The 57,671-nt window shown below is 58.8% G+C and carries 49 protein-coding genes, 1 tRNA gene and 1 pseudogene (2 of these 51 cut by a window edge); 29 read left to right on the top strand and 22 right to left on the bottom strand.

The features are described from left to right. The 4 genes and pseudogenes from JOE29_RS15225 to JOE29_RS15215 all read right to left on the bottom strand — a co-directional run. Positions 1-416: the 5' portion of an HD domain-containing protein gene (locus JOE29_RS15225; protein WP_210079667.1), read on the bottom strand. 658 nt of this gene lie to the left of the window's left edge; only the first 416 of its 1,074 coding nucleotides appear in the window; its start codon is at positions 414-416; its stop codon lies off the left edge, out of view. A 696-nt stretch (positions 417-1,112) separates the two neighbouring features. Next, positions 1,113-1,256 (bottom strand): annotated as a pseudogene (locus JOE29_RS25480) (integrase); the annotation flags it as partial. Positions 1,257-1,759: 503 nt separating this feature from the next. Next, positions 1,760-1,849: transfer RNA gene (locus JOE29_RS15220), tRNA-Ser, on the bottom strand. 178 nt (positions 1,850-2,027) lie between these two features. Continuing rightward, the gene (locus tag JOE29_RS15215) at positions 2,028-2,777 is read right to left on the bottom strand and encodes a 3-oxoacyl-ACP reductase family protein (RefSeq protein WP_003315093.1); all 750 of its coding nucleotides are present in this window, start codon (positions 2,775-2,777) and stop codon (positions 2,028-2,030) included. Between the two features lie 113 nt (positions 2,778-2,890). Between JOE29_RS15215 and JOE29_RS15210 the strand changes: the two genes are divergently transcribed. Beyond that, complete coding sequence (locus JOE29_RS15210; protein WP_032660487.1) at positions 2,891-3,457, top strand: cysteine hydrolase family protein; 567 nt, start codon at positions 2,891-2,893, stop codon at positions 3,455-3,457. Between the two features lie 13 nt (positions 3,458-3,470). On the opposite strand, the gene JOE29_RS15205 is transcribed toward JOE29_RS15210, so the two are convergent. The 3 genes from JOE29_RS15205 to mfd form a co-directional block, all read right to left on the bottom strand. Then, on the bottom strand, positions 3,471-6,215 hold the full coding sequence (locus JOE29_RS15205) for a DEAD/DEAH box helicase (RefSeq protein WP_003415893.1): 2,745 nt from the start codon (positions 6,213-6,215) through the stop codon (positions 3,471-3,473). 75 nt (positions 6,216-6,290) lie between these two features. Then, positions 6,291-6,815 carry a CsiV family protein gene (locus JOE29_RS15200; RefSeq protein ID WP_032660492.1) on the bottom strand — a complete coding sequence of 175 codons (525 nt, stop codon included), beginning with the start codon at positions 6,813-6,815 and terminating at the stop codon, positions 6,291-6,293. 11 nt (positions 6,816-6,826) lie between these two features. Beyond that, on the bottom strand, positions 6,827-10,279 hold the full coding sequence (mfd, locus tag JOE29_RS15195) for a transcription-repair coupling factor (protein ID WP_016567723.1): 3,453 nt from the start codon (positions 10,277-10,279) through the stop codon (positions 6,827-6,829). 190 nt (positions 10,280-10,469) lie between these two features. Between mfd and JOE29_RS15190 the strand changes: the two genes are divergently transcribed. Beyond that, complete coding sequence (locus tag JOE29_RS15190) at positions 10,470-11,933, top strand: glyceraldehyde-3-phosphate dehydrogenase (RefSeq protein ID WP_003315085.1); 1,464 nt, start codon at positions 10,470-10,472, stop codon at positions 11,931-11,933. A 146-nt stretch (positions 11,934-12,079) separates the two neighbouring features. Continuing rightward, a complete protein-coding gene (locus JOE29_RS15185) occupies positions 12,080-13,342 on the top strand; it encodes an MFS transporter (protein ID WP_137983739.1) in 1,263 nt (420 codons plus the stop codon). Between the two features lie 63 nt (positions 13,343-13,405). On the opposite strand, the gene JOE29_RS15180 is transcribed toward JOE29_RS15185, so the two are convergent. Continuing rightward, the gene (locus JOE29_RS15180; protein ID WP_003415899.1) at positions 13,406-14,698 is read right to left on the bottom strand and encodes an MFS transporter; all 1,293 of its coding nucleotides are present in this window, start codon (positions 14,696-14,698) and stop codon (positions 13,406-13,408) included. Positions 14,699-15,088: 390 nt separating this feature from the next. Between JOE29_RS15180 and JOE29_RS15175 the strand changes: the two genes are divergently transcribed. Together JOE29_RS15175 and sthA are read left to right on the top strand one after the other, a co-directional pair. Continuing rightward, entirely contained in the window at positions 15,089-16,111 is a 1,023-nt protein-coding gene (locus JOE29_RS15175) for an FAD:protein FMN transferase (RefSeq protein ID WP_181016963.1), read from the top strand. Positions 16,112-16,276: 165 nt separating this feature from the next. Continuing rightward, the gene (sthA, locus tag JOE29_RS15170; protein WP_210079666.1) at positions 16,277-17,671 is read left to right on the top strand and encodes a Si-specific NAD(P)(+) transhydrogenase; all 1,395 of its coding nucleotides are present in this window, start codon (positions 16,277-16,279) and stop codon (positions 17,669-17,671) included. 42 nt (positions 17,672-17,713) lie between these two features. Here sthA and JOE29_RS15165 read toward each other — a convergent pair whose 3' ends face one another. Then, complete coding sequence (locus JOE29_RS15165; RefSeq protein ID WP_004418366.1) at positions 17,714-18,436, bottom strand: glycerophosphodiester phosphodiesterase; 723 nt, start codon at positions 18,434-18,436, stop codon at positions 17,714-17,716. A 44-nt stretch (positions 18,437-18,480) separates the two neighbouring features. Next, positions 18,481-19,068, bottom strand: a complete 588-nt coding sequence (locus JOE29_RS15160; protein WP_044311643.1) for a PilZ domain-containing protein — start codon at positions 19,066-19,068, stop codon at positions 18,481-18,483. 102 nt (positions 19,069-19,170) lie between these two features. Here JOE29_RS15160 and JOE29_RS15155 point away from each other — a divergent pair, with 102 nt between their 5' ends. The 4 genes from JOE29_RS15155 (at position 19,171) to queF (ending at position 23,393) form a co-directional block, all read left to right on the top strand. Next, complete coding sequence (locus JOE29_RS15155) at positions 19,171-20,421, top strand: lipoprotein-releasing ABC transporter permease subunit (protein ID WP_044311642.1); 1,251 nt, start codon at positions 19,171-19,173, stop codon at positions 20,419-20,421. 7 nt (positions 20,422-20,428) lie between these two features. Next, positions 20,429-21,112, top strand: coding sequence for a lipoprotein-releasing ABC transporter ATP-binding protein LolD (gene lolD / locus JOE29_RS15150; RefSeq protein WP_177205326.1), 684 nt, complete (start codon positions 20,429-20,431; stop codon positions 21,110-21,112). Between the two features lie 75 nt (positions 21,113-21,187). Then, positions 21,188-22,432, top strand: coding sequence for a lipoprotein-releasing ABC transporter permease subunit (locus tag JOE29_RS15145; RefSeq protein ID WP_003415905.1), 1,245 nt, complete (start codon positions 21,188-21,190; stop codon positions 22,430-22,432). 130 nt (positions 22,433-22,562) lie between these two features. Then, on the top strand, positions 22,563-23,393 hold the full coding sequence (gene queF, locus JOE29_RS15140) for an NADPH-dependent 7-cyano-7-deazaguanine reductase QueF (protein ID WP_003396752.1): 831 nt from the start codon (positions 22,563-22,565) through the stop codon (positions 23,391-23,393). Positions 23,394-23,552: 159 nt separating this feature from the next. Here queF and JOE29_RS15135 read toward each other — a convergent pair whose 3' ends face one another. Next, positions 23,553-23,822, bottom strand: a complete 270-nt coding sequence (locus JOE29_RS15135; RefSeq protein ID WP_010426036.1) for a DUF4404 family protein — start codon at positions 23,820-23,822, stop codon at positions 23,553-23,555. A gap of 103 nt (positions 23,823-23,925) precedes the next feature. Beyond that, complete coding sequence (locus JOE29_RS15130) at positions 23,926-24,534, bottom strand: hypothetical protein (protein WP_010426038.1); 609 nt, start codon at positions 24,532-24,534, stop codon at positions 23,926-23,928. 198 nt (positions 24,535-24,732) lie between these two features. On the opposite strand from JOE29_RS15130, the gene JOE29_RS15125 reads away from it, so the two are divergent. Continuing rightward, entirely contained in the window at positions 24,733-25,434 is a 702-nt protein-coding gene (locus JOE29_RS15125) for a VacJ family lipoprotein (protein ID WP_003346474.1), read from the top strand. 88 nt (positions 25,435-25,522) lie between these two features. On the opposite strand, the gene JOE29_RS15120 is transcribed toward JOE29_RS15125, so the two are convergent. Next, entirely contained in the window at positions 25,523-25,822 is a 300-nt protein-coding gene (locus JOE29_RS15120) for a PilZ domain-containing protein (protein ID WP_044311641.1), read from the bottom strand. 267 nt (positions 25,823-26,089) lie between these two features. On the opposite strand from JOE29_RS15120, the gene rssB reads away from it, so the two are divergent. Beyond that, positions 26,090-27,274 carry a two-component system response regulator RssB gene (gene rssB / locus JOE29_RS15115; RefSeq protein WP_003315068.1) on the top strand — a complete coding sequence of 395 codons (1,185 nt, stop codon included), beginning with the start codon at positions 26,090-26,092 and terminating at the stop codon, positions 27,272-27,274. Continuing rightward, complete coding sequence (rssC, locus tag JOE29_RS15110) at positions 27,271-27,756, top strand: anti-sigma factor antagonist RssC (protein WP_003315067.1); 486 nt, start codon at positions 27,271-27,273, stop codon at positions 27,754-27,756. Before rssB ends, rssC begins: the two co-directional genes overlap by 4 nt. Positions 27,757-27,840: 84 nt before the next feature. On the opposite strand, the gene tal is transcribed toward rssC, so the two are convergent. Together tal and JOE29_RS15100 are read right to left on the bottom strand one after the other, a co-directional pair. Then, positions 27,841-28,770, bottom strand: coding sequence for a transaldolase (tal, locus tag JOE29_RS15105; RefSeq protein WP_003315065.1), 930 nt, complete (start codon positions 28,768-28,770; stop codon positions 27,841-27,843). 208 nt (positions 28,771-28,978) lie between these two features. Further along, positions 28,979-31,348 carry a TonB-dependent siderophore receptor gene (locus JOE29_RS15100; protein ID WP_210079665.1) on the bottom strand — a complete coding sequence of 790 codons (2,370 nt, stop codon included), beginning with the start codon at positions 31,346-31,348 and terminating at the stop codon, positions 28,979-28,981. 238 nt (positions 31,349-31,586) lie between these two features. Here JOE29_RS15100 and JOE29_RS15095 point away from each other — a divergent pair, with 238 nt between their 5' ends. From JOE29_RS15095 to JOE29_RS15080, 4 genes are all read left to right on the top strand, one after another. Then, positions 31,587-32,849: a M20/M25/M40 family metallo-hydrolase gene (locus JOE29_RS15095; RefSeq protein ID WP_210079664.1), complete on the top strand. Its 1,263-nt coding sequence runs from the start codon at positions 31,587-31,589 to the stop codon at positions 32,847-32,849. A gap of 137 nt (positions 32,850-32,986) precedes the next feature. Next, on the top strand, positions 32,987-33,430 hold the full coding sequence (locus JOE29_RS15090) for a S24 family peptidase (RefSeq protein WP_003415915.1): 444 nt from the start codon (positions 32,987-32,989) through the stop codon (positions 33,428-33,430). A gap of 78 nt (positions 33,431-33,508) precedes the next feature. Then, positions 33,509-33,748 (top strand): hypothetical protein, encoded by a 240-nt coding sequence (locus JOE29_RS15085; protein WP_044311637.1) that lies wholly within the window; start codon positions 33,509-33,511, stop codon positions 33,746-33,748. Between the two features lie 133 nt (positions 33,749-33,881). Further along, on the top strand, positions 33,882-35,009 hold the full coding sequence (locus tag JOE29_RS15080; protein ID WP_044311636.1) for a HAMP domain-containing sensor histidine kinase: 1,128 nt from the start codon (positions 33,882-33,884) through the stop codon (positions 35,007-35,009). 93 nt (positions 35,010-35,102) lie between these two features. Here the strand turns inward: JOE29_RS15080 and JOE29_RS15075 are convergent, their stop codons facing one another. Both JOE29_RS15075 and JOE29_RS15070 read right to left on the bottom strand, forming a co-directional pair. Further along, a complete protein-coding gene (locus JOE29_RS15075; protein WP_029572001.1) occupies positions 35,103-35,444 on the bottom strand; it encodes a hypothetical protein in 342 nt (113 codons plus the stop codon). 31 nt (positions 35,445-35,475) lie between these two features. Continuing rightward, positions 35,476-36,291 (bottom strand): isocitrate lyase/phosphoenolpyruvate mutase family protein, encoded by an 816-nt coding sequence (locus JOE29_RS15070; RefSeq protein WP_032660517.1) that lies wholly within the window; start codon positions 36,289-36,291, stop codon positions 35,476-35,478. Between the two features lie 143 nt (positions 36,292-36,434). On the opposite strand from JOE29_RS15070, the gene JOE29_RS15065 reads away from it, so the two are divergent. The 10 genes from JOE29_RS15065 to JOE29_RS15020 all read left to right on the top strand — a co-directional run bounded on the left by JOE29_RS15065 (position 36,435) and on the right by JOE29_RS15020 (position 45,874). Then, positions 36,435-37,544 carry an alpha/beta fold hydrolase gene (locus tag JOE29_RS15065; protein WP_245226708.1) on the top strand — a complete coding sequence of 370 codons (1,110 nt, stop codon included), beginning with the start codon at positions 36,435-36,437 and terminating at the stop codon, positions 37,542-37,544. A gap of 15 nt (positions 37,545-37,559) precedes the next feature. Further along, positions 37,560-38,489, top strand: coding sequence for a ThiF family adenylyltransferase (locus JOE29_RS15060; protein ID WP_032660524.1), 930 nt, complete (start codon positions 37,560-37,562; stop codon positions 38,487-38,489). Between the two features lie 43 nt (positions 38,490-38,532). Continuing rightward, positions 38,533-39,756 carry an MFS transporter gene (locus JOE29_RS15055; RefSeq protein ID WP_074953611.1) on the top strand — a complete coding sequence of 408 codons (1,224 nt, stop codon included), beginning with the start codon at positions 38,533-38,535 and terminating at the stop codon, positions 39,754-39,756. Next, on the top strand, positions 39,731-40,390 hold the full coding sequence (locus tag JOE29_RS15050) for a GNAT family N-acyltransferase (RefSeq protein ID WP_210079663.1): 660 nt from the start codon (positions 39,731-39,733) through the stop codon (positions 40,388-40,390). The genes JOE29_RS15055 and JOE29_RS15050 overlap by 26 nt, the downstream gene beginning before the upstream one ends. A 41-nt stretch (positions 40,391-40,431) precedes the next feature. Beyond that, the gene (ectB, locus tag JOE29_RS15045; protein WP_161806252.1) at positions 40,432-41,700 is read left to right on the top strand and encodes a diaminobutyrate--2-oxoglutarate transaminase; all 1,269 of its coding nucleotides are present in this window, start codon (positions 40,432-40,434) and stop codon (positions 41,698-41,700) included. Next, positions 41,700-42,410, top strand: coding sequence for an iron-containing redox enzyme family protein (locus tag JOE29_RS15040; RefSeq protein ID WP_024649018.1), 711 nt, complete (start codon positions 41,700-41,702; stop codon positions 42,408-42,410). Before ectB ends, JOE29_RS15040 begins: the two co-directional genes overlap by 1 nt. A 7-nt stretch (positions 42,411-42,417) precedes the next feature. Then, positions 42,418-42,864 carry a cupin domain-containing protein gene (locus JOE29_RS15035; RefSeq protein WP_044311631.1) on the top strand — a complete coding sequence of 149 codons (447 nt, stop codon included), beginning with the start codon at positions 42,418-42,420 and terminating at the stop codon, positions 42,862-42,864. 283 nt (positions 42,865-43,147) lie between these two features. After that, positions 43,148-44,071 carry a LysR family transcriptional regulator gene (locus JOE29_RS15030; RefSeq protein ID WP_058445426.1) on the top strand — a complete coding sequence of 308 codons (924 nt, stop codon included), beginning with the start codon at positions 43,148-43,150 and terminating at the stop codon, positions 44,069-44,071. 240 nt (positions 44,072-44,311) lie between these two features. Then, positions 44,312-45,331, top strand: coding sequence for a tRNA dihydrouridine(20/20a) synthase DusA (gene dusA / locus JOE29_RS15025; protein WP_122220050.1), 1,020 nt, complete (start codon positions 44,312-44,314; stop codon positions 45,329-45,331). Between the two features lie 111 nt (positions 45,332-45,442). Beyond that, positions 45,443-45,874 carry a universal stress protein gene (locus JOE29_RS15020; protein ID WP_044311627.1) on the top strand — a complete coding sequence of 144 codons (432 nt, stop codon included), beginning with the start codon at positions 45,443-45,445 and terminating at the stop codon, positions 45,872-45,874. Here the strand turns inward: JOE29_RS15020 and JOE29_RS15015 are convergent, their stop codons facing one another. The 4 genes from JOE29_RS15015 to JOE29_RS15000 are packed head-to-tail and all read right to left on the bottom strand — an operon-like array spanning position 45,875 to position 50,521. Continuing rightward, positions 45,875-46,339 (bottom strand): response regulator, encoded by a 465-nt coding sequence (locus JOE29_RS15015; RefSeq protein WP_003406975.1) that lies wholly within the window; start codon positions 46,337-46,339, stop codon positions 45,875-45,877. It lies immediately after the preceding gene. Next, positions 46,336-48,675, bottom strand: a complete 2,340-nt coding sequence (locus JOE29_RS15010; protein ID WP_004418354.1) for an ATP-binding protein — start codon at positions 48,673-48,675, stop codon at positions 46,336-46,338. The genes JOE29_RS15015 and JOE29_RS15010 overlap by 4 nt, the downstream gene beginning before the upstream one ends. Continuing rightward, positions 48,672-49,340 carry a response regulator transcription factor gene (locus JOE29_RS15005; RefSeq protein WP_024665224.1) on the bottom strand — a complete coding sequence of 223 codons (669 nt, stop codon included), beginning with the start codon at positions 49,338-49,340 and terminating at the stop codon, positions 48,672-48,674. The genes JOE29_RS15010 and JOE29_RS15005 overlap by 4 nt, the downstream gene beginning before the upstream one ends. After that, entirely contained in the window at positions 49,337-50,521 is a 1,185-nt protein-coding gene (locus tag JOE29_RS15000) for a sensor histidine kinase (RefSeq protein ID WP_058445430.1), read from the bottom strand. Before JOE29_RS15000 ends, JOE29_RS15005 begins: the two co-directional genes overlap by 4 nt. A gap of 193 nt (positions 50,522-50,714) precedes the next feature. Here JOE29_RS15000 and JOE29_RS14995 point away from each other — a divergent pair, with 193 nt between their 5' ends. Then, on the top strand, positions 50,715-51,239 hold the full coding sequence (locus tag JOE29_RS14995; protein ID WP_003304408.1) for an SgcJ/EcaC family oxidoreductase: 525 nt from the start codon (positions 50,715-50,717) through the stop codon (positions 51,237-51,239). 77 nt (positions 51,240-51,316) lie between these two features. On the opposite strand, the gene JOE29_RS14990 is transcribed toward JOE29_RS14995, so the two are convergent. After that, positions 51,317-51,853, bottom strand: a complete 537-nt coding sequence (locus JOE29_RS14990; RefSeq protein ID WP_003319375.1) for an RNA polymerase factor sigma-70 — start codon at positions 51,851-51,853, stop codon at positions 51,317-51,319. A 316-nt stretch (positions 51,854-52,169) separates the two neighbouring features. Here JOE29_RS14990 and JOE29_RS14985 point away from each other — a divergent pair, with 316 nt between their 5' ends. Together JOE29_RS14985 and JOE29_RS14980 are read left to right on the top strand one after the other, a co-directional pair. Further along, on the top strand, positions 52,170-52,928 hold the full coding sequence (locus JOE29_RS14985; RefSeq protein ID WP_004404766.1) for an alpha/beta fold hydrolase: 759 nt from the start codon (positions 52,170-52,172) through the stop codon (positions 52,926-52,928). A 95-nt stretch (positions 52,929-53,023) separates the two neighbouring features. Next, positions 53,024-57,671 carry the 5' end (the start) of a non-ribosomal peptide synthetase gene (locus JOE29_RS14980; protein WP_245226705.1) on the top strand. It continues 8,366 nt past the right edge of the window, so the window shows 4,648 of its 13,014 coding nt (coding positions 1-4,648); its start codon is at positions 53,024-53,026; its stop codon lies beyond the right edge, outside the window.

Here is a 57,671-nt window from a genome sequence, read left to right as displayed (position 1 = left end):
ATTATTTGTTCGCCCGCTTCGTGGTGTCCATATCCAATTTTTTTCTTTATCAGTGGCTCAGCACTATGTGATAGTGGTGCATGACCTATATCATGTAAAAGCGCTGCAATTACTAAATGTCTTTTCAGGTCAGGAGCATAGTTACGCTTTTCTGCAACATATGCAGCGAGCGCTGCTACATGCAAAGAATGCTCAGCACGACTTCGATTCTTCTTAGAGATTTTTTCAGTGCCAGGATGAGTGTAATCTAACGCACCAAGAAAAGATATATCGTATAACCTTTTAAAGGCCTTGGATTGCAAAACAAGAGATATGGTCTCGTCATTTATTATTGTATTAATCCAATAATAAATAGTTTCAGGATCGTCTATGGCTGCCGGCCACATTGCGATGCTGTCAATTAATTTATTTGTCATGGCTCAACAGTCGAAGCAAGATGGACGGTAATCATAGTTCACCTCGGAAAAAGACTCCTTTGAGTATATGTCATGATTTGTCATTAGTCCTCTGGATCTAAAATTTGATGCTAAATTGAGCAGCAGACAATTACCCTCAACCTTACCGGCGCCTACAAAGCCGGTAATTATCACACACATTTGACGCTAAACCGCCTAGATTATCCAATCTTCACGTACCGTTTGTCAAAAACACTCAGTCCAAAGCCATGAGGGAGAACGCCTACCGTCAGTAGTTCTAAGTTTTCTGAGGTGTCACAAGGAATTTTGAAAAAAATCTATAGAATTGAAAGAGTTGCGCTGCCCACGAAGCTAAAAGCTGGTGACATTATGATCGCTCGTTACGGGGGCTATGGCAGCGAGTCGTCTTCAGAGTAAGTCTTCTGCAAGTCTGGACATCGCTAAGTCCTCGCTATGTGGGCCGCTATCATGCATATCGTAACCAAATAGTAACAGCGGGTCGCGGTGGAGCTATTTGCCAATTTGCAATTCCAGAACCACAGGATGTGCTGCGTTGCCACTGCCAAGGGTATCGCCCCGGCGTGTGGAAATCGCGTCTTGGATAGCTGCTGTCTGCCTGAAATGCCTACGTCGAGTGACATACGCGCCAGTGAGGATGCCAGCCATGGACACCTTCATGTCAAAGGGCTTGGTCACGCTGCCCCCCCCATTGTATGCCGACACGACCTCAATGCGACCATGTCCTAGCTCAGCACTAATCTGCATGTGCGCCTGCCGATCAAGCAGTGGGCCAGGCCTATGACGCCCGCCGCCATTGACGGGGGCAGGGTGCCCGGTGATATGGCTGTATATTCCCACGCTTACGCCGCCCGTAACTTTTAAAGGCCTATGTATTGCGGTGCTTTTGATTTTTTAGCTGAGATCCATCCAAACAGGGCGGCTTCGCAGCCCTGTTTGGATGATCCCGCGGGTAAGGCAAAGCGCAGGAGTACTTACGGCCCTGTTGTCGCTGGAAGGCGTCCTGCCCTTCATCCAAATTACTGCGATCGATTCGGATATTGGGGGTGACGTCATGTGCGTTAGGAGCCGATTCACGTGGGCATAAAACTGATCTCGAAATCTCGCGATCATCCTGCCACGAAGCGCATCGAGACGGTCGGCCCGCCAACGCATCATGAGTCGCCGCCGGGCATGTAACGCTTGATTGAGCAACGCTCCAGAGAAACCCGGTGGCGACCTATCTTCGTCGTATCCAAGGTATAAACTGTGGTTTTTTCCAAAACGCGGAAACAAAAAAGCCCTGAAATCTGTTCAGAAATCAGGGCCTCGTTGACTATTCAATATGGCGGTGAAGGAGGGATTCGAACCCTCGATACAATTTCTTGTATACACACTTTCCAGGCGTGCTCCTTAAGCCACTCGGACACCTCACCGTATCTCGACGACAACGTTGTGTCTGCCGAGGCGCGCTAATGTAGTCGAAAGCTTTTCCTAACGCAAAACTTTTTTTCAGATTTTTCATGCGCTTAAGCAAATAAACGCTGATTCGCCAGTAAAAGGCCCTGGTGGGGGATGCGGCCCTTGGGCAAAGGGCCGCTTGTGGTGCAGGCCTTAGGCGCTGAAGCCGCCATCGATGGTCAGGCTGGCACCGGTGATGTAGCCCGCTTCCGGCCCTGCGAGGTAGGCGACGAAGCTGGCGATTTCTTCGCTGGTGCCGTAGCGGGGCAGGGCCATCAGCGCTTTCAGGGTTTCGGCGAATTCGCCCTGCGCCGGGTTCATGTCGGTGTCCACCGGGCCGGGCTGGACGTTGTTGACGGTGATGCCTTGCGGGCCGAGGTCGCGGGCCATGCCTTTGGTCAGGCCGATCAGCGCTGATTTGCTCATGGCGTAAGTGGCGCCGCCCGCAAAGGGCATGCGATCAGCGTTGGTGCTGCCGATGTTGATGATGCGACCGCCTTCTTCCATGTGTCGCGCGGCTTCCTGGCTGGCGATGAATACGCTGCGCACGTTGATCGCCAGGGTCTTGTCGAAGTCCTGCATGCTGAATTCATTGAGCGGCGCAATGGCCAGAATGCCGGCGTTGTTGACCAGGATATCCAGCCTGCCAAGGGTCTCGGCAGTGGTCTGCACGGCCTGGCGGATGGCTTTTTCGTCGGCGCTGTCTGCGCGAATGGCCAGTGCGCGGCCGCCATTGGCGACGATGCTGTCCTGAATCTCCAGAGCGCTGACTTCGGAGCTGACGTAGGTAAACGCCACGGCAGCGCCTTCTTTGGCCAGGCGCTGGACGATGGCTGCGCCGATACCACGTGAGCCGCCCTGCACGAGCGCTACTTTGCCGGCGAGTTTAAGGTGTTCGATCATGATGTTCTCCTTGGGGGCAGGTCTCGGACAAGCCTGAGCCTGTCGACGATTGCGACCAGAATAGACCTTGATTGCGATAGTCTTGCTGAACCAAAAGTTCGGACTGATTGATCATGGATATTCAAGACAACAGCGCGCTGATCCTGATCGACCTGCAGCAGGGCATCCATCATCCCAAGCTCGGGCGACGCAATAACCCACTGGCCGAGAGCCATGTCAGCGCTCTGCTCGGTGCCTGGCGGCAATCCGGGCGGCCGGTGATTCACGTCCGGCATTTCTCGACATCACCCGAATCAGTGTTCTGGCCGCAACAGTCAGGGGTCGAGTACCAGCCAGCGTTCTTGCCGCAATCCGATGAGCGTGAGCTGAGCAAGCAGGTACCCGACGCGTTTTGCGGGTCTTTCCTGGAAATGTGGTTACGCTCCGACGGGATCAGGCAACTGGTGATTGCCGGGGTGGTCACCAACAACTCGGTCGAGTCCACCGCGCGCAGTGGCGGCAATCTGGGGTTTGACGTGCTGGTCGCGCACGATGCCTGCTTTACCTTCGATCAACAGGACTTCTTCGGCACGCCGCGCAGTGCCGAAGAAGTGCACGCGATGTCACTGGCCAACCTGCACGGCGAGTACGCTACGGTGCTGTCGACGGCGCAGATTCTCCAGCAGGTTGCTGTCGAATAAGCGCCTGACGGGCTTACTTGCGGGTTTTCTTCGGCGCGGCGGGCAATGGCGCGAACAGGGCCTGCAGGTCTTCATCGCGCAATTTCCAGTCGCCGCTGGTGCGCCCGTCGAGCACGCCCGAGGCCAGCGCTGATTTTTCCCGTTGCAGGCGCTGGATTTTCTCTTCCACGGTGCCGCGCGCGATCATCTTGTAGACGAATACCGGCTTGTCCTGGCCGATACGGTACGCACGGTCGGTCGCTTGGTTTTCCGCTGCCGGGTTCCACCACGGGTCGTAGTGGATCACCGTATCGGCGGCGGTGAGGTTGAGGCCGGTGCCGCCTGCTTTGAGGCTGATCAGGAAAATCGGCAGCTTGCCGCTCTGAAAATCATGAATCGGCGTGCGGCGATCGCGGGTCGAGCCGGTCAGCAGGGCGTAGGCGATACCGCGCTGCTTGAGCTCTTCCTCGATCAGGCTGAGCATCGAAGTGAACTGCGAGAACAGCAGAATCTTGCGACCTTCGGCCAGCAGTTCTTCGAACATCTCCATCAGGCTGTTGAGCTTGCCCGAGGTGCCTTGTTTGCTATTGACCGGCATGTCCTGATTGACCAGGCGCAGGTCGCAGCAGACCTGACGCAGCTTGAGCAGCGCCTCGAGAATGATGATCTGGCTGCGTGCCACGCCTTTACGGGTGATTTCGTCCCTGACCTTTTTGTCCATCGCAAGACGTACGGTTTCGTACACATCGCGCTGCGCGTCGTTGAGGTCGACCCAGTGGATGATCTCGGTCTTGGGTGGCAGTTCGGTCGCCACCTGCTCCTTGGTGCGACGCAGCAGAAACGGCTTGATGCGCGCATTGAGGTGATGCAGGCGGTCCTGGTTGCCATGCTTTTCGATGGCGGTGCGGTAGTTGCTGTTGAATTCCTTGCTGTTGCCCAGCCAGCCGGGCATCAGGAAGTGAAACAGCGACCACAGCTCGCCCAGGTGGTTTTCCAGTGGCGTGCCGCTCAGGCATAGGCGCTGGCGGGCGTTGAGGTTGCGTGCGGCCTGAGCGGCCTTGCTGTTGGGGTTCTTGATGTACTGCGCTTCATCGAGAATCAACACGTGGAAGGGCTGTTTTTCGAGCAGCTCCAGGTCCCGTGGCAGCAAAGCGTAGGTGGTCAGGATCAGGTCGTAATCCTGAAGGTTGCCGGCATCCTGATGCCGGTTTGCGCCATACAGTGCCAGCACCTTGAGGTCCGGGGTGAAGTGCTCGGACTCGTCCAGCCAGTTGGGGATCAGGCTGGTCGGCATTACCGCCAGTGCCGGGCGATCGAGGCGGCCGGCCTGTTTTTCCATCAGCAGGTGGGCCAGGGTCTGCAGGGTCTTGCCCAAGCCCATGTCGTCGGCCAGCACGCCGCCGACTTCCAGCTCGCGCAGCGACTGCATCCAGCTCAAGCCTTCCAGCTGATACGGGCGCAGCGTGGCGTTCAGGCCATCGGGCAGGCTGACCGGCGCGTCCTTGATGTTGATCAGGCGCTCGGCAAAGTGACGCAGGCGGTCGCCGCCCTGCCAGGTCAGCGGCAGGTCTTCGAGCTGGGTAAGGCGCGCGGCATCGGCTTTGCTCATGCGCAGCGCGTTGTTGCCTTCCTGACGCCAGTAGAAGTCCCCCAGCGTCGCCAGTACCGGCTTGAGCCGCCCGTAGGGCAGGGCGATCTGTACCGGGCTGCCGCCGCTTTGCGTGAAGTGATTGAGCTGCACCAGCAGTTGTTCTTCGTCGCCGCGCTTGGCCACGGCCGACGGGCTCATCAGTTCGGGATGGCTGCGGATCAGGTTGATCAGGATCGGCAACAGGCTCAGGCGCTCGCCGTTGACGATGATACCCAGTTCCAGGTCGAACCAGTCGCGTTCGTTCTCTTCGTCGATGACCGCGTACCAGTCTTCCACCGGCGTAACGTCGAAGCCGAACTCTTCCTGAATGTCGATTTCCCAGCCTTGTTCGCGCAGGCGCGGCAGGTCATCGAGGACAAAATGCAGCCAGGCCTTGTCGTTGGGCAGTTCGTACATGTCGCCGGCGCTGTCGGGCAGTGCCTTGCTTTGCCGGGTGGCGACCTTGAAACCCAGATCGGCCAGTTCCTGACGCAACTGCCGCTCCCGTTCGCCCTGACGACGGATGCGCAGGGTTTCGGTGTCGGTGTGTTCGATGATGTCGCTTTTCTGGTTCACCAGATCGCTGCCCAGCGAACTGACCAGAATGCTGACGTTGGTGGTGCCAACCGCGTAATGCTTGCCGTAGGCAAAGGCCAGCGCGGCACGGTGCTGAATGTGCCGCTGCATGCGCCCGTTGCGCGGCTCGTAGGCACTGAACTCGATGCTGGCCAGAATCAGCCTGGGCCGTGGCTGCAGGTCATCGATCAGGCGCTCCGGCAGCCTGGGCTTCTGCTCGACGGGCTTTTCCGGCTCTTGCTGGTGCGACGCCAGTGCGGCCTGCAGCAGCGGACGGTTGTGCGGATCTTGCAGAAACAGCAGGGCCGCCACGCAATGTTTGCAATCGTTGCGAACCGGGCAGGTGCATTTGCAGGTCAGGTAGTTCTTGTAGCGATCGGGGTCCTTGAACAGCAGCGTCTGGGTGTAGATTTCCAGGCCCGAGCCCCGACAGGCGGTGCGGATGATCTGCGGGCTGGAGTCTTCCAGCACGATGCGTTTTTGCCGGGCGTAGTCGCGCCCTCGCTCAAGCGTTCGCTCGTGGAATAGGTCTGTCCAGGCCGCAGCCAGGACTTTTTCGAGAATGGACGACAAGTTTTAAAAAGCCCTACGCCGCAGCGATGCTCAAAAAGAAAGGGGACGCCTGGGCGTCCCTTGCGTACGTAAAGATCAAAGAGGAGAAACCTTGATCAGCAACGCGAGGTTGCCGTTGTCCAGATAGGTCAGCTCACCGTTCTTTACCCTGGCAGTCTGCTTCAATCGTTCACTGCTGATGACCACGCCATGCGGGTCCAGCTGGTTGACCCAGAATTGTGCACCAATATCGGTGAAGCGTGCCATCGCCAGACTCACGGTGCCCTCGATCGGGTAATGACCAAGCCGCTCGTCACCACTGGTGATGGCGACTTTGCCCGGTTCGATGCCGATGCTCTGCTGCCAGGCGCGCTGCATCAGCACTTCATAGTGGCCGCTGCCTTGCAGTTTGCTCGCCAGATCGTTGAGCGCGGGGCTTCGTTCATCATTCGCGTCGATCTTCTGTGCGCCTTTGTCCCAGTTTTCCGGTACAAGCTGGCGGGTCGAGGCCGGCTCGCCGTTCTGGCGAAACAGCAGAATCTCGACCTGATACAGGCCATCGGCGAACGCTGCCGGCGCGATCAGCGTCAGCAGCAGGATGAATGAACGAAACAGAAGCATGCGTGAATCCTTCAAGCAGTTTTCGGGGTCAGGCGCTCAAGCAGCGCTTCGATCGTGTTGAAGCGCTCTTCCGGGCGCTCCATGGGAACCATGAATTTGAACAGCGTGGCACCTTCGAACTTGTAGCGGTTGGGCTGGCTCTGAATCAGCTTGATCAGGGTCAGTGGGTCAACCGGCGTCTCGGCCGCGAACTCGATACGGCCACCTTGCGGGCCACCGTCGATTTTCCGGATGCCCAGCTGTTCGGCGTGCAGTTTGAGCAGCGTGATACGCACCAGGTTCTTGGTCGGTTCCGGAAGCAAGCCGAAGCGGTCGATCATTTCGACCTGCAGGTCCTTGAGGGCCTCTTCGTCAGCGGCGTTGGCAATGCGCTTGTAGAGAATCAGGCGCGTGTGCACATCCGGCAGGTAGGCTTCGGGGATCAGTGCCGGCACGCGCAGGTTGATTTCCGGTCCGCCGCCCAATGGCTGATCGAGATTGGGCTGCTCGCCCTTGCGAATCGACTTCACCGCGCGCTCGAGCATTTCCATGTACAGGGTGAAGCCCACCGCCTGGATCTGTCCGCTCTGGCCGTCCCCGAGCAGTTCGCCCGCGCCACGGATCTCCAGGTCGTTGGTGGCGAGCACGAAGCCCGCGCCAAGGTCCTGGGTGTTGGCAATCGCTTCCAGACGCTTTTCGGCGTCGTGGGTGATCTGTTTGCGTGGCGGGGTCAGCAGGTAGGCGTAGGCCTGGTGGTGACTGCGTCCGACGCGACCGCGTAACTGGTGCAACTGGGCCAGACCGAACTTGTCGGCGCGCTCGATGATGATGGTGTTGGCGCTCGGTACGTCGATGCCGGTCTCGATGATGGTCGAGGCGATCAGCACATTGAAGCGCTTGTGGTAGAAGTCGCTCATCACCTGTTCGAGTTCGCGCTCGCGCATCTGCCCGTGGCCGATGCCGATACGTGCTTCCGGCACCAGCTCGGCCAGATCGGCAGCGCATTTCTCGATGGTCTTGACGTCGTTGTGCAGGTAATAGACCTGACCGCCGCGCAACAACTCACGCAGCAGGGCTTCCTTGATGGTCGGCTTGTTCTGCTCCATCACGAAGGTACGCACCGACAGCCTGCGCGCCGGTGGCGTAGCGATGATCGACAGATCACGCATGCCAGACACGGCCATGTTCAGGGTGCGCGGGATCGGCGTTGCGGTCAGGGTCAGGATATCGACCTCGCTGCGCAGCGCCTTGAGTTGTTCTTTCTGGCGCACGCCAAACCGGTGTTCTTCGTCGATGATCACCAGACCGAGGTTCTTGATCTTGACGTCATCCTGCAACAGCTTGTGCGTCCCGATAACGATGTCGATCTTGCCCTCGGCCAGATCGGCAACCGCAGCGTTGACTTCCTTGGCCGACTTGAAGCGGCTCATCACTTCGACGGTCACCGGCCAGTCGGCGAAACGGTCGCGGAAACTATTGTAGTGCTGCTGGGCGAGCAGGGTGGTCGGCACCAGAATGGCCACCTGACGCCCGCCATGCACGGCGATGAAGGCGGCACGCATGGCCACTTCGGTCTTGCCGAAACCCACGTCGCCACAGACCAGACGATCCATCGGCTTGGGCGCCAGCATGTCGGCGCGCACGGCGTCGATGGTGGTTTGCTGATCCGGCGTCTCTTCAAACGGGAAGCCTGCGCTGAAGGTCGCGTAATCGGCTTTGGGGTCGGCAAACGCATAGCCTTCGCGGGCTGCGCGACGCGCGTAGATATCCAGCAGTTCGGCGGCCACGTCACGGACCTGCTCGGCAGCCTTGCGTTTGGCTTTCTGCCAGGTTTCCGAGCCCAGGCGGTGCAGCGGCGCGGTTTCGTCGTCGCTGCCGGTGTAACGGGCAATCAGGTGCAGGTTGGCGACCGGGACGTACAGCTTGGCGTCTTCGGCGTAGGCCAGCATCAGGAATTCGGCGACCTGGTTTTCGACTTCCAGGGTCGCAAGCCCGAGATAGCGGCCTACGCCATGATCGATGTGCACCACCGGCGCGCCTTCGCGCAGCTCGGTAAGGTTCTTGATGACCGCGTCGTTATTGCCGCCGTCGGTGCGCTTTTCGCGGCGACGGCGCTGCATGACGCGCTGGCCGAACAGCGGGCTCTCTGCGATCAGCGCCAGGGCCGGTTGTTCCAGCAGCAGGCCTTCGTCAAGCGGCGCGATGGTGATTGCCAACCGGTCCTTGCCGTCGACGAAATCCAGCCAGCTGTCGACGGTTTTGGGGCGCAGCTTGAGACGTTCGAGCAGCTCCAGCAGCACTTCCCGGCGTCCGGCGGACTCGGCGGTGAACAGCACGCGACCGGGGAAGTCATCCAGAAAATTCGACAGGGCCGCCAGTGGTTGAGTGGCCTTGGCTTCGATGGACAGGTCCGGCAGGGACTGCGCCGGGAAGCGCTCGCGTCCGGCACCGGCGTCGACATCCTGCTGGCTGGCGACCACGCGCGGCCAGTTTTTCAGGCGCGCGAAGCAGTCTTCTACCGGTAGAAACAATTCTGCGGGCGGCAACAGCGGCCTTGCAGGGTCGACGCGGCGTTCTTCATAGCGATTGCGCACGTCGTTCCAGAAGTTCTCGGCCGCCTGTTCGATGCCCGGCAGGGAGAACACCTGGGTGTCCTGCGGCAGGTAATCGAACAGCGTCGAGGTTTCCTCGAAGAACAACGGTATGTAGTACTCGATGCCGGCAGGTGTGATGCCGCTGCTCAAGTCCTGGAAAATCGGGCTGCGCCGGAAGTCCACGTCGAAGCGCTCGCGAAAGCGCGCCTTGAAGCGTGTGACTTCTTCTTTCTGCAAAGGGAATTCACGGGCGGGCAACAGGCGCACCGACTCGACCTTGTCGATAGAGCGCTGGGTGTCCGGATCGAAGGTGCGCAGCGTTTCGATTTCATCGTCGAACAGGTCGATCCGAAACGGCAGTTTGCTGCCCATCGGGAACAGATCGATCAGCGCCCCGCGCACGGTGAACTCGCCATGTTCGTAGACCGTGTCCACATACCGGTAGCCGCTGGCTTCCAGGCGCGTACGCATGGCTTCCACATCGAGCTTCTGGCCGACATCCAGCACCAGGCTGCTGCCGAGCAGAAATTTGGTCGGCGCCAGTCTGTGTAGGGCGGTGGTGATGGGGACTACCAAAACGCCATGCTCCAGTTCCGGCAGGCGATAAAGGCTGGCAATGCGCTGGGAAATAATGTCCTGGTGCGGCGAAAACAGGTCGTAGGGCAGGGTTTCCCAGTCCGGGAAGTGCAGAACCGGCAGCGTAGGTGCAAAAAACTTCAGCTCTTGCTCGAGCCGCTCGGCGCTTTGGCTGTCGGCGGTCAGGAGCAGGGTGAAGCGCTTGGCCGCGCTGGCGGCTTCGGCAATGGCCAGGCTCAGTGTGGCACCGGGAAGATTGCCCCAGTGTTGTTTGCCTGCAGCGGCAGAAAGATGCGGTAGACGCAGAACTGGCACGGGAAGGTCGGGCTCCAGGCGTTGCAACAGGGGCGGCGATTGTAACGGGGGAAGGTGGTGGCTGTCAGTTTTCCGGAGTATTACCGAGTATTTACGGGCGAAAATTATGTAGTGCGTGTCGATATGACAGCCGTGCATTGCTCATAAACAAAGGCGCGGTCATAATGTAGCCCCTTTTTTCAGCCCCTACATGTGGAAGGTTCCCGTGACTCAGAAGCCCGACCAGTGTCTTGGTGAATGGATTGATCGTGAAGCTCTCGCCGAAGCGATGATCCCGCTCATCGGTCAGCTCTACCGCAATAATAATGTGGTGAGCTCGATCTATGGCCGTAGCCTGATCAACCGTTCAGTCATCGCGATTCTCAAAGCTCACCGCTTTGCGCGTCATCGTCAGTCCGATGCGGTTGAGTTGTCCGTACACGAGACGTTCCCGCTGATCAAGGCGATGAGCGAACTCAAACTGGGTGCCGCTTCGGTGGACCTGGGCAAGCTGGCCGTGAAGTTCAAGACCGAAGGCAATGGCCGCACGCCCGAGCAGTTCGTTCGTGAAGAACTGGCCAGTGTAGTGGGTCAGCAGGGCACCAGCCCACGCAAGGGCACTGACGTCGTGCTGTACGGTTTCGGTCGTATCGGTCGCCTGCTGGCGCGGATCCTGATCGAGAAGACCGGTGGTGGCGATGGCCTGCGTCTGCGTGCCATCGTGGTCCGCAAGGGCGCGGAAAACGATCTGGTCAAGCGCGCGAGCCTGCTGCGCCGTGACTCGGTTCACGGTCCGTTCGATGGCACCATCACCATCGACGAAGCCAACAGCACGCTCACCGCCAACGGCAACCTGATTCAGGTGATCTACGCCAAGAACCCGTCCGAGGTGGATTACACCCAGTACGGTATCAAGGACGCCCTGCTGGTGGACAACACCGGTGTATGGCGTGATGCCGAAGGTCTGGGTCAGCATCTGGCCTGCCCGGGCATCGACCGCGTGGTCCTGACCGCGCCGGGTAAAGGCAAGCTGAAGAACATCGTGCATGGTATCAACCACGGTGAAATCACCGCGGACGACAAGATCGTCTCGGCGGCCTCTTGCACCACCAACGCCATCGTGCCGGTGCTCAAGGCGGTCAACGACAAGTTCGGCATCACCAACGGTCACGTCGAAACGGTTCACTCGTACACCAACGACCAGAACCTGATCGACAACTTCCACAAGGGCGACCGTCGTGGTCGCAGCGCGGCGTTGAACATGGTCATCACCGAAACCGGTGCGGCCACCGCTGCTGCCAAGGCCTTGCCTGAGCTGGCTGGCAAGCTGACCGGCAACGCGATCCGTGTTCCGACGCCGAACGTGTCCATGGCCATTCTCAACCTCAACCTCGAGAAGCAGACCACTCGCGAAGAAATGAACGAGTACCTGCGCTACATGGCGCTGCACTCGGACCTGCACAAGCAGATCGACTTCGTGAACTCGCAGGAAGTGGTCTCCACTGACTTCGTCGGCTCGCGTCACGCCGGTGTCGTGGACGCCGAAGCCACCATCGTCAACGACAACCGCGTTGTGCTGTACGTCTGGTACGACAACGAATTCGGTTACAGCCACCAGGTGGTTCGCGTGATGGAAGACATGGCAGACGTCAATCCGCCAGCTTTCCCGCAGTAAACGTTGAACGCTTGAGCTGTCCGGTCTGACCAGGGCAGCAGATAAACGGGCCGGACCCTGCGCAAGCAGGCTTCGGCCCGTTCTGTTTTGTGGCGGACCATGAGAATCTGTGGCGCGCAGATTTTCTGGACGATGGAGTATCAAGGATGAGCAATTCGGCCCTGGACGGTTCGCAACACCCCCTCAAAAGCAGCTTCTTCCTGCTGTTTCTGACGATCTTCATCCCCTTCGGGCTGGGGCATTTCGTTTCCTACCTGTTTCGTACCGTCAACGCAGTGATCTACGGCGACCTGCAAACCGACCTGAGCTTGCCCGCCAGCAGTCTGGGTTTGCTGACTGGCGTGTATTTTTTGACCTTCGCCGCCGCACAGATTCCGCTCGGCGTCATGCTGGACCGCTATGGGCCGCGCAGCGTTCAGGCGCCGATGCTGCTGTTCGCGGTCGCCGGCTCGGTCATCTTCAGTATTTCCAGCACCGAGACAGGGTTGTTGATCGGGCGAGGGCTGATTGGCCTGGGGGTAGCGGGCTCGCTGATGAGTGCGATCAAAGCGTGTGCCATCTGGTTGCCGGTCGAGCGTTTGCCGCTGAGTACCGCCTGCCTGCTGTCGATTGGCGGGCTGGGCGCGATGGCGTCAACCACGCCATTACATGCGCTGCTGAACTGGTTGACCTGGCGAGAAGCGTTTCTGGTTCTGGCGCTGCTGACCTTTTGTGTGGCGGTGGTCATACACCTCAGCGTTCCCAAAGCCTACGAGAGCAAAAAAACTCGTTACAGCGATATGTTTGCCGCGGTCGGCAAACTGTACTCGTCGTGGACGTTCTGGCGTCTGGCGCTGTACTCGGTGTTCGCGCACGCCATCTACATGTCGGTACTGTCTCTTTGGATGGGGCCATGGTTACGTGATATGGCGGGTTTGAGCGATTCCGGGATGGCCAATGTGCTGTTGTTCGGAGCTATCGCGATGGTGGCGGGGTCCCTGACGTTCGGCGCGATCACCGATTATCTGCGCAGGTTCGGCGTGCAGCCAATCATGATCTGTGGCACCGGTATGCTGATCTTTATCGGTTTTCAGGCGCTGATGACCAGCGGCTTGCCAGTATCGCCCTATCTGATTGCCATGGGCTTCAGCTTCTTCGGCACCTCGACGACCATGAACTACGCCATTGTGGCGCAATCGGTGTCACCGGAACTGGCGGGCAGGGTGAGTTCTTCATTCAACCTGGTTGTGTTCGTGCTGGCGTTTTTCCTCCAGTGGTTGATGGGAGTCGTACTTAATCTATGGCCAGCGTCCCAGGGCACCGGTCACTCGCTCGAGGCCTACCAGTGGTCGCTGGGTCTCATGATTGCGCTGCAATTGCCTGGCGTGCTGCTCTGGCTCAGCTTTCGTCCCTGGAAACGCAAGGTCTGAAAACGCAAAACCCCGGCCGAGAGACGCTCGAGCCGGGGTTTTCTTTTGCGATGCAGCGATCGATCAGCTGGCTGAAGCCGCCACAGGCGCTTCAAGCTTTTGCCCGCCCTTGCGGAACAGCACCAGCGTGGCCACCAGGCCCAGCACTGCTGCGCCGGTCAGCCAGATGCCTGGCGCTGCCTTGTTGCCCAATTCGTGAATCAGGTAAGTACAGGCCGCCGGGGTGAAGCCGCCGAAGGTCGCGGTCGCCAGGCTGTAGGCCAGCGAGAAACCCGTGGTGCGGACTTCGACCGGCATGATCTCGGTCAGCGCCACGACCATCGCGCCGTTGTAGGAGCCGTACAGGAACGAGAACCACAGCTCGACCATCAGCAGATTGCCGAAGCTCGGGTGTGCAACCAGCCACGACAGGGCGGGGTAGGCAGTGGCGATGGCCAGCACGGTCGCGGCAATCAGCAGCGGCTTGCGGCCGATGCGATCGGAGAACGATCCCATGATCGGCAGCCAGATGAAGTTGGACACGCCTACGCAGACCGTCACCAGCAGACTTTCCAGGTCGGTCAGGTTCAGTTCGTTCTTGCCGAAGGTCGGGGTGTAGGCGGTGATCAGGTAGAACGACACGGTGGTCATCACCACCAGCGCCATGCCGCCCAGCACCAGACCGAAGTTCTGGCTGATGGAGCGCACCACTTCACGCAGCGTCGGGCGATGCGTGCGAGCTTCGAACTCTGGTGACTCTTCCAGCGAGCGACGGATGATGAAGATGGCCGGCACGATCAGGCAGCCGATCAGGAACGGCACGCGCCAGCCCCATTCGCCCATCTGCTCAGGGCTCAGCCAGTGGTTCAGACCCACGCCCAGCAAGCCGGCGAAGACCACGGCGGCCTGTTGGCTGGCGGACTGCCAGCTGACGAAGAAGCCTTTGCGGCCCGGTGTCGAGATTTCAGCCAGATACACCGAAACGCCACCCAGTTCCACACCCGCCGAGAAACCTTGCAGCAAACGACCGAGCAGCACCAGCAAGGGTGCAATGACACCCAATGTGGCGTAGCCGGGTACACAGGCAATCAACAGAGTGCCCATTGCCATCATCGCGAGGGTGATAATCAGCCCTTTGCGACGCCCGTGACGGTCGATGTAGGCACCGAGAAAGATTGCGCCCAGAGGACGCATCAGGAAGCCCGCGCCGAAGGTCGCCAGCGACAGCATCAACGAAGCGAAAGCGCTGTCGGAAGGGAAGAAGGTTTTTGCGATGGCCGTGGCATAGAAGCCGTAGACCATGAAATCGAACATCTCGAGGAAGTTACCGCTGACAACGCGAAAGATCGCTTTGCCCTTACTTGTTGTGGAGGCCATTTAGTTACTCGCTCAGGCTCGTCGGCTTGGAGTCCGTTGTCGTTTTTATCCCGTTCGCATCGCCATTTCGTGTGTGCAGCTGGCGATGCGCACTTGTAACAGTATGTGTAACAGGGCTCAAAGACAACCGTTTCGGCGATTTGCTATCAGTTAACTGACGCTTGACAGGTTAAGAATATGGAAATCGTGCGGCGTGTCATTTTTATGAAACTTGATGAAACTTGATGAACAGGCAGGGCGCGCAGGGAGCATAAGTGGCCGTCGACCACTAATATGCCGGTCGGCCTTGTGTCGGCGCGGTTCATGGGGTGTCAGAGCAGGTTATGGACGCTTTTCTGTCTTGTTCGCCAATGGCAGCAAGTCACTCTGAAGGTTTTTATAGTGCGGGGCATGGGTTTGCGTAGGTTTGGCAAGGTTGCAGGGTGCCTCGTGTTGCTGGTGTGCAGTGGTTGTGGTCAGGAACGCAAGCTGGAAAGCTTTGGTGGGCCGACCATGGGCAGCCATTATTCTGTGGTGTATGCGCGCGCCTCCGGGCAGCCAGAGCCTGCGGCTGTGCGTCCGCAGGTTGAAGCGATTCTGGACGAGGTCGATCAGCAGATGTCGCTTTGGCGCACGGATTCGGATATCGAGCGCTTCAATGCATTGCCTGCCAATAGCTGCCAGGTGATGCCGGAACCGGTCTTGAAAATGATCGGCGTGGGCGAACAGCTGGCGCAGGAGAGCGACGGTGCCTTCGACCTGACGGTCAAGCCGTTGATGGACCTGTGGGGGTTGGGGCCTCATACGCTGTTCGAGCAGATGCCGCTGGTGCGGCAACTGGCCCGGACTCAGGCGCTGGTCGGTTATCGCAACCTGCGCATCTTCGGCGACCGGTTGTGCAAGAGCGCCGCGGTGCAAGTCGACCTCAACAGCATCGCCGCGGGTTATGCGGTAGATCGCATCAGCGAACGGCTGGACGCGCTTGGCTTGCACGATTATCTGGTGCAGGCCACAGGTGAGCTGAAAGTCAGTGGGCTCAAACCCGACGGCTCGCCCTGGCGGGTGACCTTGGACGCGCCGCTCGATGATGGCACTGTCACGCAAAAAGTATTTCCGCTCGAAGGCTACGCCGTGTCTACGTCGGGCGACTTTCGGCGTTACACCGACCATGAAGGATGGCGCATTTCCGATACGATCGATGCCCTGACCGGCAAACCGATCAGCCACAGTCTGGCGTCGGTGACGGTCATTGATCCCTCAGCGCTGATGGCCGACGGTCTGTCCTCCCTGCTGTTGATTCTCGGCCCGCAGCGCGGCTGGGATTATGCGCAAGAACATAAAATCCCTGCTTTTTTTGTGATTCGTGCCGATAAGCGCTTTATCATCCGCAGCAACGCGTCGTTTGATCGTCTGGTTGTGGAGCAGCCGCGATAAGCCAACGTGCCGGATTATCCGGTCACTGGCGTCAGGTGCAGACAAAAATTGGCCTTCGACGCGACCAAGGGTTAATGTTCGCCGCCTCGGTGCAGCGCTAGACTGCGCCGCGTGATTTAGCCAGAGATGCCAAAGTGGCGCCTCGGTCTGTTTAAAGGAGTACGCATGGCTGTCTACAACTACGACGTAGTGGTACTGGGTTCCGGCCCTGCCGGAGAAGGCGCGGCAATGAACGCCGCCAAGGCGGGGCGCAAGGTCGCCATGGTCGACAGCCGTCGGCAGGTGGGCGGCAATTGCACCCATTTGGGCACCATTCCGTCCAAGGCCCTGCGTCACTCGGTCAAGCAGATCATTCAGTTCAACACCAATCCCATGTTTCGTGCCATCGGCGAGCCGCGCTGGTTTTCGTTTCCGGATGTGTTGAAAAACGCCGAACTGGTCATCTCCAAGCAAGTGGCCTCGCGCACCGGTTACTACGCCCGCAACCGTGTCGACGTGTTCTTCGGCACCGGCAGTTTTGCCGACGAGACCAGCGTCAACGTGGTCTGCACCAACGGTGTGGTGGAAAAGCTGGTGGCCAACCAGATCATCATCGCCACCGGTTCGCGCCCTTATCGGCCGGCCGATATCGATTTCAGTCACAAGCGTATCTACGATAGCGACACCATCCTCAGCCTGGGCCATACCCCGCGCAAGCTGATCATTTATGGTGCCGGTGTGATCGGCTGCGAATACGCCTCGATCTTCAGTGGCCTTGGCGTGCTGGTCGAGCTGGTGGATAACCGTGATCAGTTGCTGAGCTTCCTGGATTCGGAAATTTCCCAGGCACTGAGCTATCACTTCAGCAACAACAACGTGATGGTTCGCCACAACGAAGAGTACGAAAAGGTCGAAGGCCTGGATAACGGCGTTATCCTGCACCTTAAGTCCGGCAAGAAGATCAAGGCCGATGCCTTGCTGTGGTGCAACGGCCGTACCGGCAACACCGACAAGCTGGGTCTTGAGAACATTGGCCTGAAGGCCAACGGTCGTGGTCAGATCGAAGTGGACGAGACCTACCGTACCAGCGTCTCCAACGTCTACGGCGCCGGCGATGTGATTGGTTGGCCAAGCCTGGCCAGTGCTGCTTACGACCAGGGTCGTTCGGCAGCGGGCAGCATGGTCGACAATGGCAGCTGGCGTTATGTCAACGATGTGCCGACCGGGATCTACACCATTCCCGAGATCAGCTCGATCGGCAAGAACGAACACGAACTGACGCAGGCCAAGGTGCCTTACGAAGTGGGCAAGGCGTTCTTCAAGGGCATGGCGCGTGCGCAGATTTCCGGGGAGCGGGTCGGGATGCTGAAAATCCTGTTCCACCGCGAGACGCTAGAGGTGCTGGGCGTGCATTGCTTCGGTGACCAGGCGTCCGAGATCGTGCACATCGGTCAGGCAATCATGAGCCAGCTGGGTGAAGCGAACACCATGAAGTACTTCGTCAACACCACGTTCAACTACCCGACCATGGCCGAAGCCTATCGGGTAGCCGCATACGATGGCCTCAACCGGCTTTTTTAAGCGACTCCGGCCGGTGGCCTGAGCCGGCCGGGGAGACCGATTTCAGAGATTCCCGAGCGTGGCGGTGGCCAAACCGGGAAAGTCTGTAATCAGGCTGTCGACGCCGAAATCAGCGAGCCTGCGCATCAGTGCAGGTTCGTTGACTGTCCACACCGACACATGCAGGCCCTGACGCTGTGCTTTCTGCAGCCGCTCCGGGGTACACAGTGTCCAGTTCAATGCCAGAATTTCACAGCCGTAACTCTGGGCGACCTTCAGCGGGTCGAGCCAGGCGTATTCGGCCACCAGCCCGCGCGCGATGTCCGGCGTCAGGTCGAGGGCGGCGCGCAGCACTTCGCGAGAGCTGGAGGTGATCGTCACTTTGTCCAGCAAGCCATGGCGCTGAGCCATTTCACGAATCGCCAGCACGGTGTTGGCGGCACGAGTGCGTGAAGCGCTTTTGACTTCCAGCTGCCAGTGCTCGAAATCGCATTGTTCGAAGAGCTCTTCCAGACGTGGAATCGGGCACGGCGAGACCCAGCCAGGGCCACCCTTGCGCGCGTCATACGTCACCAGGTCGTCTGCCAGGTGTTCGTTGACCTTGCCGCGTCGGTCGGTGGTGCGCTTGAGGGTCGGGTCATGAATGACCATCAACTCTCCATCCTTTGAAAGATGCAGGTCCAGTTCACAGCGGCGCACGCCGTGCTTGAGGCATTCCTGAAAGCTGGTCAGGGTGTTTTCCGGTGCTTCGCCCTTGGCGCCGCGGTGGCCGTAGATAAGGGTCACGTTTACTCCTGGCTACTATTGGTAGTGATAAAGAGGCAGGGTGTTCAATTTCCGGATGTTTGGCCCTGTTCCAGCGCCTGGCGCCGCTGCTGAGCCTGACGCTGCAACACGTGGCGGGCGAGTAACTGGCGCTGGGCGTCCGGGAGATTGACGAACTCGGTACTGATATCGAAATTGCCGTCTGCCAGCGTGTCACATTGGCAAACCCTGGCGCGCAGCATCAGACCCGCGGCCTGAGGCATCAGCACCATCTTGATCGACAGCTGTTCGCCGACTGCAAAAGCCTGTTGAGAATTGAACTGAATCCCGCCTTCGGACAGTTTGACCGGCTGGGGAGCGCCCAGCTTGCCCAGTGCGGTGTGGGCAACCACTTCGCCCAGCAGGTCAATGCGCTTGCTCAGCGACTTGAGAAAACTGTTCAGCACCCGGTCGCGCTCGTCGAGCTGGCGCATCAAATGCTGTGACTCGAACTCGCTCACGTGCAGCTCGCTGAGCAGGTCGAACAGCGTCGAGGTGTCCTGCATGGCATCCTGGCTTGCCTGGTCGGCGGCAGACAGGGGGTTAATTTCCAGTGCGACGCTGTCGTCGATACGGTAGTATTCGCGGCGTCCTGCTTCATCTAATGTCGACATGGCGAACCCAAGCTAGCGGCGGTGGTCAGAGAGTTTCGAGTGTAAAGCTGCACGTCAAGGCCCGCCACACGGACGTCCTCATTCCTGCGAACAAATTCCTACATGTTCAGACCTCTTTTTGTATTTATCGGCACGCGCTACACCCGTGCGAAGCGACGCAATCATTTTGTTTCCTTCATCTCCCTGACCTCCATGATCGGCCTCGCCCTGGGCGTTGTGGTCATGATAGTCGTGTTATCGGTGATGAACGGTTTCGATCACGAAATGCGTACCCGCGTGCTCGGCATGGTGCCGCACGCGACCATCGAATCGGCTGATCCGATCACCGACTGGCGCGGCCTGGCCACGAAGGTTCAGGAAAACCCGCAGGTGCTGGCCGTTGCGCCTTTCACCCAGATGCAGGGTTTGCTGACCCACGACGGCAAGGTGCAGAAAGTGCTGCTCAACGGTATCGACCCGCTCGAAGAGCGCAAGGTCTCGATCATTGACCACTTCATCAAGCAGGGCCAGCTCGACAGCCTGTCGCCCGGCAGCTTCGGCATCATGATCGGCGACAAGGCCGCGGCCAAGCTGGGCGTCGGCATCGGTGACAAACTGACCTTCGTTGCACCTGAAGTGACGGTGACGCCGGCCGGGATGTTCCCGCGCATGAAGCGTTTCGAGGTGACCGGCATCTTTCACGTCGGCGCTGGCGAAATCGACGGTTTTCTGGGGCTGACCAATCTCGATGACCTGGGGCGTCTGCATCGCTGGAAGCCCAATCAGGTGCAGGGCCTGCGTCTCAAGTTCGACGACCTGTTCGCGGCGCCACGTACCTCGTGGGAAATCGCGCAGAAGCTGGGCGAAAACAATTTCTACTCGCGTGACTGGACGCGCACCCACGGCAACCTGTATCAGGCCATCCGCATGGAAAAAGCCATGATCGGTCTGTTGCTGCTGCTGATCGTGGCGGTGGCGGCCTTCAACATCATTTCCACGCTGGTGATGGTCGTCAATGACAAGAAGGGCGACATCGCTATTCTGCGTACTCTGGGCGCTACGCCGCGACAGATCATGGCGATATTCATGGTCCAGGGCACGGTGATCGGCGTGGTCGGCACGCTGATCGGTGCGGCCCTGGGTATTCTGGCGGCGCTCAATGTCAGCGCAGCCATAGCTGCACTCGAAGGGCTGATCGGCCACAAGTTTCTCAACGCCGACGTCTACTTCATTGATTACCTGCCTTCGCAACTGATGGCCCAGGACGTGTTCCAGGTCTGCGGTGCGGCGTTGGTCCTGAGTTTCCTCGCCACCCTGTATCCCGCCTGGCGTGCTGCGCGCACCCAGCCGGCGGAGGCGTTACGTTATGAGTGAGTCGGGCATGTCTGATAAAGCAGTATTGAGTTGCCGCAACCTGGGTAAATCCTACGAGGAAGGCCCGGAGTCGGTGGTGGTGTTGTCCGGCCTGCAGCTGGAGTTGCACCCCGGCGAGCGTGTTGCGATCGTCGGCAGTTCGGGGTCGGGCAAAAGTACCTTGCTCAACCTGCTGGGCGGGCTGGACACGCCATCCGAGGGCAGTGTCTGGCTGGCTGGCGAAGAGTTGTCGGCGCTGGGCGAAAAGGCTCGCGGGCTGCTGCGTAACCGGGCGCTGGGTTTCGTCTACCAGTTCCACCATCTGCTGCCCGAATTCACCGCGCTTGAAAACGTCTGCATGCCATTGTTGATCGGCCGAACGCCGATCCCCGAAGCCCGCAAGCGCTCCACTGCATTGCTGGAGCGTGTCGGCCTCGGTCATCGTCTGGCGCACAAGCCTTCGGAGCTGTCCGGTGGCGAGCGTCAGCGTGTGGCGATTGCCCGTGCCTTGATCAATCAGCCCGGTCTGGTAATGCTTGACGAGCCGACCGGCAACCTCGATCACCACACGGCCCAAGGCATTCAGGACCTGATGCGTGAACTGAGCACGTCGTCGCGCACGGCGTTTCTGATCGTGACCCACGACATGAACCTGGCCCGGCAAATGGACCGCGTCCTGCGTCTGGAAGACGGCCGCCTCGTCAAGGCCTGATCGACTCGGCCCGGCGCAATTCATCGCGCCGGGTTCCAGTTTTTATACGGTGTATTTTCCCACGGTGCTTCGCGAATGTTCAGACCGTTACCCATCTTCATCGGCATGCGCTATACCCGCGCCAAACGCCGCAAAAGCTTCATCTCGTTCATTTCGATGACCTCGATGATCGGTCTGGCACTCGGTGTCCTGGCGATGATTGTGGTGCTGTCGGTCATGAACGGTTTCCAGCGGGAAATGAGCTCGCGGATTCTCGGCATGGTGCCGCACGCGGTCATTGCCGGTAACACTCCGGTCGATGACTGGAAACCGCTGGCCGACGCTGCGCTGAAAAACCCTGAAGTCACCGCTGCCGTGCCATTCACCGACATGGAAGGCATGCTGTCCTACAAGGGCTCGATGCAGCCGATCCAGATCAGCGGCGTAGACCCGGCGCTGGAACATGAAGTGTCGATCGTCACGCAGCACATCACCCGCGGAAGTCTCGAAGACCTCAAGCCGGGTGAGTTCGGCGTGGTGCTCGGCGATATCACCGCGCGCCGCTTTCGCTTGAGCATCGGCGACAAGCTGACGCTGATCGTCCCGGAAGTCAGCAGCGCCCCTGGCGGCATCACGCCGCGCATGCAACGCCTGACCGTCGTGGGTATTTTCAAGGTCGGTGCCGAGCTGGATGGTTCGATGGGCCTGATCAATATCGCCGATGCGGCGCAGATGCAACGCTGGCAGCCCAATCAGGTTCAGGGCGTGCGACTGGCGCTCAAGGATCTGTACAAGGCGCCCCAGGTGTCCACCGCCATTGCCGCCGGTCTGGGTGATGGTTATCGTGCGGATGACTGGACCCACACCCAGGGCAGCCTGTTCAGTGCCATGAAGATGGAAAAGACCATGATCGGTCTGTTGCTGCTGATGATCGTCGCTGTGGCAGCGTTCAACATCATTGCGACGCTGATCATGGTGGTCAACGACAAGGGCGCAGACATCGCCATCCTGCGCACCATCGGCGCCACGCCGCGGCAGATTATGGCGATCTTCGTGGTCCAGGGCACCGTCATCGGCATCGTTGGTACGTTGATCGGCGGCATCCTGGGGATTATTGCCGCGCTGAACGTCAGCAGCCTGGTGGGCTGGCTAGAGCGGGTCAGCGGCCAGCATATCTTCAGTTCCGATGTGTACTTCATCAGCAACCTGCCTTCAGAACTTCAGGCCGGTGACGTGCTGTTGATCTGCAGTGCCGGGTTTATCCTGAGCTTTCTGGCGACCATCTACCCCGCGTGGCGCGCCGCGCAGATCCAGCCGGCGCACGCACTGCGTTACGAGTGACAGGGCCTGAGTCACCTTCGTCGAGGCCGCAGGGCGGCCTGCGAGGGTGGCGGGGCAGAGCGGATTTTCGCTGAAAGCCCCACGCAAACGCTATAAACTCGCCGCGTTAATTCATGATCCAGGTATTGCCATGCATCCCGCAGCCGAACACTCACCGCTGGGCAAGTCCAGTGAGTACATCGCCACCTACACGCCGTCGCTGTTGTTCCCGATCCCTCGTGCCGCAAAATGGGCCGAGCTTGGGCTTACCGCGCAGACGCTGCCTTATCAGGGTGTCGATTTCTGGAACTGCTACGAGCTGTCATGGCTGCTGCCTTCCGGCAAGCCGGTGGTGGCCATCGGCGAATTCAGTATTCCGGCAGAATCGCCGAACATCATCGAATCGAAGTCCTTCAAGCTGTACCTCAATTCGTTGAATCAGACGGCTTTCGCGAACGTCGAACAGCTGCAGACCACTCTCGAGCAGGATTTGTCGGCTGCGGCGGGCAAACCGGTCGGCGTGCGTATTCGCAGCCTGGCGGAAATCGAAGAAGAAGGTGTCGCGGCGTTGCCGGGCCTGTGCATCGACGACCTGGACATTTCGGTCAGCAGCTATGACCGGCCGCAGCCCGAGTTGCTGCGTTGTGATGACTCGCGGGTGGTGGAAGAGAGCGTTCACAGTCATCTGCTCAAATCCAACTGTCCGGTCACCAGCCAGCCTGACTGGGGCAGCGTAGTGGTCGAATATCGCGGCGCAGCGCTGGATCACGCCAGCCTGCTGGCGTATATCGTCAGCTTTCGCCAGCACTCGGATTTTCATGAGCAGTGTGTGGAAAGAATCTTCCTCGACCTGCAGCGCTTGCTCAAGCCGGAGAAGCTCACCGTGTATGCGCGCTACGTGCGCCGCGGTGGTCTGGACATCAACCCGTACCGCAGCACTGAAACGCTTGATGTGGACAACCGCAGGCTGGCGCGTCAGTAGTAGTGTCTGAGGCCTGGGGAGTGGACGCAAAGCATCCGGAACGGCATTCACACGCGAAGCGTGAGGAACGATAGGTGTCAGTGGTGACGATGTTCGATGTTCTGCGTCGCACCGCGCATCAGCGGCCCAACGCAGAGCCAGCAGAGCGGCATTCCCCGATCAGACTCCGATGTTACCCAGCGTCTGCACGATGTTGCGCAAGGTTCCAGCGATGGTCGGATGCTCCAGCTCGAAACGCTCGACGGCCAGATTCACGCCATCAGCCAGGCTGCTGTCCTGCTCGTGGGTGGCCTGTTCCAGCTGAATTTTAGTTTCAATTTGTTGCATGAGCTCGTGCAGGTCTTCCCGCTCAGACTCTGACATCGGCGGGTTAGTCTCCAGGTGCTCGCGCAGGGTATTGAGTTGTTCTTGCAGTTCGCGGGCGGGCATGACGTGCTCCTTGATTGATAAGTCTGTCTCATGGACTTCGCCGGAGAGCTAAAGGTCCCTGTTCAATCAAGACTAATCCAGTCTGCGCCCTGCTGCATATGTATCAGGGTTTTTCGCCCTTGCTGCGTCGCAGGGCTATGTCGGCCAGGCAGGATTCCAGCTCGCCCAGATGGTCGATCACCGAATGCACCCCCAGCGAATAGAGTTTGAGCGTGGCCTGCGCGCGTCGCTGTTCACGTTCTGCATTGCTGAGCGCCTGCCATTGCGAGGGCGAGAGTCCGCACAGTGGTCCGCAGGAGGCCAGGCCAATGGTCCACAGCCCGGCGTTCAGCCCGGACTGCAACAGGCGCGGGTCGCCGCTGATCAGTACGCAGCCATCCAGATGGCTGACTTTCAGGGCCATCAATGCCATCCAGCAGGCATCCGGTGCGGGCCAGCCTGCGGTCGGGCGGGGGGCGGGAATCATCCAGTCACTTACCGGCACAGCCAGTGCGGCGCTCACGCTTTCAGGCAGTTCATCGAGCCAGGCGCAAGGCATGCTCTGGTCGCGCAGGGTCTGCAGAATAGCCTTTGCACCCGGTGTGAACTGCGTGTGCTCATCGCCGGGTGTGCGCGAGTTTGCGGCCTGCGCGCCGAAGTCCACCAGGCAGCCGCTAAGGCCGAACAGCAGTGCAGGGAAGGTTGGCAGAGGCGTGAGGACCGGGGCGAGCATGAGGAACTCTCTGAAATATCGAGAAACGCTACCGATCTTTTGTGACACTTCGATGAATGTGCGATGACGGAGTTTATGCGGAACCCTTTGCTGACAGACCTGCCTTATTCTCGACAGAAGGCTTTATACTCCCTGTCCTAGCGTGTGGGGCGTAGCACCCGCGTCATTATTTCGATATCTCGATCAGGAGTGTCAGCTATGCCCGTGACCGGTGCAGGCTTTATCAAACGTTTGGTGCAATTGTCCCTGTGTGCCGGCATCGCGCTGGTTCCGGTGGCCGTACAGGCCGCTGAAGATGATCCGTGGGAAGGCATCAACCGTCCCATTTTCAAATTCAACGATACCCTTGACGCTTACACGCTCAAGCCGCTGGCCAAGGGGTATCAGTACATCGCACCGCAATTCGTCGAAGACGGTATCCATAACTTCTTCAGCAACATCGGCGATGTCGGCAACCTGGCGAACAACGTGCTGCAGGCCAAGCCTGAAGCGGCGGGCGTCGACACTGCTCGCCTGATCGTCAACACCACCTTCGGCCTGCTGGGCTTCATCGACGTGGGTACCCGCATGGGCCTGCAACGCAACGATGAAGACTTCGGTCAGACGCTGGGCTACTGGGGCGTGCCGAGCGGTCCGTTCGTAGTCATTCCGTTGCTGGGGCCAAGCACTGTACGTGATGCAATCGCCAAGTACCCGGACACCTACACCTCGCCCTACCGCTACATCGATCACGTCCCGACCCGTAACACGGCGCTGGGCGTCAACCTGATCGATACACGTGCCAGCCTGCTGTCTGCCGAGCGTATGGTCAGTGGCGATCGCTACACCTTCATTCGCAATGCCTATTTGCAGAACCGCGAGTTCAAGGTCAAGGACGGCAAGGTCGAAGACGATTTTTAATCGCTACTTTGCCGCTGCATGAATCAATAAAGGCGACCCTGGGTCGCCTTTATTATTTTGTAAAAGTGTGAACCGGTTCCGCCCGTTTTCACTTCATCGAGACGATTGAAAGCCCCAGTTTCTGTCCACCACCTTCTTCATCATTCACCCAGACCACCTCGGTTTCGGCTTCAAGCCCCTTGAGTGCAGGATGGTCAGAATCAATACGCACGTCGACTTTGTCTCCGACCTGGAACGAGCGTGGCGCCTGAACCTGCATGCCAGAGCTGGAAAGGTCAATGCATACGGCAGGGATCACCTGGCCGGCGTGGATCAGGTTGACGTCTGCATCGACGCGCATGCGGATGTAATCCCGCTTTTCCTCGTAGTCGCGATCATTTCGACTCATGTACAGTCCTTCGTTTTAGTTGCTGATTTGTGAGTTCTTATAACTCTGGGTGATTTGCGATGTAAAGAGCGCAAAGTGAGGGTAGGAGCATGCTTGAAACACCCGTCGGATGGGAGTACCGTCTGCGCCTTGAAGGGCACCTCTGAAACACGACAGACTTATCAAGTTGTTGCGTGTTATTGCGGAGAGGCTAGAAGCGAATCCAGTAAGTGGCTTCCGGTAATCCCGGGCCGCCTACGCCAACCTGATCTGGCGCCGTTTGCCCCCATGCCAAAAACCAGTGCCAAGCTGCTGATTATCGATGACGACGACGTAGTGCGCGCAAGCCTTGCCGCCTACCTTGAAGACAGTGGCTTCAGCGTTCTGCAAGCGAGTAACGGCTTGCAGGGAATCCAGATATTCGAGCAGGAGAACCCCGATCTGGTGGTCTGCGACTTACGCATGCCACAGATGGGCGGGCTTGAGCTGATCCGTCAGGTCACCGCCATCGCGCCGCAGACGCCTGTCATCGTCGTTTCCGGCGCGGGCGTGATGAGCGATGCAGTCGAGGCCTTGCGCCTCGGCGCTGCCGACTACCTGATCAAGCCTCTCGAAGATCTTGCCGTACTCGAGCATTCGGTGCGTCGTGCGCTGGATCGTGCTCGCTTGCTCACTGAAAACCAGGTCTACCGCGAGAAGCTGGAAAAAGCCAATCGCGAGCTCGAAGCCAGCCTGCACCTGTTGCAGGAAGACCAGGACGCGGGTCGGCAAGTGCAGATGAACATGCTGCCGATCACGCCGTGGTCGATTGACGCATTCAAATTCGCGCACCAGATCATTCCGTCGTTGTACCTGTCCGGCGATTTTGTCGACTATTTCAGGGTCGACGAGCGGCGTGTCGCTTTTTACCTCGCTGATGTTTCAGGCCATGGCGCGTCCTCGGCATTCATTACCGTGCTGCTGAAGTTCATGACCACGCGGCTGCTGTTCGAGTCCAAGCGTGGTGGAACGCTTCCGGAGTTCAAGCCTTCGGATGTGCTGGGGCATATCAACCGCGGTCTTATCAGTTGCAAGCTGGGCAAGCACGTTACGATGGTCGGCGGTGTCATCGACGAAGAGTCAGGTAAACTGACGTACGCAGTGGGCGGACACCTGCCATTGCCTGTGTTGTATTCCGAAGGGCAGGCGCATTATCTGGAAGGTCGTGGACTCCCGGTAGGGTTGTTCAACGAGGCGACTTACCAGGATCATGAAATCGATCTGCCCGAGTCCTTCAGTCTGACCATGTTGTCTGATGGCATACTGGACTTGTTACCCGGTGATACACTCAAAGAGAAAGAAGCCGTCCTTCCCGAATTGGTCAAGACGGCTGGCGGCAGCCTGGATGGCTTGCAGCGGGTTTTTGAATTGGCAACGCTAGGGGAGATGCCGGATGATATCGCCTTGTTAGTGTTAAGCAGGAATCTTGAATGAGTACCGGTAGAATCCAGTTCGCCGAGCAGGAAGGCACCTTCGTTCTCAAGTTCGTGGGTGAAGTGCGGTTGACGCTGTGTTCGGCACTGGATGCGACTATCGAGCGCATCTTCACTGCGCTGAATTTCTCGGCGGTGGTCATTGACCTGACCGAAACCCGCAGCATTGACAGCACAACGCTTGGCCTGCTGGCCAAACTGTCGATTCTGTCACGCCAGAAGGTAGGCCTGTTGCCGACCCTTGTGACCACTCACGAGGACATCACGCGCCTGTTGCAGTCGATGGGCTTCGATCAGGTCTTCAACATCGTTGACCGGCCTCTGCCGCGGCCTGAGTGCCTGACTGATCTGCCTTCACAGGACCAGTGCGAAGAAGTGGTGAAAGCCAAGGTGCTTGAAGCGCACAAGATCCTCATGGGCCTCAACGACTCCAATCGTGAAGCGTTCCATGATCTGGTCAATGCACTGGAAGGTCAGCGCTAGGCATCAGTTGCGTCTGTCTCTCTGATCTCAGAACGGCAGGCAGCAAAAAGGGCGACACCTGCGAAGGTGTCGCCCTTTTCATGTTCAGGCTTTTTTGGCGGAGAGCAGTGCTTCCAGCTTTTCCTGATCGCGAGCGAACTGGCGAATACCTTCAGCCAGCTTTTCGGTGGCCATGGCGTCTTCGTTGGAAGCCCAGCGGAACTGGCTCTCGGTCAGGCTCTGACGCGCTTCGCCGGCGTTGCCCGGTGCAAGCTTGCGTTCCAGAGTGCCGGTGTCCTCAGCCAGCTTCTTGAGCAGGTCGGTGCTGATGGTCAGGCGATCACAACCGGCCAGCTGTTCAATCTGGTTCAGGTTGCGAAAGCTCGCACCCATGACCACGGTCTTGAAGTCGTTGGCCTTGTAGTAGTTGTAGATGCGCGATACCGACTGCACGCCCGGGTCTTCTGCGCCGGTGTAGTCGGTGCCTGTCGACTTCTTGTACCAGTCGTAGATACGGCCCACGAACGGCGAAATCAGGAACACCCCGGCCTCGGCGCAGGCGACTGCCTGGGCGAAGGAGAACAGCAAGGTCAGGTTGGTCTGGATGCCATCCTTCTCGAGCTTCTCAGCTGCGCGGATACCTTCCCAGGTAGCTGCCAGTTTGATCAGCACCCGATCACGCTTGATGCCAGCGGCGTCGTACAGACCGATCAAGCGCTCGCTGCGCTCGATCAGGGCATGGGTGTCGAAGGAGAGGCGTGCGTCCACTTCAGTGGATACGCGACCCGGAACCACTTTGAGAATCTCCTGACCGATGGCGACTGCAAAGCGGTCGCAGGCAAGGCCGATGTCGCCCTTGCTACCGTCGAACGCTTCGCCCAGCATCTTGGCGTTGTTCGCGTCGGAAGCGGCCTTGAGCAGCAGGGAAGGGTTGGTGGTGGCGTCCTCGGGTTCGAGGCTCTTGATTGCGCCGAAGTCGCCGGTGTCAGCAACAACGGTGGTGAATTTCTTGAGTTGATCCAGCTTGGAAGTCATGAGCGTGCTCTGTCCTGTGCGGTTGGATGACATTACCCGAGCGCTGCCGACCACTCAAGGCCGCAGCGTTTACTGCTGCCGATGATAGGCCCTGAGGGACGGCATTGTCGTGAATACCTTTGTCTAGACTGTTTTTGAGCCTCGCACCGACTGCTTGTTCCCTTCATATGAATTTAACCTCTGCCGAGCGGCCTGCACGCTGCAGGTTTCACAGCGACCACTTCAGCGAGACCATCAGGTTGCGCGGGTCACCGTAAACGCCGCTGCCGGTTGCCAGCGGAATGCCTTGCCAGTATTTTTCGTCGAATACGTTGTTGAGATTGACCCGCGCGTCCCAGTGCTCGTCGAACCGGTAGCCTGCCATCAGCCCCACGACCGCATAGGCATCCTGCACGGAGTGACCGTTGCCGACCCGGTTGTACGTCTCGCTTTGTGCCAGGACATCTGCACCCACGCGCCATTTGTTCAGGTTGCCGGGCAGGTGGTAGGACGTCGCTGCCTTGAACAGGTGTTTCGGCTGATTGGGCGCAAACAGGTCGCCCTTGTCATTGGTTCGGTCCTTGACGTACTGGCTCAACACCAATGTGTAGGAAGCGGAGGCCTGCCAGTCAGGTGTCAGTTGGCCGGTTATTTCTGCGTCGATACCTCGACTGCGCACTTCCCCGGCGGCTTCGTAACAGACGCGATTTTGCTGCTGGCAGGCGGCTGGCGGGTTAACGATGGCATACGCGCGGTTTTCCTGGGTCATGTCGAAGACTGCCAGCGAGGCATTCAGGCCGCCGTCGAAGTATTCGCCTTTCAGACCGATTTCATAACTTTCGCCGGTCATCGGGTCAAGTACGCCGCCTCCCCCGTCCAACTGATTCTGCGGCTTGAAAATCTCGGTATAGCTGGCGTAGGCCGAGTAGGTGTCGTTCAGGTCATAGACAACACCGGCGTAGGGCGTGACTTCGCGGATGACCTTGTAGTCGCCATTATTGGCCGAACGATTCTGGTAGTCGTACCAGCTCACCCGGCTGCCGACGATAAGGTGCAACGGATCAATCGGGTTGAAACGCGCGGCAGCGTAGACGCCTTCCTCGGTGGCGGTGTTCTGGCTGACATAGGCCGTGCGCGTGGCAAGGTCTGGCTTTGCAATCACGTTGGGATTGAAGTGATAGATATCGATTGGCGTGGAGCCGTAGAAGCCGCCTTTCTGATCGAACTTCTCGTCGCGACGACTGACCCCGAGCATCAGCTCATGCTCTCGGCCAAACAGCTGGAACGGGCCGGACAGTGAGCCGTCGAGACTGGTCTGCACATCCGTGGTGTCGTATTGGCCGGCTGCCTGGCCGTAGCCGGTGCCGTTGGCGGTCAGGTAGTTGGAGTACATGTCGGACTCCGCCCAGATTCTGGTCGCTGCCAGCTTGCTGCTCCAGCCGTTGTCGAAATGATGGGTCAGGTCAGTGAAAAGGCTGACGTTGTGTCTGTCCCAGTAGGCCCAGTCGTTGCTCAGGAACGTCGAGCGTGGCAGGTCAAGATTCTCGCCGTTCGGACCGGATGGCAGGCTGCCCCAGTCGGAGGTCGCGTCATCGCGCTGCCTCGAGGCGCCGATGGTCCAGGTGGTCGATTCGCTGAGATCGGCTTCCAGCACGCCATAGAACGTCTGGCGCTCTTTATCGCGCTCATCGACAAAACTGTTGCCCGTTTCGTAGGCCGCCACCATCCGGCCGCGCAACGTACCGGAATCGTTGAGCCGGTTCGACGCGTCCACTTCGGTACGGTAACGGTCCCAACTCCCTGCACTGGTGGTCACGCTCACTTGCGGAGTCGTGGTGGGACGCTTGCGGATCAGGTTCAGCGTCGCCGATGGACTGCCCGCACCGGTCATCAGCCCCGTCGCCCCGCGCACCACCTCGACGCGGTCGTACAGGGCCAGATCGGCACCGGAAATGGTGTCCAGTGTAAAGGTACTGACGATTGTCGGCAGACCGTCATACATCAGGTTATCGATGGCAAAGCCGCGCGCCAGAAATTGCTGACGGTCCGAGCCGAACTTGCGCAGCGTCACGCCGGGTGCATATTTGACGACATCATTGAGGTCGTTCATGCCTTGATCTTCAATGCGCTGGCGGGTGATCACGCTCACCGACTGCGGCGTCTCGCGAATCGACAGGGGCAGCCTGGTCGCGCTGCTCATCGAGCCGGTCGTATACGAGCCACTGCCTTCTGTAGTGGCCATTCCAGCGATTCCCGTTTGAGCGCTGATATCCACGTTGCCCAGCGTCATGGGACCATTGCTGGCTGGCTGGAATACCTTCACGGCATTGCCCTGCACTTGGGCGTCAAGGCCGCTGCCCAGCAGCAGTCGGCTCAGTGCCTGAGCCGGTTCCAGGCTGCCTCTTACAGCCGGGGCCTGCTTGCTTGCAATCAGGGAGTCATCAGCCGATATCTGCAGGCCGCTTGCCTGACTCAGTTGTGTCAGCGATTTGGAGAGCGGCTGTGCGGGCAGATCGAGTTGGACGGGGGCTGCCACTGCGGCGGCTGAAAGCCCGAGGACTACAAGACCGATCAGCGAAGGGGGAAACGGACGAAGCATTAGGGTCATTCCTGCAATGGCTGAGGACGTGGTGATACATCTGGCAGAGGACGCGCCTCTCGACCGGGGTGACGGGCAGCGGCGGGGCGAGACTAACAACTTTTTCACATTTAATTAAATGCTAATCACTCTCAGTTACATTCTCATACATATTTGTTGCACGAGCCTCGCCTGTGGCGTCGAGCAACGCATTGGGGTAAAGATGCTGTTCAACTCGCGATCATCTGAAGGAACCAGCATGCATTCACGACGCTTCCCCATCACTGCCGCAATCGGACTTTTCCTGGCTTCAATGGGCCTGTTTTCCATGGCTGCCAACGCCGCCGAACTGTCGCCCGATCAGTTGCTGAAAAAAGCCCAGGCCGAACAACCGGCCTACCTCGACACGGTCCGGCAACTGGTCGATATCGACACAGGCACCGGCCAGGCAACCGGGCTGAAGACCGTCAGCGCAATGCTGGTCGAACGTCTCAAGGCGCTGGGCGCAGAAGTTTCCACCACGCCGGCAGAGCCTTCGGCGGGGGACAATATCGTCGGTACCTTCAAAGGCAACGGCACGCGGTCTTTTCTGTTGATGGTTCACTACGACACGGTGTTTGGGCCGGGCACCGCCGCCAAGCGTCCCTTCAGACTCGACAGCGAGCGCGCCTATGGCCCAGGGGTGGCAGATGCCAAGGGCGGCGTAGCGATGATTCTGCACGCGCTGCAATTGTTGCAGAATGAGCAGTTCAAGGCGTTCGGTACGCTCACTGTGCTCTTCAACCCGGACGAGGAGACCGGCTCCAGCGGCTCGAAAAAAGTCATCGCCGAACTCGCTCGCCAGCATGACTACGTGTTTTCCTACGAGCCGCCTGACAAGGATGCCGTTACCGTCGCCACCAACGGCATCAATGGCCTGATTCTCGATGTCAAAGGCAAATCGTCACACGCAGGCTCCGCTCCCGAGGCCGGGCGTAATGCCGCCATCGAGCTGGCGCATCAGTTGCTGCAGCTCAAGGACCTCGGCGACCCGGGCAAAGACACGACCGTCAACTGGACGCTGATCAAGGGCGGGGAGAAGCGCAACATCATTCCATCCAGCGCGTCGGCCGAGGCGGACATGCGCTATTCCGACCTCAGCGAGAGCGACCGCGTACTGGCTGATGGCCAAAGGATCGTGAAGAAGACGCTGGTCGATGGCACCGAAGTGACCCTGCGAATGGAAAAAGGCCGACCGCCGCTGGCCAGAAACCCTGGTTCCGAGCAACTGGCGAAAACCGCGCAGACGCTTTACCTGAAGACAGGCCGCACTCTGGAGCCGATTGCCATGCGTTTCGGTACCGACGCGGGCTATGCCTACGTACCGGGCAGTGCAAAGCCTGCGGTGCTCGAAACCATGGGCGTGGTCGGTGCCGGGCTGCATGCCGACGATGAATACATTGAGTTGTCGAGCATCGCGCCCAGGCTTTACCTGACCGTGGCGTTGATTACGCAGTTGTCGAAGGGCGATGCGACACCCTGAGGGCCTGTGAGGTGAGGGCGGCAAGGCGTGGTCTCCGGTCCGCGCCATCTGTCGAGGTATCGGGCTTTGCGATTGACCTGAGCGCCGATAAACGATTAACTGTATATGCATACAGTTAATCAGAAAAGGCTCGCCTCATGAGTGTTACCTTCCTTGGCCCGTTGTCGGCAGGGGGCATCAAGCTCCCGTTCATATCGCTGTCGTCCGTTGGCGCCAGATCGCCAGTGGTCGAGAAGCATGTTTCCATTGCCGAGCTTTGCGAGGTCCGTGAGCCGCACGCCTACCTGGCCAGGATCGAAGATCAAGGTATGCAAGGGGGCGGCATGTGCAGCGGGGACATGCTGGTGGTCGACCGCAGCCAGTACGCCGAGCACGGTGACATTGTCGTTGCCTCGCTCAATGCACGGCAGATCTGCCGGCGTTTGCACATGCGTGGCGATGTGGTGATTCTGGAATCGCAAAACCCGGATTACCCGTCACTGCATGTCACCGACAACGATGATCTGATCATTCTGGGCGTGGTGACCTACAGCCTGAAAAACCTGCTGGAGGGCCGCGCTGCATCATCAGCTCATCGATGAACAGCCGCATGTCCTTGCATTGCACGCCGCTGCGTGATCTGCTGCCCACTCTTTGGCTTTTACCGGAATACCGAGCGCATGCAAGAACGACTTGACCAGTTACGGCTCCCCAAGCCTCTACAGGGAGCAATCAGTGATCTGGTGAGGGCACTCGACGCAACCAGCATCCGCGCCGACGTGGAAGCCGAAGCGGCGTTGCAGATCGAATACATTCACGGTCTTGAGACCAGCAGAAAGCTGCGTCCAGCCGATGCCGAAGCGCTTTACATCATATTCGACGATGCAGTTCAGGCTCGTTTACAGGCACTTGCCGATTAGATTCGGTATTCCGTTATTCTCCTGCCTGCGTGAATTTCACTTCAGACGTTATTTGTCCGCTGGATAGGGACGGATGCATTGGCTTACCCTACGAATCCGCAATCTGCGGGGTTCATGTCAGGTTTGAATGGCTATGCGGTTATCAGGCTTCATCCTCGAGAACATCGAACCTATCGTGCGCGAGTGGACCGATTTCGCGCGCACCCTGTCCACCCTTGGCGAGCCTCTGGATACCACAGAGCTGAGAGATCATGTCGAGCAAATGCTGCGGGCTATCGCTACTGATCTGCAAATGGATCAATCGCTGCAGCAGCAGGTCGACAAATCGCAGGGCCACGCCGTTTCGCACGAAGACACGGCGGCGAAAATCCACGCAATCACCCGATTGATGTCGGGCTTCACCATTGACCAGGTGGTCTCGGAGTTTCGGGCATTACGGGCAAGTGTGATCAAGCAGTGGATGTCGCAAGAGGCGCTGGATACTCAGCAGCAGATCGAAGACATGATCCGCTTCAATGAAGCCATAGATCAGGCCCTTGCCGAGTCCATCACCAGCTACACAGGCGCGGTTCAGGCGTCACGCAATATCTTTCTGGGCATCCTCGGGCACGACTTGCGTACCCCGCTAAGCGCCATATTGCTGGGTGCTGACGTGCTGTTGCGCACCCATGATCTGGGCGCGCGGCCAACCAAGGTCGCCTCGAGGATCTATTCCAGCGTGAAGCGCGCCAACCAGATCGTTGGCGACTTGCTCGACTTCACGCGTTCGCAGATCGGCCCCGGCATCCCGCTGAAAAAGACCGAAATAGACATGCAACCCATCTGCGTCCGCATCGTTGAAGAATCGAGCACGGTCCACCCGGAAGCAGACATTCGCCTGACTTCAGACGAACCGGTCATGGGTCGCTTCGATGGCGATCGCCTCGAGCAGGTCTTCTCCAACCTCATCGGCAACGCCATACAGCACGGCAATAGCTCTGATCCCGTTGAAGTGACGCTGGCCGTCTCGGAGAGCGAGCTGCGCTTTACCGTCCACAACACCGGCAGCCCGATTCCCGAAGACGTGCTTCCGTTCATCTTCAACCCGATGGACCGCTATTCACCCGAAAAGATGACCGACAACGGACCTTATTCAAGCCTGGGGCTGGGCCTGTTCATCGTCGACAGAATCGTCGATGCGCACGGCGGGCGTATCGAGGTGACGTCGAAAGCGGATCTGGGGACTACGTTTGCGGTCGTTATTCCGTTGAATGCGGAGTGAGGTCGCGTAGCGGCGATAGAGTTGCGAGGCAACTGAAGAGCATCCGGATCAGAGCTGCCTGTCCCTGATAACGCGCCCGTCATGGCCTGAAAGTCAGCGCAGGATAATCACACCCTGACGTGCCACACGGATGAGATGCCTGTAGGTGTCCGATCTGCTGCCGTCGGGGGGAAGACGAATGATCAACAGGTCATAAGTATCATCGTCCCATAGACCCATGTCTGCACACCCGTCAAAAAGCCGCATGGCCGGGCTCAGTACCGTCGCCAGGCCTGTCGTTGAAACGGGTAAGTTTTCAACGCCTGCCATCTCAGTTGCCAACTGCTCTGCTTTACCAAACCTCAGCGTCCGCCAAGCCAGACGAAAAGAGCTACGGTTGATCGTCACGCCGTTCTCGAGACCAATAACGGCATTTCGGTTTCTATCGGATATCACATGTATGCTCCATGCAAACACTCGATCCTGGCTAACGCATCACCTCATCGAGCTGATTCAGACTCAGCCCCGATTGAAGAAAATCCAGTCCCTGTGGTTCTTCCAATCCAAGTAAAACAGTGGAGATCTGCCGGTAGGCGTTACGAAACAGCGAGCTGCCCAGGCTGACCCGGCGAACGCCGACTGTCCTGAGTCTGTCAATCGTCATACCGAAAACAGGCAGGACGTTGAGAGGTTTGCTGATCGCTCTCTGAATCGCCTCAAGGTCCTCGATCGACTTCACGCCGGGTGCGAACAGACAATCGGCTCCAGCTTCTTCAAACGCGACCAGCCGTTCAATAACCTCGGTCAACGAATACGCGTGCGCTCCAAGCAGATAGTCGGTCCTGGCGGTGACGATGAAATCGGCATCGAGCGCGTGGGCGGCCTCACTGGCAGCGCGCACCCGATCGCACGCTTCTTCGATGGAGAAATACAGCGGTGTGTTCGGGTCATGATAGTCGGATATATCCTCAATGGACGCACCGGCGCAGCCGACGGTCAGGGCTCTTCTGAAATGCTCCTCGACCTTGCCCAGTGTTTTCGCCAGACCGTTCTCCAGGTCTGCCGTCACGGGTATGTCCACTGCCCGAACGATGCGCTCAATCGCCGCAAAGCGATCTTCATGGTCCATCGAGGGAGATGAGTCGCGGTAGCCCTGTGCATAGGCAATCCCCGCGCTGGTGGTGCCGAGGCTGGCGTAGCCCAACTGCTGAATGAGGCGCGCGCTTCCCTCACACCAAGCATTGGGCATGACGAATAACTCATCGCGTTCATGTAACTTTCTGAATGCCTGGCTGGTGTTCATAGCGCCTCCCTGAATGGCCAAGCATAGTCCTCTTCGCAGCACGCATGATTAAAAAAAAGTGAAGGGGCTTAAAAAAGTTTGAACAGACAACACGCAGCCCCTGTGGAATGCTTTTATCCACTTTATCGCAAGGACGTCGACTGATGAAAAGGATTGCTTCTGCTGCGTTGTTTATTGCGTCCTGTACCACCGCCTTAATGGTGATCGCGGCGCCACTGCCTGCCAGTTCAGCCGCAAATATAGACGGTGTGGAAGTTCATACCGTCACGCTAAAAACTGACGCGATGAAAATGGCCCTCTGGCGTGATTCGCCGAAAGGGACCCACACTCAAACAATGAAAGAGTCACAAGTTGTTCTGTTTATTCATGGCGCAACCATTTCAGGTAATCTCTCGGCCGGGTACGCCATAGACGTTTATTCCTGGGCCCAAGACGTCGCCAATTCAGGGCGCGAGGCCTGGGTCGTGGACCTGCCCGGATATGGTCGTTCTGATGATTATTCGGAAATGCGCGAGGCCAGTCCACACGCCAACGGTGAATCGGTGGGCAATGCCAAAAGCCTGGTGCCCGTGATTGATGCCGCCGTCGACTATGTATTGAAGTTTACCGGTGCTAAAAAACTGACGATTATCGCCACGTCCAGGGGCGCGATACCGGTGGGGTATTACCTGAGCGCGCACGGCGAAAAAGTGGACAAGGTCGTGTTCAACTCGCCCATCGTCCGGCGTGATACCACAAGCCCGGAGATTGTCCGAGGCTTGTTCGGCAGTGCCGAAAGACCCGACAAGAGCTTTTATGAGATTCCGGTCGACAAGCGATTGTCCATGATAGAAGAAGACCGTCCGGCGGGCACCGAGACGCAGCTTGAACAAGGGTTTATAAAAAACTGGCCTGGTGATGCGGCGCTGGAAAGAGCGCATCAAAAGAACATGATTAAAGTACCCGGAGGCTTTGCCCAGGATATCTACGATGCCTGGCATGGCGTGTATTGGGACCCTGCCACAATCACGGTGCCCGTATTAATTACACGCGGGGATTATGATCATGTGCTGACCACCGCGGCGGATATCGACTGGCTGTACACACACCTGAGCAATGCTTCCAGTAAACGGTACGTGCTGATCGATAAAGGCACCCACGCCATGTTATTTGAAAAAAAGCGTTTCGAACTCTATCGCGAAGTACGGGTTTTTCTGGAAGGCTCATATAACCGATTGTCACTGGCCTGTAGTTTTTGCGGCGGCCGCAACTAAAGCAAGGAGCAGATCATGTTGAAGAAAGCACGCATTGTTAAATTTCCAGGCGTTTTCGACGAGCAGGTATACAACGAGCGGGTTTCACGCAGCGGTTGTTTTCTCGGCAATTCGAAACTGGAGCAAATGGCCAATCAGGGTAAGCTTTCCAATGCCGTTGTCGGCGTCGCAGGCGCAGGGGGTATTGGCGGTGCCGTGGCACTCGGGCTGGCACGGTTGGGGGTAAGGCATATCAAAATTGCCGATCCCGATTCTTTTGAAATCAGCAATATCAATCGACAGTTCGGTGCTTCAGTGGAAACCGTCGGTCGTAACAAGGCATTGGTAGTTGCCGAACTGGTTCACCGGCTGGCGGGTGACGTGAGCGTTGATGTGTTTCCTGAGGGTATACAGAAGCACACCGCTGAAGCGTTTGTAGAGGACTGTGATCTGGTGCTGGATCAAATGGACTTCTACAGCATTGCCGAGCGCTACGCACTGCACAGGGCGTACCGTCACTCAGCCAGGTGCAAAGGCTTGTTGGCATCCTCGGTGGTCGGTTGGGGCGCCAACATCTACAAGTTCGATAAGGCAGGTCTGACGCTGGAGGATTTTTACGATATTCCGGAAGAGGCGCAGATGACACCTGAACTGGTCGAAAGGCTGGTCATGCTCCAGGCCTCTTATCAGCCTCGTTTTCCGAGCATTCCCGATATTTTCAGCTGGATGAAAGAGACAGGAAACGTGCCTATTCTTTCCGTGGCACCGACGGCCTCGCACTACCTGATTCTCTGTCGTTCAGCGCTGATGCTTTGCGACCTGGAGGGCGCACCGTACAGCACCGAACTTCCTCCCATGCCCAAGTATTACTGGTTCGACGGCTCTACGTTCGACAACGGTATTTATGAATTCGACGGCACGTGGGCAAACCCCGAGGAGCATCGCAAACACTTCAATGTCAATTGAACCAGCTGGCCCCGATCGGGGCCAGCCCTTTGAGGAAGGCGCCGTGAACGAAGTGCTCGATACTCAGGAACGGCACAATATTTCCAGGTTCCTCCTGGCCTCCAGTCTGTGGTTCATTTGTGTGGGGATACAAAGCGTATTTCTGCCCTGGGTACTGATCAGCGTCGTTCATGCATCGGCCTTTCAATTTGGCATCGCCCAGATGTGCCTGATGTTGCCGGTGCTGCTGCTGGTGATCTATGGGGGTTATGTTGCCGATCGCAAACCGGTGCGCAGGTTATTGGTCTGCGTGTACCTGGGTGGCGCGCTGACGGCATTGGTCTTCGCCGTCTGGAGCTACCAGTCCGCAATAACCTACGCCAACGTGCTGGTGTATGCGTTGGCCTTTGGCGTGCTGTCGGCCTTTTGTGCGCCCGCCAGAGAACTTTACTTGAATGTACTGGGCAAGAAACAGTTGCAAAAGATCGTCACTATAAACATCGGGATTGAGTTCGGGATTCAGACAGTGGGTTTCGCCATTGGAGGTTTTGCACCGCAGGTGGGCGTCGGTCTGATGTTCTTGTTGTTGTCGCTTCTGTTCGGGATGTCGTCCTTGGCCGCCTCTTATATTTCGGTGACCACGCCCAGCAAGCCTCATTCCGGCCTGATCGCTGAAACCCGTACCGCGCTGCGGTTTTCCATTCAGCACCCGGTCATCTTCCCGGTACTGTTATTGAACGGCCTGATCGGTGTGTTCTTTCTGGGCTCGTTTTTCGTCATGCTGCCCCTACATATTTCCCGGTTGCCGGGGTACGACGCCTCGTTGTTGGCGCTGTTCAATATCGTGTTTATGGTCGGGTTGATCGCTTCCGTCATTGTCTTGACCGTCAAGGGCGGGATAGAAAATAAATTACGGGCACTGATCAGTTCCTGCCTGCTCGCGTCGTTACTGCTGGCGGTTATCCCGTCCGTGCTCACAGAGTGGATTCTGTTTTTAGGGGTATTGAGTTGGGGGTTTCTGGGCGGTATTGCCCTCAGCATGGGGCAGACGCTGATTCAGGAAAATGCCCCTTCAGGTAATAAAGCTCAGGTGTTAGCGTTACTGATGTTGTTTTTCATGGGGGGCAGTCCGATAGGTTCTTTCCTGCTGGGAACACTTCTCGAGTTCGTTGAAGCGCCCGTCGTAGGTGTCATCAGTGCAGTCGCAATGATTGTTTCAATAATGGCAGTTTCCTATACCTACACGCTATGGAATGCACAACATGAACGGATCGACACTGTCCTTTGACGATGCCACGTCGAAGGATTTCAAAGGTAACGTGTTACTTGCAAACTCTGATATCGAACTCGCCCTGGTCAAGGCTGTTTGGCAGGAAGTGTATAGCGAGGAGTTAGGTTGGCTGGACGGGGATGACACCGATCCTCGCAATGATCGCTACCATGCCAACTCGGTCTACTTGCTCGCCACTGACGAAGAGGGAGCCGCCGTGGGGGTCATGCGCATGATTATCGACGGGGACCAAGGTCTGCCCATCGACAACTTTGCCGATATTTCCGGGATACGGGCAACCGCGCAAGGCGCGCTGATCGAATGTGCGCGACTCATGGTTCCGGCCAGGCACCGCGATCAGATATTTTCGGCTTACCCCTACGGTATTTTTGCTGCCTTGGTAAAAGCGGCTTTGCAGTATTGCCTGAAAGAAAAAAACCACGACGTCCTTGCCAATTGTTTTATCGATACACCGCACACACCGATAAAAGCACTGGCCCACATGGGGTTCCGTGACTTGAACATTCGCTTTCGAGACGAGTTGCATGAAACGTCAGAGTGTACGGTTCTGCATTTGGACATCAAGGACATGCTGTCGATATTTTACGGGCCCGAGAAAAGCCTGGGCCATTACATCATGGCGCGAGCGTAGTTTAATTTTTCTGGGCAAGGGAAGCAGGCATGAACCCATCAATGGCTATCTACGAGCGTGAATCGAATGTGCGTTCTTATTGTCGCGACTGTGACGTTGTGTTTGCGACGGCGCAAGGCGCAGTGATCGAAGACGTCGAGGGGCGGCAGTTCATCGACTTTTTTGCGGGGGCCGGATCACTGAACTATGGCCACAATAACCCGCGTTTGAAAAAAGAGCTGTTGGACTATATTCAGCAGGACGGCATCACGACCACCCTGGACTTTCACAGCGCTGCGAAGTCTCGGTTTATCGAACAGTTCGAACGGATTATCCTCACGCCGCGGGGGATGAACTACAAACTGCAGTTCACCGGGCCCACGGGGACCAATGCAATCGAGGCCGCCTTGAAGCTGGCCCGCAAGATCACCGGACGCACTTGCATCGCTGCGTTTACCCATGCATTTCACGGCGTCACGCTGGGCTCGCTGGCGCTGACCGCCAACGCCGATAAAAGAGCCGTCTCTGGCGTAGAGCTGTCAAACGTCGTTCGACTACCTTATGACGGATTTCTGGGGCGTGACATTGACAGCGCGCATATCATTGAAACGATGTTCTCCTCAGCAGGCGCAGGTTTCGAGCCGCCGGCGGCCATTATTCTGGAAGTTGTGCAGGGCGAGGGCGGTTTGAATTGCGCGCGGCCGCAATGGTTACAGAGAATTCAACAGCTGTGCCGGGCCTCAGGTGCGCTGCTGATCATTGACGATATTCAAGCCGGTTGCGGTCGTACGGGCACGTTTTTCAGTTTTGAATCTGCCGATATATCCCCCGACATCATTTGCCTTTCAAAGTCCATCAGCGGTTATGGTCTGCCGATGTCGCTGGTGCTGATAAAACCGGAGCACGATCAGTGGGCGCCCGGTGAGCACAATGGCACCTTTCGTGGAAACAACACTGCATTCGTGACGGCTGCGGCGGCACTGAGCTATTGGCAAGACAACGCGTTCGAGCGCTCGATAGCGCAACGTTCCGCCGTCCTGCGCCTTGCACTGGAAAAAATAATTGCTCATTCACCCCCCGAGGCTGTCCGCATTGTCGGGAGAGGGCTGTTCATGGGATTGAGATTTGGCAACTCACGGCGCGCGAGCAGACTGTCTGCAGAATGCCTGTCCCAAGGTCTGCTTGTGGAAACCTGTGGCCCCTTGAATGAAGTGCTCAAGCTGATGCCGCCACTGACCATCGATCTGCCTGTACTAGAGCGCGGACTGGACATCTTGAAACGTGCCTACCTTTCTACCTTACACAACGAATCATCGCGAGGGATTGCCTGATGGATTTAATGGTTGGAGATACCCGTACATTGTCTGCCTGTGCGTTGGGCGATGAGTTCATCCTGCAAGAGCTTGCACAATTAAGAGACGAACTGATCCAGCAGGTTTTCGATCATCCTTTTCTGGTTCAGTGCCGTGCAGCAAGCATGCCGATAGACCGGCTGAAGAACTTTCTCGTGCAACAAGGAAAATACAGCCGTTATTTCACGCGGTACATCTGCCAGTTAATGAGTCATCTTGAGGGTGATGAAGATATTCTGGCAGTGTTCGAAAATCTTTTCGAAGAACTGGGTTTTGGTGAAGTCACCGAACCCACTCATTCGGCTATCTACCGTGAGATGTTGTGCTCCTTCGACCTGAACCTGGAGGCGCACGCCACGCTTCCTTCCACGCAGCACCTCATCGATACAATGATGAACTTTTGCAAACAGCCCAATGGTATTTATGGACTCTCGGCGTTGTGCCTGGGGGCCGAGGCCATTGTTCCTCATCTGTACAGTGACATTGTCACTGGCTTCTCGGGTCAGGGCGTTGCTGCAGAGAGGCTCAGGTTTTTCACGTTGCATATCGAATGTGACGATGGTCACGCGGACACCCTGTTGGCGATTCTGTCGCGTCTGGTGATGGAAAAACCGACTCGTTTTGAAATAGTCCGGCACGCCGCCGTCATGATGATCAAGGCGCGACTTGAGTTTCTCGATAAACTTTGAGGTGAGCATGAATAACCATACTTTTTCGTCCAGTGATTTCGTGCATGTTCCCACCAGTCTGGCCGTTGGCGAGGACGTGGGCACGCTGTTACATGAAGGCGTCAGAACAACCACGCTGGACGCGTTCAGCAAAACAAGAAAGCACGAAGTTCATGTTGTCGACCTGCCGTCCAGGTCGATAAGCATGACCTTCGGTGCGCTACAGCCGCTGCAAGGGTCGGGCCTGCATCGGCATAACTATGAAACCATCATCTATATTATTTCCGGCACCGGTTTTTCGATGGTAGGAGAGACGCTCGTTGCCTGGACAGCTGGAGACGCCGTTTATATTCCCGTCTGGCGTTGGCACAAACACGTTAATACATCAGAGGACGCAGAGGTCACGTACATCGCCTGCGAAAATACACCTCTGCTGCAGGCGCTTGGCGTCGCGTTGCGGGAGGAAGCTTCCTGAACGAAGCTCGGTATCCGTGCCGCGGATGGGGGGCTGGACGTACCGAAGTTTTCATCCGTAAATGAACGGTCAGAAAGATGATCGGAACGCAGAAAATCGATTCAGCCCGCCGTTTTTTAACCCTATTTTCTCTGATGCTCAGGAATACTTTGCGAATACCCGCCAAATGGCCTAACTATAGAGGGAAGGAAAGCCGGGGTGCAGTGGAAAAACCCCGGAGCGGGAAAACACCCGGTCAGCAAAGTCGACCATCCGCTTTGCACCGGGTAAACAGGGAAAACGGATGTCTCGAATCTTTGATGTTGATACGCACCTCTGGCGCACGTTCAAATCGGTGAGCGAAACTCGAAGTATCACGCGGTCTGCGGTTGCGCTGTGCAAAACTCCACCTGCCATCAGCATGCAGATAAAAAAGCTGGAAGCACTTCTGGAACTGAAATTGTTCGTCAGAGGCGACGACGGTTTTCGGCTGACGGTCATTGGCGAAGAAGTATTGGCGGCCGCTGAAAAGATTCTCGCCATGCAGGACAATCTGTTCCGCTTGAAGAACAAGAACCCTGATAGCGAATTGCGTCTGGGCATGCCGGATGATTACGCACTCTTTTTCCTTCACGGGATTGTAAAAGCCCTGTCTCGATCAAACCCCGATCTCAAGATAAAGCTGGTCTGCAAGACGTCGTCGTTATTGATAGACGACGTCGACCAGGGTCTACTGGACATGGCCGTTGTCGCAGTGCCGGAATCTCGGGTCATGGAGCATTCTGAATACATCAGGCGTGAAGAACTGCACTGGATCGGCGATGCCAGGCTGATCAGGGCAGGGCATCCGATACCGTTGGTGCATTTTCCCGATGGTTGTATATGCCGAGAGGTCTCTGTCCAATCCTTGCAGTTTGCCGGGATGGCGTCCGAGATACGATTCACATCAGAGTCCAATTTTGCCGTTTTCAATGCCATCAGTGCTGGTGTAGGTATCGGCGTGGGCGAGTTATCACTCATTCCGGGCGATACGCCCATTATCACAAGCTCGCTGCTTCCCGCATTGCCCGCCATACGGATGTCTGTCCTCTACAGCGACGATCGCATTTCCAAAGCTGTCCTTTCCAGAATAAGCACCAGCATTGTGAGGAGCGTTAATGCTGTCTGCGAGCAGAATATCCTTGGAAAAGCGCTCCCGGAAAATGCCTTTGCCGTTGGGGCTTTTTGACGCGTTAAATTCCTGTGCCTGAAATCCGGCTGCGAATCAGCACGTCATCAGAACTGTCGCTTTCCTGATAAACTATCGGCCGTTCCCGATTGACCGCGTCTCTGCGTGCGGGCCACTGTGTGGTCCCGCGCATCGCTCGATTCAATTGAGCCATTTTCTCGCTGACCGCCTCTCAATGATGCATGTTGTTGAGGCCAGCTAAGGGATGGCGATAACCCGCCGCGTAAAAGACCAATCCACATGAACATCGAAAACAACGAAGCCTCAGCAAACATAGGCGATCCGCTTGCAACAGTGTCCCGCCGCTTCTCCGTCGCCCCGATGATGGACTGGACCGACCACCATTGCCGCTACTTCATGCGCAAGCTCTCAAAGCATGCCTTGCTCTACACCGAGATGGTCACCACCGGTGCCTTGCTGCATGGCGACCGTGAGCGGTTCCTGCGGCATGATGAAAGCGAGCATCCGCTGGCATTGCAGCTGGGTGGCAGTACGGCGGCGGATCTGGCTGCGTGTTCGCGTCTGGCGGAAGAGGCGGGGTATGACGAGGTCAATCTGAACGTCGGTTGCCCGAGTGACCGGGTGCAGAACAACATGATCGGTGCGTGCCTGATGGCGCATCCTGAGCTGGTGGCGGATTGTGTGAAGGCGATGCGCGATGCGGTTGGTATTCCGGTCACGGTCAAGCAACGGATCGGTATCAATGGCCGTGACAGCTACGCCGAGTTGTGTGATTTCGTCGGCAAGGTTCAGGAGGCGGGTTGCCAGAGTTTCACGGTTCACGCGCGTATCGCGATTCTCGAAGGGCTGTCTCCCAAGGAAAACCGCGATATCCCGCCATTGCGTTATGACGTGGTCGCGCAGTTGAAGTCTGACTTTCCCGATCTGGAGATTGTGCTCAACGGCGGCATCAAGACGCTGGAGCAGTGCAGTGAGCATTTGCAGGCGTTCGATGGTGTGATGCTGGGGCGTGAGGCTTATCACAATCCCTATTTGCTGGCGCATGTGGACCAGCAGTTGTTCGGCAGCACTGCGCCGGTCATCAGTCGTTACGATGCGTTGGAGTCGATGCGGCCGTACATTGCGGCGCACATTGCCAGCGGCGGCAACATGCACCACGTCACCCGGCATATGCTCGGTCTTGGCCTGGGTTTCCCTGGCGCGCGACGCTTCCGTCAGTTGCTGTCGGTTGACATACACAAGGCCGAAAACCCGATGCTGTTGCTGGATCAGGCCGCGGCGTTTCTGCAGGGGCATTGATCGCCTGTGCCGTGCGTTGATCTGAGCTGAATCAAAGGAACCGCTTATTCCAGTAGCGGCGTTATCGGGCTGCGGTTATGTTGAGCGCATAATCCAACAAGGAAAACGCCCATGCACAAAGTCCTGGTTCCTTTCGACGGCTCCGAGCACGCCATGCGTGCCCTGGGCTATGTCATCGAGTTGTCTGGCGAGCTCACCAAGTCGCTCGAGGTACATATCCTGAATGTGCAGGCCAGCCCCATCGATTACAGCCTTTATCTGGCTCCCGACATGATTGATGGCGTCAAGGCCGGCCTGACCAATGAAGGCAAGCGGGTGCTGGCTGATGCGGTTGCGTTGTTGACTGCTGCTGGTGTGCCGTTTCTGGCCCACGTCGATCTGGGTAATGTGGCCGAACAGGTCGAGGCCGCAGTTCAGCGACTCGACTGCGACGCCGTGGTCATGGGCACCCGCGGGCTCGGCAACTTTGGTGGCCTGCTGCTGGGCTCCGTGGCCACGCGGGTGATCCATGAAGCATCGGTGCCGGTGACGCTGATCAAATAATCACTGCTGCGCCAGCGTGCGCGGCTGGCGCAGCAGTTCGATATTTTCCGCAGGCACCAGCTCGCGCAGCGATTTATACAGCGCGCGGGTCTCCAGCAGGTTCCAGATGCGCAGCATGGTTTCCAGGGCATCCAGCGGCTTGCTGATGAAATCCCGCGCGCCCAGCGCCAGGGCGCGCAGGCGGGTATCGCGTGTCGCGTCGGCGGTCAGGACCATGATCGGCAGGTAGTCATTGGCCGGTATGCGCCGGTTGAGCTGCTCCAGCACCGCGAAGCCATCGAATTCGGGCATGTGCAGATCGAGCACAACTAGGTCGGGCTCGAAGCTGTTGAACAGGTCCAGCGTACGTAACGGCTCGGTGCTGCTCAGGACATTGGTCAGCCCCTCGCGGGCAAGCAGTTGCTCCATCAGATCAAGGTTGGGCCGTTGGTCATCGATGATCAGAATGCGAAAGTCGCCGGTCATGTGGGCTCCGGTAAATACTGGTCCAGGAGGGCAAGGAACACTGGCACCTGGATGGGTTTGATCACAATGGCCGTGGCGCCGGCCTGTTTCAGTTCGCGATGGGCTTTATCACTGGTGTCGGCAGTGATCATCAGCACGGGCGTGTGGGCGGTGGCCGGCAAGTGGCGCAGACGTTGCAGCACCTCAAGCCCTTTGATGTCCGGGAGGTTGAGGTCGAGAAGAATCAGCTGTGGCGCATGCTGGCGCGCCAGGTCCAGCCCCAGTTGGCCCTGCATGCTCGACAGCAACTGGATACCGGGTCTACGTTGCAGCAGCGTTTCAATCAAGGCCATGCTCGACAGGTTGTCTTCGATGCACAGCAGCTTGCCATGATAGACCGGGCGGGCAGGTGAGCGTGCATCAGGCTTTATCTCAAGGGAAGTTTCAGCTTGACGGGGCAGTTTAGCGGCAGGCGGCTGCACCCGCACAAACGGCAGCGCCAGTATGAACCGGCAGCCTTCGTCCGGCGTGTTCTGTACGGAAAGCGTGCCGTGCATCATCTCCAGCATGCTTTTGCTCAGCGCCAGTCCCAGCCCGGTCCCTTCGACACTCGGGTTGGCGTCCAGGCGTTCGAACGGTTTGAACAGCTGCCCGATACGCTCTGGCGCAATCCCGTAGCCAGTGTCCACTACGCTGACCGTCACCTGCTCGGCGGTCTGCTCGATTTCAATCCGCACCTGGCCGGCGGGCCGGTTGTATTTGATGGCGTTGGACAGCAGGTTCAGCAACACCTGAATCAAGCGCTGGCGGTCAGCCACCACGCCGATCTCGTCAGGCAGGTTCGGCAAGGGCTTCAATTCGATGTTGGCGTCGGCAGCCATCGGCGAGACCAGCACCAGCGCTTCTTCAAGCACGCTCGACAGGGATACGGGCTCGAGGATCAGGGAAACATGCCCGGCTTCGATTCTGGCGATGTCGAGCACTTCATTGATCAGCTTCAGCAGATGCTGGCCCGCCCGCAGAATATGACCGATTTGCGGGCGCTGGCTGGCGGGGGAGTCCATGTCCAGCAACTGGGCAAAGCCCAGAATCGAGTTCAGCGGCGTGCGCAGTTCATGGCTCATGCGCGACAGGAATTCACTTTTGGCCCGGCTGGCGCGTTCGGCTTCCTCGCGCGCAGTGCCCAAGGCAATTTCGGCAACGCGACGATCACTGATGTCACGGGTGATCTTGGAGAAACCGCGCAGCTCGTCATTGCTGTCGTATTGCGCGGTGATCACCACACTGGCCCAGAAACGGCTGCCATCCTTGCGTTGGCGCCAGCCTTCTTCGGTATACCGGCCATTGACGGTGGCCTCATGCAGCGCCATGTCGGGGTGTTGCGGACACTCCTGTTGCAGATAGAACACAGAAAAGTGCTGGCCGATGATCTCCTGCTCCGTGTACCCCTTGATACGTTCGGCCCCTGCGTTCCAGGTGGTGATGTAGCCGTTGCGGTCCAGCGCGAAGATGCCGTAGTCCTTGACGCCTTCGATGATCAGCCGCAAGCGCTCTTCGTTGTCGCGCAGAGCGCGTTCGCGTTCGGCGAGCAACTGACCGGCTTCGACCAGCCGGGTACCGAGCTGGCCGATTTCATCCTTTTCAGGCGGCTGGGGCAGCAGCGGATGCCCGAGCGCCAGACGCTGCGCGTTGCGTTGCACCTGATGCACCCTGGCGACGATGCCCTTGGACAGCATCAGCACCGCAAGGATGGCACCGAAGATTCCGCAGGCCGCTGCCAGCAGGGTCGACAGCAGCAGGCGCTCGCGGGTGGCTGCGGCAGCCTCGGTGCGTTCGGCGAGCAGCGCGTCTTCACGCTCGCGCATGATGCCGATGCGTTCGCGCAACTGGTCGAGCACGTACTTGTTTTCGATCAGGATGCGGGCGACGGTTTCCTGATCTTGCCTATTCATAGAGCGCAGTTTTCCCAGGCCTTCGACCTTGGTGTTGATCAGCGGCTCGATGGCTTTCAGGTGTTCGCGCATCTGCCCGTCACGCACATTGGTGTTGAGCCGCGTCAGCGCCGCCTCGATCAGCGGTTGCGCGTTGAGGTAGCCAGGCAGGAAGTCTTCCCTGTGAGTCAGCAGGTAGCCACGTACGCTGGCCGCGCCTTCTGCGATCTGGGTGTGGAGGGTCTGGATGTCGCCTTGCACGAGCAGCACACGCCGTACATCTTCCTCCGCCCGAGCGGTCTGGCGCTCGGCGATATAAATCAGCACCAGCGAGAACATGAGAATCGTCAGTGGCAGCGAAATGGCCACCAGCGCCTTGCCGCGTAGCGGAAGGTCTTCCCAGCGACTGCTGGCGTGTGCCGTCATTGCCAGTCGCTCGTCGATTGACTCACCAGCCCCAGTGCCACACCGCGTACGGCAGCCTGCGTGCGGTCCGAGGCGCCGAGTTTGCCGATGACCTTTTCCACGTGGGCCTTGGCTGTGCCGGTTGTGATGCCAAGCTTTTCGCCTATTTCCCGATTGCTGAAGCCGCCCGCTACCAGGCCGAGTACCTGGCGCTCACGCGGGGTGAGGGTTTCCGGCAGGGCTGCGCCACTGGTGTTGCGTTCGGTCATGCGCCGCAGCAGGCGCGCGCTGACGGCGCTGTTCAGTGCCTCTTCACCACGCGCCACCCTTTGCAGGCCGTCGATCACTTCGTCGCGGCTGGCATCCTTGAGCAGGTAGCCCACGGCACCGGCACTGATCGCGGCTTCCAGGTGATCGGTGCTGTCATCCATGGTGAAAATCACCACTTTCAGCCCCGGCATGCGCTGTTGGAGAATCCGCGCAGCGCCCAGCCCGTTGAGTATCGGCATACGAATGTCGAGGATGGCGATGTCCGGTTGCAGTTCCAGGCACAGATCGATGGCTTGCTGGCCGTCGGCTGCCTGACCGACCACTTCGAATTCCGGATGCCCCGCCAGAAGCGAGACGAACCCGGTACGCGTCACTTCATGATCGTCCGCTAAAACCAGTCGCACAGTGTCTGTCATGTCATTGCCTTGTCTGCGGTAAAAGGAACGATGGCGCGCAGTCGGGTGCCGTGCCCGGGCCGACTGACGCAGGTCAGACGGCCGCCGAGGAGGCTGGCGCGCTCCTGCATGGCCACCAGGCCCAGTTTCTGGACGCCTTTGCCATTAAACGGTTTTTGGGTGATGAAGCCACTGCCGTTGTCTTCCAGCAGCAGTGAAATGTGCTCTTCACTCAGTTCCAAGGCCAATTCTACGCGGCCTGCACTGGCGTGTTTGAGCACATTGTTGATGCCTTCCTGGGCAATACGGAACAGGGCGATTTCCAGATGGCTGGGCAGGCGGGTCAGGGAGCGCGAGCGCCAATGCACCGCGACTCCCGCTTCGCGCAACCGGTCGGCTTCCTTGTCGACCGCCTGCAGCAGACCGAAATCGTCGAGCACGCTAGGACGCAGACCGCTGATCAGTTGTCGACCTTCACCCACGCAGTGCTGCGCCAGTTTGAGAATGGCTTGCAGATCGGCGTCCAGTGGCGCAGGCAGCGCCGGACAGCGACCGGCAAAACCCTGCAATCGCTGGTGCAGACCGGCCAGGGTCTGAGCCAGACCATCATGCAGGTCGTAGGCCATGCGTTTGCGCTCGTCTTCCTGAGCGGTGAACAACTGGCGGACCAGTTCGGACATGGTCTGCTCTCTGACCACCAGCGCGTCGAGCAGCCGATTGTTTTCCAGGTGCGCCGCCAGCAACGTCGCCAGCAATTGCAGCGACTCGATGTCTTCGTTGTCCGGCGCATTGATGCCCACGCTGTTGGCCAGCAGCAGGGTGCCAAAAGACCCTTCGTCGGCGCCGCGCAACGGTAACAGCAGCATGCACGGCAGGGCAGTATCGGGCCGCTCCAGCCACTGCGGGCCGATGGCCAATGGGTCGGCAGCGGTTTCAAGCGTGGCGAGGCGTTCTGCACTGCCATGGCTGGCGGTGGTCTGCACACCGTTGTCGGCACTCCATTCCAGCAGCAGGCCATGGTCCATGGCTACGAATGCGCACGCGCGTTGCAGCACGCACTGGCGCATGGCCTGAGGTGGCAGATGGGTCAGCTCCTGACCGGTATCCACCAGCAGGCGAAGACGTGCGGCGCGGCTTTGCGACTGGCGATACTGGTTACGGATGGCCAGTGCGCTTGCCGGATCATGGGGAGGACTTTGCATGGGGTGCTCCAGCGAGGGTTGATGCCCGCGCGGGCATAAACAGAAGTCAGGCTATTAGAACTGTATCAGGAGGTGACGCCTATCTGCCGATCGGCATACACAGTTAACCCCGGTTGGCCGATGGCGAGCCGTGGCGGGGAGGGCAAAGTGGCACTCACTGAATCCCTGAACAGATCCCCGTAGGAGAGTAGCGATGAAAACGAAATTGACCGCCCTGGCCCTGTTGCTGGCTGTAAGTGCACCGATGGTTCAAGCTGCTGCCGAGCCGTCCGGCTACACCTACCGCATGGTGGCCGAGACGCCAAACAATGTGAACGACAAGGAAATCGCCGGTCTGTTTGATCGCTGGAACAAAGCCCTGCAGACCGGAAACTCCACTACCGTCGCATCGTTGTACGCGTCGGACGCTGTCCTGCAGCCTACGGTCTCCAACAAGGTGCGTGCCACTCCGGCAGAGATCAAAGATTACTTCGATAAGTTCCTGGCGCTCAAGCCGGTTGGCGAGATCAACTACCGGGAGATTCGTCGCCTGGGGCCTGATGCCGCTGCGGACAACGGTGTTTACACCTTCACCCTGACGGCGCCGGACGGCAAAAAGACCAAGGTGCAGGCACGTTATTCGTTTCTCTACCACCGCGTCGGCAACGAGTGGAAGATTCTCAACCACCACTCCTCGGCGATGCCGGAAGTGCAGCCCGAGTATCAGGTCAGCCGCTGATCTGTCGCCCGCCAGGCTGAAAACAAAAATCCGGAGCCAATGCTCCGGATTTTTTTGCCTGCCTGAACCGCTCGCAATCAGGCTTCAGCCTGGGCGCCATTGACCTTGCGGCAATGAATCAGCGCATCGCGGATCATGAAGTTGACCAGCGTTGGCGACACACCCAGTTCCTTGGCGATGTCTTTTTGCGGCACGCCGTGCAGGCGGTACATCTCGAACGCATAGCGGGTGCGGGGCGGCAGCTCGGTCAGGGCGTCGGCAATTTTCTCCAGGCTGGAGAAATTGATATGCGAGATTTCTGGCGAGGCACCCTGAATCACCACGTTCAGCCCCTCGGCCTCCGGGCCGGTGTATTTCTGTTCCAGCGCCTGTTTGCGGTAATGATCGATGGCCAGGTTGCGCACGATCTGAAACAGGTAACTGAGCTGTGCCTTGAAGGTCAGCGTGGCCTGAGGTGCCGAGCGCAGTCTGAAAAAGGCATCCTGCACGACGTCTTCGGCGCGTGAGCGGCAGCCCACGATGCGGGCCGCAATCTTGACCAGCAGCAAGTAGTTATCGACGAATGCCTGGAGTAAGGGTGAGTCGCACTTACTTGTGATTACGTGTTCCGTCATGGAATTCACCTTGCTGCTTTAACAATGGAGGGGAGGGCCGCATGGAGGGGGCAGCACCGTCACATGGGGCGACAAATTAGCCTTAATGATAATTATTGTCAAATGCGAAAGCCAATCAGCGCACTTTAAAAGGACGCTTTCGTCGTGCCTGTCCCCGCCGCGTGCATCCGCCTAATTATTTGCAGACGCCATCCGTTCTCATTGGTGACATGCCCGACCACGGTTGCGGCCAGGGAATACCTCAGGAGAACCCCATGCGTTTCGATCACGCGCATCGCCGCTTTTACACCCGCGCCCACAGCCGGACGGTTTCGATATGAGCACGCCGGTGAGCCTGACGCTGTTCTGTCTGCCTTATTCCGGGGCCAGCGCGATGTTCTACAGCCCCTGGCGGCGCAAATTGCCGGAGTGGCTGAACGTGCGCCCGCTGGAGCTTCCCGGCCGTGGCATGCGCATGGACGAGCCCTTGCAGACCGACATCGTGCAGCTGGCCAGTCATCTGGCCGACGAGATCAGTGCCGACCTGGACAAGCCCTATGCGCTGTTTGGCCACAGTCTGGGCGGGCTGCTGGCCTTTGAGCTGGCGCACGTCTTGCGCGAGCGCGGCCTGCCTGCGCCGCTGGCGCTGTTCGCATCGGCGACTGCCGGCCCGGTGCGCCGCGATGTCAGCGAATACGCCACTGCGAAGACTGATGCGCAACTGCTCGACCGATTGCGCACATTAAAAGGCACCAGCGAAAACGTCATCACCAACCAGGAGCTCATGCAGTTGATGCTGCCGATCCTGCGCGCCGATTTTCTGCTCTGCGGCAGCTTTGTGTATGGCAAGCGCGAGCCGCTCAGCGTGCCGATCCATGTATTTGGCGGCAAGCAGGACAGCATCAGCGTCGAGCAGCTGCTCGACTGGCAGGAAGAGACCTGCACCGGCTTCTCTCTGGACATGTTCGAGGGCCATCACTTTTATCTGGTCGACGAGCAAACGCAGCTGCTCCGTCTGCTGCGACGCTATTGCGAACAGCACCTGACACGCTGGCGCAACAGCGCGTCACGGCACATGAACCGGGCCGCCGGTTGACCCTGTTTGCTCCGCGCGCGACCTCCTTGCAGGGCGCGCGTCTTTTTTGAAATTCAGATTTTATCTGGCACGCCGAATCTAGCAGGAACCCCATCATGGATGCGTTTGAACTCCCCGACACTCTGGCTCAGGCTCTTCAGCGTCGCGCCTTGCACACGCCGGATCGGCTGGCGCTGCGTTTTCTCACCGATGAGAAAGACCAGGGCCTGGTGTTGACCTACCGTGATCTGGACCTGCGCGCGCGGACCATCGCTGCTGCGCTGCAATGTCAGGCTGTGCCGGGGGATCGGGCGATTCTGCTGTTCCATAGCGGGCCCGACTATGTTGCGGCGTTCTTCGGCTGCCTGTATGCCGGGGTCATTGCCGTGCCGGCTTATCCGCCGGAATCCAATCGTCGCCATCACCAGGAGCGACTGCTGTCGATCATCGCCTATGCCGAGCCGCGTCTGCTGCTGACCGGCTCCGATTTGCAGCCCGCCTTGCTGCAGATGGACGAGCTGGCCGCTGCCGATGCGCCGCCACTGCTCTGTGTCGATACGCTGCCTGCTGCCCCGGCACAAGACTGGCAGGGCCCACAACTGCAGGCCGACGACATTGCGTTCCTGCAATACACCTCTGGCTCGACCGCACTACCGAAGGGCGTGCAGGTCACGCATGGCAATCTGGTCGCCAACGAGTCATTGATCCGCCACGGCTTCGGCATCGACGTCAATCCGGACGACGTGATTGTCAGCTGGCTGCCGCTCTACCACGACATGGGCCTGATCGGCGGCTTGTTGCAGCCGATTTTCAGCGGTGTCCCGTGCATCCTGATGGCCCCCGCTCACTTCCTCGCCCGGCCGTTGCGCTGGCTGGAAGCCATCAGTGAATACGGCGGCACCATCAGCGGCGGGCCTGACTTCGCCTACCAGCTGTGCAGCGCACGGGTCAGCGATTCGGCGCTGGAGCGTCTGGACCTGAGTCGCTGGCGCGTGGCGTATTCGGGCTCCGAGCCGATTCGCGAAGACAGCCTGAGAGCATTTGCCGAAAAATTCGCCAGTTGCGGCTTCACGCCTGACAGCTTCATGGCGTCCTACGGTCTGGCCGAAGCGACGTTGTATGTGGCCGGGGGCAAGCGCGGCAAGGGTATCCCATCGCTGCGCCTGGATGCGCAGGCGCTGGCGCGCAATGTCGTAGAACCGGGCGACGGTATGCCGGTCATGAGCTGCGGCACGGGCCAGCCAGGGCATGGCGTGCTGATCGCCGACCCGGTCAGCCTGCAGGTGCTCGGCGAGAATCAGGTTGGCGAAGTCTGGGCCAGCGGGCCGAGCATCGCCCATGGTTACTGGCGCAACCCGGAAGCCACCGCCAAGGCGTTCGTGCAGCACGCCGGGCAGACCTGGCTGCGTACCGGCGACCTGGGTTTTCAGCGTCACGGCGAGCTGTACATCACTGGCCGCCTGAAGGACATGCTGATTGTTCGTGGCCACAACCTGTACCCACAGGACATCGAAAAGCTCATCGAGCGTGACGTAGATGTCGTGCGCAAAGGCCGGGTGGCGGCGTTTGCCGTCACTCAGGACGGTAGCGAAGGCATCGGCATTGCTGCTGAAATCAGTCGCAGCGTGCAGAAAATCCTCACGCCGGACGCGTTGATCAAGGTTATCCGGCAGACCGTGGCCGAGGCGTTTCAGGAAGCGCCGAGTGTCGTGGTGCTGCTCAATCCGGGCGCGCTGCCCAAGACCTCCAGCGGCAAATTGCAGCGCTCGGCCTGCCGTACGCGTCTGGCCGACGGCAGCCTGGACAGCTACGCGGTGTTTCCCGTGAGCAATGCCACTCTTTCAGGCTGTGCCCCAAGCAGTGGCTCGGACCTGCAAGCGCAGATCGCCACAGTCTGGTGCGAACAGTTGCAGTGTGAACAGGTCAACGCCGACGACCATTTCTTCCTGCTGGGCGGCAATTCGATTATCGCGACCCAGGTCGTGGCCCGCCTGCGCGAAACGCTGGGGATTGACCTGAGCCTGCGACTGCTCTTTGAAGCGCCGACGCTGGCGGTCTTCGCGGCACAGGTCGAAACGCTGCAGACCGCCGCATCGCAAGGCGACAGCCAGACGCAGAGCGCCATCGTGCGATTGCCCGGCAATGAGCATCTGCCACAGTCCATGGCCCAGAACCGTCTGTGGTTCCTCTGGCAGCTCGACCCGCACAGCAGCGCCTACAACATTCCCGGCGGGCTCCATCTGCGCGGTGAACTGGACAGCACTGCGTTGCGCACCAGCTTCCAGCGCCTTATCGAGCGCCATGAATCGCTGCGCACGCGCTTCTACGAACAGGACGGCGTGGCCCTGCAACGTATCGATGCGCCGAGTGAATTTCACCTGGAGACCCTCGATATCAGCGATCTGCCCAGCGACGAGCGTCAGGCACGGGCCGTGGCAATTCGCGAACAGCAGGCGCGCTTGCCGTTCGATCTGCAACACGGCCCGTTGCTGCGCGTCACGTTGCTCCAACTGGACGAAGAAGAGCATCAATTGCTGGTCACGCTGCACCATATCATTGCCGATGGCTGGTCGCTGAATGTGCTGATCGACGAGTTCTCGCGCCTCTATGCCTCGGCTGTTCAGGGCCAGACGCTGGAGCTGGCACCGTTGCCGCTGCGTTACGCCGATTACGGCCAATGGCAGCGCGAATGGCTGGCGAACGGCGAGGCCGAGCGCCAGCTGGCTTACTGGCAGCAGCAACTGGGTGATGAACAGCCAGTTCTGACGTTGAGCACCGACCATCCGCGTTCGGCCCGCCAGCAGCACAGCGCTTCGCGCTACAGCCTGCGCTTGACTGCCGAACTGAGCACCGCCGTGCGCAACACCGCGCAAGCCTGGCAATCGACGTCGTTCATGTTCCTGCTGGCAGGGTTCCAGACCCTGTTGCATCGTTACAGCGGGCAAGCCGACATTCGCATCGGTGTGCCCGGCGCCAATCGGCCACGCCATGAAACCCAGGGCCTGATCGGCTTCTTCATCAACACCCTGGTGCTGCGCGCAGAGCTGGACCCGCGTCTGCCATTCTCGACCCTGCTGGCCCAGACCCGGCAGGCGGCGCTTGAGGCCCAGGCCCATCAGGACGTGCCGTTCGAGCAACTGGTCGAAGTGTTTCCGCAGGCGCGCGAGCACGGTCTGTTTCAAGTCATGTTCAACCACCAGCAACGCGACCTCGGCGCTCTGCGTCGTTTGCCGGGGCTGCTGGCCGAAGAGCTGCCGTGGCACAGCCGCGAGGCCAAGTTCGATCTGCAACTGCACAGTGAGGAGCACCGCAACGGTCGCCTGACGCTGTCCTTCGATTACGCCGACGAACTGTTCGAGCACGACACTATCGTGGCCATGGCTCAGCACTATGTGCGCCTGCTGACGCAGGTCAGCCAGCAGGCCCAGCTCGCGCTGGGTGACGTGCAACTGCTCAGCGCCGAGGAGCAGGAGCAACAGGCGCAATGGAGCGCCGCGCCTTGCGCACCGGCCACGTTGTGGTTGCCGGAACGGCTGGACCGCCAGGCGCGACAGACACCGGAACGTATCGCACTGGTGTGGGAGGGCGGCAGCCTAGACTTCGCCAGCCTACACGCTCAGGCCAACCGCCTGGCGCATTACCTGCGCGACAAGGGCGTTGGTCCGGACATCAAGGTGGCGATCGCCGCCGAGCGTTCGCCGCAGCTGTTGATCGGGCTGCTGGCGATCCTCAAGGCAGGCGGGGCTTACGTGCCGCTGGACCCGGACTATCCGATGGATCGACTCGCCTACATGCTGCAAGACAGCGGGGTCGAACTGCTGTTGACCCAGAGCCATCTGCTGGGCGACCTGCCGAGCGCCGAAGGCGTGTGCACCGTCGCGATGGACACGCTGCACCTGGACAACTGGCCGGTCAGTGCGCCGCGTCTGAACCTGCACGGCGACAACCTGGCGTACGTGATTTACACCTCCGGCTCGACCGGTCAGCCCAAAGGCGTCGGCAACACTCACGCGGCCCTGGCCGAGCGCCTGCAATGGATGCAGGACACCTACGCACTGGATGAAAGCGACGTGCTGATGCAGAAGGCACCGATCAGTTTCGACGTCTCGGTGTGGGAGTGCTTCTGGCCGCTGGTCACCGGCTGCCGCTTGTTGCTGGCAGGCCCTGGCGAACACCGCGATCCGCAGCGCATCGCGCAGCTGATCAACGCGTATTCTGTGACCACGCTGCACTTCGTGCCGCCGCTGCTGCAACTGTTCATCGATGAGCCGCTGGCGCAGCAGTGCAGCAGCCTGCGTCGGCTGTTTTCCGGCGGCGAAGCGTTGCCCGGCGAGCTGCGCAACCGGGTGCTCGATCAACTGCCCGGCGTACAGCTGCACAACCGCTATGGCCCGACTGAAACCGCGATCAACGTCACCCACTGGCAGTGCCGGATCAGCGACGGCCTGCGCTCGCCGATCGGCCGGCCATTGGGCAATGTGCTGTGCCGGGTGCTGGACAGCGAACTCAATCCGCTGCCACGCGGGGTGGCCGGGGAGCTGTGCATCGGCGGCATCGGTCTGGCGCGTGGCTATCTGAGGCGTCCCGGGCTTAGCGCCGAGCGCTTTGTCGCCGATCCGCTGGGGCAAGCGGGTGAGCGCCTGTATCGCACCGGGGACCTGGTGCGCTGGGCCGCCGATGGCGTGCTGGAATACCTTGGCCGTCTGGATCAGCAGGTCAAACTGCGCGGTTTCCGCGTCGAACCACAAGAGATCGAAGCGCGTT

This window comes from Pseudomonas sp. PvP009 (assembly GCF_017832995.1).
Classification (GTDB): Bacteria; Pseudomonadota; Gammaproteobacteria; order Pseudomonadales; family Pseudomonadaceae; genus Aquipseudomonas; species Aquipseudomonas syringae.
This window is presented reverse-complemented; position numbering and strand designations above follow the sequence as displayed.

Coding starts and splice junctions, on each gene's coding strand:
- JOE29_RS14995 (WP_003304408.1), top strand. CDS start 50,715: ATGAAAACGAAATTGACCGCCCTGGCCCTGTTGCTGGCTGTAAGTGCA.
- rssB (WP_003315068.1), top strand. CDS start 26,090: ATGCCAAAAACCAGTGCCAAGCTGCTGATTATCGATGACGACGACGTA.
- JOE29_RS15050 (WP_210079663.1), top strand. CDS start 39,731: ATGAACGGATCGACACTGTCCTTTGACGATGCCACGTCGAAGGATTTC.
- JOE29_RS15070 (WP_032660517.1), bottom strand. CDS start 36,291: ATGAACACCAGCCAGGCATTCAGAAAGTTACATGAACGCGATGAGTTA.
- ectB (WP_161806252.1), top strand. CDS start 40,432: ATGGCTATCTACGAGCGTGAATCGAATGTGCGTTCTTATTGTCGCGAC.
- queF (WP_003396752.1), top strand. CDS start 22,563: ATGCATCCCGCAGCCGAACACTCACCGCTGGGCAAGTCCAGTGAGTAC.
- dusA (WP_122220050.1), top strand. CDS start 44,312: ATGAACATCGAAAACAACGAAGCCTCAGCAAACATAGGCGATCCGCTT.
- JOE29_RS15120 (WP_044311641.1), bottom strand. CDS start 25,822: ATGAGTCGAAATGATCGCGACTACGAGGAAAAGCGGGATTACATCCGC.
- JOE29_RS15100 (WP_210079665.1), bottom strand. CDS start 31,348: ATGCTTCGTCCGTTTCCCCCTTCGCTGATCGGTCTTGTAGTCCTCGGG.
- JOE29_RS15185 (WP_137983739.1), top strand. CDS start 12,080: ATGAGCAATTCGGCCCTGGACGGTTCGCAACACCCCCTCAAAAGCAGC.
- JOE29_RS15090 (WP_003415915.1), top strand. CDS start 32,987: ATGAGTGTTACCTTCCTTGGCCCGTTGTCGGCAGGGGGCATCAAGCTC.
- JOE29_RS15130 (WP_010426038.1), bottom strand. CDS start 24,534: ATGCTCGCCCCGGTCCTCACGCCTCTGCCAACCTTCCCTGCACTGCTG.
- JOE29_RS15085 (WP_044311637.1), top strand. CDS start 33,509: ATGCAAGAACGACTTGACCAGTTACGGCTCCCCAAGCCTCTACAGGGA.
- JOE29_RS14990 (WP_003319375.1), bottom strand. CDS start 51,853: ATGACGGAACACGTAATCACAAGTAAGTGCGACTCACCCTTACTCCAG.
- JOE29_RS15080 (WP_044311636.1), top strand. CDS start 33,882: ATGCGGTTATCAGGCTTCATCCTCGAGAACATCGAACCTATCGTGCGC.
- lolD (WP_177205326.1), top strand. CDS start 20,429: ATGTCTGATAAAGCAGTATTGAGTTGCCGCAACCTGGGTAAATCCTAC.
- JOE29_RS15180 (WP_003415899.1), bottom strand. CDS start 14,698: ATGGCCTCCACAACAAGTAAGGGCAAAGCGATCTTTCGCGTTGTCAGC.
- JOE29_RS15145 (WP_003415905.1), top strand. CDS start 21,188: ATGTTCAGACCGTTACCCATCTTCATCGGCATGCGCTATACCCGCGCC.
- JOE29_RS15160 (WP_044311643.1), bottom strand. CDS start 19,068: ATGTCGACATTAGATGAAGCAGGACGCCGCGAATACTACCGTATCGAC.
- JOE29_RS15210 (WP_032660487.1), top strand. CDS start 2,891: ATGGATATTCAAGACAACAGCGCGCTGATCCTGATCGACCTGCAGCAG.
- JOE29_RS15155 (WP_044311642.1), top strand. CDS start 19,171: ATGTTCAGACCTCTTTTTGTATTTATCGGCACGCGCTACACCCGTGCG.
- JOE29_RS15065 (WP_245226708.1), top strand. CDS start 36,435: ATGAAAAGGATTGCTTCTGCTGCGTTGTTTATTGCGTCCTGTACCACC.
- JOE29_RS15095 (WP_210079664.1), top strand. CDS start 31,587: ATGCATTCACGACGCTTCCCCATCACTGCCGCAATCGGACTTTTCCTG.
- JOE29_RS15040 (WP_024649018.1), top strand. CDS start 41,700: ATGGATTTAATGGTTGGAGATACCCGTACATTGTCTGCCTGTGCGTTG.
- JOE29_RS15190 (WP_003315085.1), top strand. CDS start 10,470: ATGTGGAAGGTTCCCGTGACTCAGAAGCCCGACCAGTGTCTTGGTGAA.
- JOE29_RS15175 (WP_181016963.1), top strand. CDS start 15,089: ATGGGTTTGCGTAGGTTTGGCAAGGTTGCAGGGTGCCTCGTGTTGCTG.
- JOE29_RS15215 (WP_003315093.1), bottom strand. CDS start 2,777: ATGATCGAACACCTTAAACTCGCCGGCAAAGTAGCGCTCGTGCAGGGC.
- JOE29_RS15125 (WP_003346474.1), top strand. CDS start 24,733: ATGCCCGTGACCGGTGCAGGCTTTATCAAACGTTTGGTGCAATTGTCC.
- JOE29_RS15005 (WP_024665224.1), bottom strand. CDS start 49,340: ATGACAGACACTGTGCGACTGGTTTTAGCGGACGATCATGAAGTGACG.
- rssC (WP_003315067.1), top strand. CDS start 27,271: ATGAGTACCGGTAGAATCCAGTTCGCCGAGCAGGAAGGCACCTTCGTT.
- JOE29_RS15030 (WP_058445426.1), top strand. CDS start 43,148: ATGTCTCGAATCTTTGATGTTGATACGCACCTCTGGCGCACGTTCAAA.
- tal (WP_003315065.1), bottom strand. CDS start 28,770: ATGACTTCCAAGCTGGATCAACTCAAGAAATTCACCACCGTTGTTGCT.
- JOE29_RS15060 (WP_032660524.1), top strand. CDS start 37,560: ATGTTGAAGAAAGCACGCATTGTTAAATTTCCAGGCGTTTTCGACGAG.
- sthA (WP_210079666.1), top strand. CDS start 16,277: ATGGCTGTCTACAACTACGACGTAGTGGTACTGGGTTCCGGCCCTGCC.
- JOE29_RS15010 (WP_004418354.1), bottom strand. CDS start 48,675: ATGACGGCACACGCCAGCAGTCGCTGGGAAGACCTTCCGCTACGCGGC.
- JOE29_RS15020 (WP_044311627.1), top strand. CDS start 45,443: ATGCACAAAGTCCTGGTTCCTTTCGACGGCTCCGAGCACGCCATGCGT.
- JOE29_RS14985 (WP_004404766.1), top strand. CDS start 52,170: ATGAGCACGCCGGTGAGCCTGACGCTGTTCTGTCTGCCTTATTCCGGG.
- JOE29_RS15135 (WP_010426036.1), bottom strand. CDS start 23,822: ATGCCCGCCCGCGAACTGCAAGAACAACTCAATACCCTGCGCGAGCAC.
- JOE29_RS15015 (WP_003406975.1), bottom strand. CDS start 46,339: ATGACCGGCGACTTTCGCATTCTGATCATCGATGACCAACGGCCCAAC.
- JOE29_RS15200 (WP_032660492.1), bottom strand. CDS start 6,815: ATGCTTCTGTTTCGTTCATTCATCCTGCTGCTGACGCTGATCGCGCCG.
- JOE29_RS15035 (WP_044311631.1), top strand. CDS start 42,418: ATGAATAACCATACTTTTTCGTCCAGTGATTTCGTGCATGTTCCCACC.
- JOE29_RS15000 (WP_058445430.1), bottom strand. CDS start 50,521: ATGCAAAGTCCTCCCCATGATCCGGCAAGCGCACTGGCCATCCGTAAC.